Genomic DNA, 57109 nt, shown 5'->3' with positions numbered 1-57109 from the left:
TAGCGGCCGCCGCCTCAGTTCCCGCTTCATCAACAGCGACGTAGCTCTTGTGGAGTACATCATCGATTTGCAGTCTTTCGCCAGTCTTTTCGAGGTAGGTCATTCCGCTGAAGTCAGCAGCGTCTGAGAACGCAATCGATATCCCGAGCTTTGCAAGCGTCTTCTTGAGTTTAGATGAAGAGTTGTATCACAAGATGAGGGATGTCGTTATCTATGAGACCGAGCACACCCGTTTCCTGCTCGGCGAGGAATTCAGGAATCCATGCCGGATCATCGATCTCCTTTCCTTGATGACGAATGGAACCGGTAACATTTCTGGGCGCGTTTTCAGTCATCTCTACTGTAGCAGATAGGTACGGTAAAAAATGGTTTTGAAAATTCTTCGATATGATAAATACGTCCCACTGATTTGGGAGTCCTTTGAGGAAGGGTCCGACCTAAGAAATCACGGTCAAGGAGATCTTCTGCATACCGTTCGCAAGTGAGCAAGTAAGGAGAAAATGAAGGGTCAAAAATCGATTGACACCTTACCCCGATTCTCCAACTGTTAAACTATACATCGAGCAGATCACCAAACTCGTGGAGACTTTCGACGGTTAGATGTGGCTCATCCAAAAACGCTTCCCACTCAGTCCCTGTTCGATTGAGCCATACTCCTTGCATTCCGGATTGCAAAGCACCATGCACATCATTCCATGAGGCAGTTACATGCGCAAGTCTGGTGATAGGAGTCTTCGTTCGGACAGCGGCATGTCGATACAATCGTTGGTCTGGTTTGTAGAGTCCAATCTCCGAGGCACTGATCGTTCCCGAAATGATGTCATCAATTTCGGTGTGGTCAACTAACGTTGCAAGCATATCGAGATCACCATTCGAGAGCACGTAGACATCATAGCCATCGTCAGTGAGACGTTTGAGTCCAGTGCGCACGTCATCAAAGACAGTCAGTCGATCGAGGGCAGTGAGGATTTCCTCTTGGTCAGTTGGAGAAACGGATGCACCCACCGATTGAAGCGCATAACTGAGCGAGTGACGATATTTGTCTCTACAAGGACGGAATTCCTCAAATTGAGTGGCAACGATGCCATAGATCTTTGATCGTTGGAACCAGATCGTAGCAGCTTCTCGTGCTTTGTCGGTATACTCGGCGAGTGCATCCTCTAACGAACGCATGTCGACGAGTGTGCTATACGAGTCCACCAGGACTGTTTCAACGCGAGCTGCGTCAAACGAACTCATGCTGTCGTGATATCGATGATAAGGCATAACAGTTGGTCATAGATGGCGTCAAAGAGAAAGGAGAAGGCCTTTGTCGGGAGCGTAGTGATATCAGTCGTGCCTGGTAGCTCAGGCTGAGCAGAGCAACTCCTTTGTAAGGAGTTGGGCGACAGTTCAAATCTTTCCTAAGGCTTTCCTTCTAGCGTACCACCTAACTGGCACTACGATGAGATTCACGCCATAATACATGAATCAGTGTTTCGAACGCAATATTCAAAATGTGGACTCAACCTTATTACTCTCCTACTGGAAGCATCGATCGTGACCGGTCATCAACGACTAATTCGTCGATCGATAGTGTTCCAGCCCCGATTGACACGAGGGCGAACGAAGCCAGACACAGCACGATAGTGAGCTCTGAATCAGAGAACCCCTCTGGAAGATGAACTAGCAGCGTCGCAGCGAGCATATTAATCGCAACTGCGAACGCGGCAAAACGCGTGAGGAAACCCACTAGAATACAGAGCCCACCGACGAGTTCAACGAGTGCAACGATCCATGCAACGACAGATGGTGCTGGAATACCGAGACCGGCGAGGAACCCCGTAAACTGAGTCATTGGCATCGTGGCTGGGCCGATCGAAAACAACTTTCCGATACCATGAATAAGCATGATACTTCCAACTGCGAGTCGAATTAGCAGCGTACCAATCGAGAGATTGAGGGTCATAGTTGAAATTTGTCGAAAAAGGAGAAATAAGTTCATATTGCAGCGAAATATTCCGGCTACCTCTCTTTTCAAGTATTATTCGATCCTGTTACTCTAGGAAAAACGTAGTCGACCAGCTTTTGACCTGCGTATGTCGTGTTCGGTAGACACAAGGATCACGATTAACTTGCAGAAAAATATACTAACCATTTTTACTACGGTGTAGCAGGCTGTCTCATTACCTATAAACCGCAAATCTGGGCGCTTATTATTGCTATCGCGCTGATTTTCCAAACGCGAACAGCGTCATCGGCGTCTGGTTTGCCGCTCGAGGCGAGAAGAAGTCAGTCACGAGGTCGTCGTAGAAGGTGAACCCGCGACCACCGAGCGCACGGTGTGCATAGGTCGCGAGATACAACCGCCCTAACCCGATACCGCCCTCCAGCTGGGCCACTCGATATCCTCGATTCCCGGCCGTCTCATCGATGGCGTCGATATCCGCCATAAGATACACGTTCACCGCGGCGTCCCCAACGACTGACTGGTCGAGCGCGAGATGCCCCGCAGTTCGACGGTCGATATCACCCAGTTGTTCGAGAGTCTGTGCGTCCGGATGATACTGATACGCCCCCGATGGGATGTCCTCGACAGCGTGCACGAGACAATAATAATCGACCAACCGGTCGATACGCTCACCATCGAAACAGTCGATGGGTATCCCACGAAGCGCGCGGTCGAGAATCGTCGCGAACAGCCGCGAACTGATCGAGTCGTGGCTGTACTCTCGGAGCGATCCCCGACGTTCGATAGTAGACCACACCGGACGACTCGACGCCGTCTCGGCATCGACCGGATCGAGGGAAATCAACTCGCCATCACCTAAATCGTGGCGTCCGAACGCTTGCTTTGACTCATCTTGAAAGTGGTCACGCCACGCCTGCACTTCCTCGCCGTCCGCCAAGGTACTCTGCCCCCAAGCGTCGGCCACTAGCGGGTACTCGACGGGATTCTGTGAGAGTGGCGTTTCCTCGGAATCAATACTCATGACGGAGATGGGGTCTGGAGCGGGGTCACCGATACCGACAGGAACGAGTTCAAGCGGAGCTTCGTCTGTGGGATCGACACCGAGGAGTCGAGCAATCAAGTAGTCTGCGAATCCGGTGACGACTGATGCCCGATGACCGTTTCCGTGGGCGACCGCCAACAGGTTCGCGAGAATGGTGCCCGAGTCCCAGAACGCGTGGCGGTAGGTTCGCTCGCGGTACTTCCAGGCGTTGCGCCACCATTCTGAGGTGGCAACGAACGTAACGGGGGCATCTGAGACTGCCGTGTGATTGCCCGTCGCTCGGGTGAGGACGCCACGATAATCGCCCTCGCGAAGCACGTCGAACGATTCAGTATCAGGATCGAAGTGATAGACGCCGGGGGCAAGCCCGTCGATGTCACCCGTGACAGCATAGAGATCGACGTGATAGAGCTTTCCCGTACACGAGGCTGCGCGAAACCGCATCCGTTGGCCCTGTTTCTCCAGTTCTTTCGTGATCCCTGTCGCGTAGTGACAGAGGGTGTGGACGGCTTGGGCATCAAGCGAGGATGGAGCATTACCACGCGGAGTGTCGGTCGATGTAGTGATCGCCGATAAGGCTGGTTCGTCGGGCGAGCGTGTCGATTCTGGCAGTGAACGCTGTGACAACATCTCGTAGACTTTGTAGGGACGTGGCTTGTTCGCGTGGTTTAGCGAGAACGTATCGCTCCGGATACTCTCGGGAGAGTGATTCGTCCGCTCGTGGTATTCGCGTGCGTCGACCATCGAGCACTCAGACGGGAGTCATTCACAAACAGTTTGGGTCGATTTTGAGAACGTCACGGAACGGTACACAATCCCACGTTATTGAGCGCGTGATACTGTGTTCCTGTCTCTCGTTACAATGAGAGAAGCTATCTAAGAACCATTGTGAGTTCGGTCTCGACTTCTGACGCTTTTAGAATCTTAATTTCGTTGTTCTGCTGCGCGTCGAGTGATTCAGTCTCTTCAATGAGATCTTAGACGACTAAGAGTCTATTCTCCTCAATGTCGAAATACTTTCCCGCGGCTTCTCGATCATCATAAACGAACTCGTCGTCTCGCTGGCGGAACGCGAGATATTCGAGCACCTCATTGATGAGTTTTTGACCAAGGAAAAGCACGGGATATCGGTAATCCCATCTCCCATGTAGATCATATTCTCGAACGGGATCCGACGCTTCTCTGAGGCGATTTCGTCGTTCACTTGGTACGGGTTTTCCCGAGCAGTTTCTGGAGTGATGCCTTTATTGATCTCGTAGAGATACTGAGTTTTGTCTGTGAACGAAATTGGGCGCTGGATGTTTGTGACAGCACTGTCTGAATCAGCATCTAACCGAGAGGCATACACCGCCTTACAACAATCTGCGATAGTCGTTCCTTGAATAATTGGTTCGAGCCCTTCTGAGATAATATAGTACTTCTTGAAGACGGAGACAGAGCGTGCAGAAACCCTGGCTGGGAAGTTCGACGTCGCGTCTCCCACTGAAGTCTCTCTCTCGAACCATGCCACCGACACCGGTCAGTCTGTGGAAGAGGTGTGGGAGGACATCTCCGCGTGGAAATCGTCTCGCTGCCAAATCACGCTCCTTGAACGCGCCTTGACGACCGACTCCGGCGATGCCGCCTGCCAGCGTACGGCGGTATGACTGGTGGAAATGAAGACGCGTCCGATTCTGTTACTGGTGCTCCGATTGATTTCAACCGACTGGATATCATCCACGAACGATTTGCGACCGACGAGCGCTTTGCTCAGATAGAAGTGCAACCCGAGTTCGCTCCAGAGCGATTGGTATGCGTCTACAACCCTCGCCTCTACCTAAGAAGCGTTCAAGTGGCTCGCCTCGAGATCGTGTGGTTCGAGAACGGGAACTTCTCGATACATTACCATGAAGACCACGAGGATGGAACATTTGATCATCGATGGGATCGCCACCCATCCGAGATCACACCGCACTGCCGGTGAAACATGGTAGTATTGATGCGTTGGTTATAGTGGAGTGCGTCCTTTTCTACGAAATGGAAGGGATCGCGTTCACGATCCTTACTCTTACAACAGTGTAATCGATCCCTGTCAATGGCGACAAGCGCGGACGGTGCGGTTAAAGTAATATCGAGGGTGAATCTGTGACCTAAAGCGCCCCTCAAAATCAATTCTATCGTGTCACTAAAAGGTGAAGCAAGCATAACCGGCCACGTGCCTTTTGATAGAGAGTACACAATGAATATTTCTGAGATAGTTTCAACAAAGTTCACCGAGTTCGACATCGGGGCACCTCTTTCAAAAGTTGCAGGTGCGTTCGAGAATCAAGAACTCGACGCCGTCGTCATTACCGACGGTGACGAGTATCGTGGCGTGGTCAGCCGCCGACAACTGGCCTCGTCGTCCAATCAACCCTCGGCGAAGGTTGGCTCACGGGTGCAACACGTCCCAACCGTCGACCGAACCGAGGATGTCCGTGAGGTTGCACGACTCATGATCGGGAGTTCCGCCAAGACGCTCCCAGTGCTGGACAAGGACCACGTCTTTGGTGTGGTAACTGCAGATGCCGTCCTAGAGGCTGTGAGCCCGTTTCTCGACGCAGTGGCGGTCGATGATGCGTACACAGCAAAGCTGATCAGTGTAACACCAACGACCACGCTCGGGAAAGCCCTCAACACACTCCGGGAAGGGCGTATCGCACACCTTCCAGTCATTGATGATGGCGAACTCGTCGGAATACTGAGTCTGTACGATGTCATCGAATTCACGACCCGCGGTGGGAGCAAGAGCCAGGGTGGCTCGTCAGACGAGTTTAGTGGCCGCGGTGGCTTCGGTGAACGTGATGGTACTTCCGATCGGATGCTTGATCTGCCGGTACGGAACTTAATGACCGATGCCGTCGCGACGGTTCGGCGAGACACACCGCTCGATGCGGTAGTCGAAACGATGTTCGATTGGGAGGTTTCCTCACTTGTCGTCACGGCTAACGAGACGGACGAACCGGTCGGAATCATCACAAAGACAGACGTCATTGAGGCACTCACCTGGGAGCAAGAAGAACGCCGCCCCGTGCAGGTGTTCGGTCTCGATTTGCTCGATGAAATGGACTACGATGACGTTTCCGCGCTGATCGACAGCGTGACCTCGAAGTATGGTGAGATGAGTGTGATCAAGGCCAGTATCGAACTTCAGGAGCACAAAGAAAGGAGCCGGGGTGTGCCACTAGTGCTGGCACGGATTCGATTGGTCACTGACCGTGGCTACTTCACTGCCAGTGGGGAGGGCTACGGCGCTACCCACGCACTCCGTCTCGCGGCAAATGCGGTCGAACGCCAACTTCTCAAGGGCAAGACGTACGGCCAATCGAAGAAGCATCCAGACACTGAGGAGCAAGAACAACTATACGGCTGGTGGCTCGGTGCGTAACGTTCTTGTCTTCCAGTATACGGAGGCCAACCGTTCCGAGGGGCACGATTCGCTTGCTAGCAAGCGGGGCTGAACTTGGTGACCTGTTCCTCTAAAGGACAAGCGGTATCGTACTGATTGTCGTCATTTCTCGTCCTCGTTTGTGGCGGCGTTGACTGGGCAGGCCATTCCAGTTGTCGATGAACCGATCAAGTTTAGGAAACGGACTTGCATATGAAGTTAACTCTGCGTTTGGCGGATGAACTCGTCGAGGCGTTCTTCGATGAGTGTCGCAACGCGTTCGCTATATTGCCAGAGCGCTGCGTTGAATTTCTCCTCGGTCTCGTCATCGATACCGTCGTCCCCCTGAAGCACGGAATCTTTGGTAATTTGGGGATGGTACACACAGACAATTCCGATCGAACGGTTCGAACTTGTGGTTCCCGCTGTGTGGATTCCGTACTGATCGGTGCCCCACACTCCATCACCACCGTGCCGTTCCATCACGGAGTCGAGCGCATCGAGCTGTTGCAGCTCCTCGGGGGGAAGGAGTGGAGCATCGCCTTCAAACAAGTCACTGTATGCTTGTGTCCGGGCACTGTTCGTCCATTGTTCCAATTGGGAGCGTGCTCTCAGTACTAGCTGTCTCTCGTCTGGAAATTCGGCCATACAATCTAGAGGAGTGGGACACCAATCAACGTTTGTACAGCATTTCTGATGTCTCGATCATACGAGAAGGCGGTACTCAGGGAGAGGTTTGCTTGTCAACGGTCGTAGGTCTGGGTTTTCCTATCGGAGCGCCGACTAGTTACATGTCCCATTACGAGGCCGTCTTTGAAATCGATTCAAAACCCGACGCAGAAGCAATTAGACTCCTTGTGTGACGGGTTTATGACGCGTTGCGGGAAGAAACACGAGAAATAGATGGAGACGAAGCCAGTTCGAGCGAGATGCTCGAAAAGTCCGAGACCATCCACAACGCAGCCAGATATCCCACCCCAGGAACGCTAACTATCTACGACGATCAACACAACGATGCGTTCGAGGACTGAGCAGCCATGCATGGACTCTTGATCGGCGTAACTGCAGCTAGCATTGCCTTGCTCTTCCAACCGATCGACATCATTGCTATCGGGTTGTTTGTACTGACTGTTGCTGCAGGATGGGCAGACGGGCGCTCTCAACCCGTCGCTTCGAGCTGAACAAATTGCCCCTCGACACATGACTGTCATTAACGACTTCTACGATAATCGATCACTGATAACCCAATGATCTCTTCGGAAATTGGAAAGGAAGTTGGTGGGACAGTACCCTCCTGCGTACCGTCGAATGTTTTGGTTCTGTGGAGCACAGGTGTGCAACAGATCCATCCTCTAAACTTGGGATCGTTAGAGAAACGATTTGAGGCTGCTTTCGTTATGACTCGAGAGAAATTGCTCAATACACTTCTTACGCACCCAAGCGGCGACAACACACTCGCTACCGCACGAACCAGCAATGTTCGATAAAACTCGGAATCATACTCGTCCAACTCCTCGCCCGCCAACATCACTCATTCACGCGACCGTTTCGCACCGTCAACCGCCACATACGACACACTCTGCCCGGACAACCGACTCAATTTTAGGTCGGTAGTTCCAAATGGACAATATACAGGGACGACTGATTGGTTACCGTTCGGACCGTAATTATCTTGTATCGTTCGAACCACTCTGTGATATGTTTACCAAGTTAGCACCGGATCTCTTCGTTTTCTCTGAATCACTAACCTTCTACGGACTCCAGATCGGCCGAAATATGATCGTGATTCGGCTGTCCAATGACGATCTATTCATAAACTCACCCGCATCGTTAACCCGAGACTGTATTGCGGCGTTAAATGAGCTCGGGAGGGTCCGATATATAACACCAGCGAGTAAACTCCACGGTCACCTCCATATGGAAGACTACAAGCGCGCCTTCCCAGAGGCAGAACTGTTTGCTGCACCTGGCCTTGATCGTCGACGGAGTGATCTTACGTTTGATGGATTGCTCGGCAGTGCCCCAGATCAGCGCTGGGCACCGACGATCGATCAGGCGGCGTTCCTTGGTCATTGGTGGCTCACCGAGATCGAATTCTTCCACCGTCCCAGTAAGACGCTGATTTTGGGTGACATCTGTTACAATCTCGGATCAAAGATGCCATTAAAAACGAAGCTAGTTGCACGTCTTCTCGGCATGGACGGCGACCTTTCTGTACCGCGTGATCTTCGGCTCACAATGAAAAGTAAAGCTGCGGGGCGTCGGTCGATCGATCGTATCCTCGACTGGGAGTTTGAGCGCGTTATCGTCGGCCATGGACAAGTTGTAGAGCATGATGCGAAGCGTCGTGTTCGTGAAGCGTTCGATTGGCTCCTCTGAGAGCGAAATACGTTCGTTCGAGCGGTCTTTCGGGTACTCAGTGTGAAGACTGCATGTTCGTTTGCTGTCACTAATTTGGCATAATATATACGGGAGGCATTCACAGCTGTTCTTCTCCGGACTCACGTTCCGCGTGACGATGATATTCGGATACAACGACGAGAAGTCGAGTTCGATCAGATCGACGAAGAAGACGAGGCCGAAATGGTCGCGACAACGGTTCGAGATACTAAAATCGTATATCAATAGATCAATGCTGGCGTTCATATCGCCGGAGAGGCTTATTACGCTCATCTATCTGTTGCAAACGATGCTGGCTTTGAGACCGGTGATATTGCCTCTGCACATCCCGCACCAAACGTTCTCGTAGTACCATGCGAGTTTGAACGCAAGCCCGGGTGAAGACCCTGTGCGCTTCTGAGTTCGATGCGACGGCTGTCAATCAGACGTTATCCAATCCCGGCGTAGAACCACCTGCTCCCTAAACGGACGTATAGCCCCGAGTGAGAGGCTCAGAAATAGATTTAAGAGTGTGCAGGATCTACATTCAACTAGATGGTTGAATGACCATCTGAGGACAACAGAACTATGGCAAAAGAAGCAACTGCGAGAGCAGAACCACCGGCTGAAACCGCATTATACCAGAACTCAGATCGGGGGAAAATTCTCGCTGCGGTAGTGATCTCCATAATCGTGGCCCTCGGTGTCCACTACGTCGCGTTTGCGGGCATGAATCTTTCCCCAACCGTAAACGCCTTCGTCGGAATGGTTTTATTTTTCGTTGCCGGATTCGTAACTTTTGGGTTATCTATCATTAAATATTTCCGGCCCAGCTTCGGTTCTTGAAATATTTTGATAATCGCGTTGGAATATACGTATTCGGGGAAGCCTATACATGAGAATTGGATATGCTTGATGCGGACGTGGTTTCGAAGAGAAAACACGAGAGAGGCAATACGATTATCGTAAGGGTATTCCTGAGTATAGTTGTTGAATACAAATAGGTGGAGGAACTCGCCGCTCATTCAACGAAACGGATAAGCGTCCTCCCGGCCATTATTCAACTGGATGGTTGAACAAGTGATAGAAGACGACGATTTGGACGAGGTCTTCAAAGCACTCGCTCACCCAATCCGACGAGCGATCCTCGAACAGTTGGCCGGCGGTCCAGAGCCTGTGAGTGAGTTAGCTGAACCCCACGATGTGTCACTTGCAGCAGTCTCAAAACATTTGCATGTGCTGGTAGACGCTGGTCTCGTGGAGATCGAAAAAGATGGCCGGGTCCGCCGATGCTATCTCGACGCTGTCCCGCTTTCCGCGGCGTTCGGGTGGTTAACTCAGTATCGCGTCTTCTGGGAGGACCGGTTAGATGCGCTGGCCAACCATCTGGAGAACGAAGACCAGTGACAGACAATCCCAACGAAGACAATGTATCAACGACAGAGAAAATGGCGAACAAGGGGCAGAGCTTAACCGTAAGTCGCGTGATTGAAGCGCCGCCCAAGCGGGTTTACGAAGCGTTTCTCAATCCTGACGACATTGCGGTATGGGCACCCCCGGAAGGGTTCCGTGCTGACGTTGAAGAGGTCAAGTCCGAAGAGGGCGGATCCTTCCGAGTCGAGAATATCGGCGAAACAGAAGGGATGGAACAATACTCCCACACGTTCGAAGGCACCTACCAAGAACTGAAACGCGGCGAGAAGATAGTCTGGACTGAGGAGTCCGGGGAGGGTGAAAATCCCAGTACCGTTACGGTCACCTTGGATGCGGTCGCTGACGGAACCGAGGTCACCCTCCGCTTAGAAGGAATCCCCGAGGACGTCGCCGAAGAATACGGGGTCGCGGAGGCTTGGGAAGGTTCCCTCGAAAAACTCGCCGGTCAGGTGGAGGACTGACTGGAACTCACCAATTTTATTAAGAAAGACTGACACGGAATCACAGTGGTTCTTAGGTAAATATAAAGATGTCAAAGACAGAAGACGTTAATTCATACATTGCCAATTCAGACAGTGAAGCTCGACCCGTACTGAAAGAAATCCGAGGAATAATAAAATCTACTGTTCCAGAGGCAGAAGAAGGAATAAAATATAACGTACCATTCTATGAATTCTACGGTTCTCACGTCGGATTTTCAACATCAAAATCCCACGCTACCGTTGGCATTGGTGCGGACGTGCTTCAAAGTAAAGACCGTAAAATGCTTGAAGAAAAAGGGTACAAAACCGGAAAAGAGACCATACAAATCAAATACGACCAAGAAGTGCCAACCACAGAATTGAAGCAACTCCTGGAAACAAAGGTGAATAAAGCCAAAGAATCGAAAAAATAAATCATTGACTCACTGTCAAAAAATCCGATCGATGGCCATGTAGACTACAATTACTCTAGGTCCGGTCGCATCAATATCCACAGCAAGATACAGCCCTAGAACATATCTTCGAATTGATGGATAGAGGACTCGCGATAACTACGTATGTTCTATTGATCAGCTGGTTCACTCCCAAGTACGCGGCAAATAAGTCACGTATCAAATCCACCCTCGGAGGTTGTGCATCTTCTGCCTAGCTGCAATAGATGGGACCGGTGCTCTCAATGCATAGCGGTCGGTTACATTCATGCTGGTGACTACTTCGGTTCTAAGGTACAAACTTAACTGGTTAGTACGAGGAAATATTAAGGTCGCTTTTACAGTGTTTGTAACCATGAGCACTTTGACCCTCTCACGCACCCTCGTTCTCGGCGACCATCCTCGGACGAGCGTACGAGCGCTGATTGCTGGACTCGTGACCGTCGGGTTGGCGGTCGCCCTGCGGTTTAACTCTCAATCGATATTGCTTGGTCCCGAACTCTCGCTCCTCGCAGCTGGTATCGGATTCGTTCTTGCGATTGCTGTTGGCCGCTATAAGGGTGGTGTGCTTATTGGGATTCTCACAGCTGCCCTCCCCGTATTTGCCCTCAACGCTGCATCGACTGCTATCCTCGAACCTGTCTCCCTAGAACTAGCCATTCGCGCCGTACGTAGTTCTGCATGGTATACTATCGGAGTGGCAGTGCTGGTTGTCGGACCACTTGGCTACGCTATTGGCGGGAGTTCACCGTCTAGTGGCGAATCAGTGCATTCACACCTTCGCGTCGATCGAAATCAATACGGTCCACTGCTCATCTGGAGTTTTATCGCACTAGGGATTGTTGTACTTTGGACGGTACTCCCGGTGTCTGCAATGCCCTCGCCGGTCGCTTTCTCACCGATGCTTGCCGCTACTGGACTTTTGGTGGCTGTAATACTCGGCTATCGTGCCCGAGGAGTACCTGCGGCGATCATCGCGGGTGGTATTGGCGCTAGTGCTGGTCTCCGATTGTTCATCCAAGGATTCACCACGCTTGAGACGGGGATGGAAACAAGTCCATCGCTTATAGCTATTGGCACGGTCATAATCATTGGGTTCATCGTTGGGATTCCACTTGGCGTGATTGGGTATTGTATCGGACGAGCACTCAATGACTGAGTTGATACGTAGTCTCTCCTGTAAGTAATAGGTAGGATCTTGAGCCTATGGTATGATTCTCACGCTGCTGAAGCAGACAGAGATCAACGAACACTGCCCGTGAGAACCCTCGATTCGATTTTTTGGAGATGCTCGCCTACTGTCGCCTGACTCAATTCCATCGCGTCGGCAATGTCCCCTATCGTTGCTTGCCGTGGAACTTCGTAATATCCCCGTTCGACAGCTGCGGTCAAAATCTCTTGCTGGCGATCAGTAAGTACCGAACTGAGGCGATCTTCGGATCCGTACTCGTTGACTCGCTCAATTTCTATGTCGGCGAATTCCGCTGATTTGTCGAGAATCCGGTGTAGCGACTCGTGTTCTCCGATAAACGTCACCCGCAGACAATCATCATCCAGAAACTCTATGGGCATCGCCATGATGATCTCCGATTGTTGCACTGCCGAGAGAATCCCTCCGAGGGACTCATTCATCTCGCAGTGGAGATACACGAGGCCATTCCCTTGTTCGGGGATGTTGTAGTGGATAACGTCCGAACTGGCATCAAAAACCGTCCGGGCGTAGTCAAGATCATCGCGAAACTGAAAGAGCATAACGACCGTTTCATCGGTCAATAAATTGTAGTGATGGAGATATTCGCGTTTTGCACGCTCTGAGTCTAATGTATTAAAAACGGAAACGAGTCTCCGATCACCAGGGTCTACTACGACTGTCAAACGTCTCACGGCCGGTTCCTGAGACATATGACGGTTCGTACTTGCTGGATAGCTCGCCGATAAATCTCCCACTCACCAGGATAATGACCATGCTCTTCCATGCTTCCACCCAGGTAACGAAGAACAACACTCTGCTATTTAAAAACTGCCGAATGAGTTCGGCAGCACCTCCATGCTCTGTTCTGTCTTCTCTTGCTCTGTACTAGAACATGAGGTACTACAGATGAGCCATACAGATTCAGCAGAGAGCAGTACAGGCAAGACATCCGACACGCATCGAAAAGTGGTCGTCTCGGAGTACGTATCGTTGGACGGTGTGATGGAAGCCCCAGGGGGAGGAGAAGTATTCGAGCACGGTGGTTGGACGTTCCAATTCGACCGTGGCCCCGAAGGCGACGAGTTCAAACTCGAAGAAGTGTTTGCAAGCGACGCGCTTCTACTAGGTCGGGTGACCTATGAGGGGTTTGCAGCGGCGTGGCCATCCATGACCGGTGAGGAAGGGTTCGCCGACAAGTTCAACAGTATGCCGAAATACGTCGTTACAGAGACGCTCGAAGAACCGCTCGAGTGGAATAACTCGACGGTAATAAAAGAGAACGTCGCGGATGAAGTCTCCAAGCTGAAACGGGAACCAGGCGGTGACATCCTGGTCAATGGCAGCGCACAGCTCGTGCAGACGCTGATGAACCACGATCTCGTTGACGAGTATCGACTCATGACCTTCCCCATTATCCTTGGAAGTGGCAAACGTCTCTTCAGAGAGGCAAGCGATACGACTGCGTTACAACTCAAGGAAACAAAGACGGTCGGTTCAGGGATCGTCATCCTTATCTACGAACCGGAAAGGGAGGGACCAGAAGAATAAACGTACACAAACCACAGCCATTAGCGACACTCGAAGACGTCCGTCGTGTTCTGGCAATCGGTCAGCCCATGCGATGACTGGTGTTCAATTGTTACCGCTGTTTAACTACCGAAAGTGTTCGGCAGTGCTCGCATATTCGTTTCCCATCTATACGATTGTGAACAGTATGCAACAACGAACAATTCCGAACGTACTCGTTGGCGGGGGAAACGGTCACACCGGTCGCGAAATTCTCTGTGAGATGAGCGTACTTAGTACCCTGTTAGGAACTGCCGCGCGCGAGAGTAGAACTCGCACAGGGTCCGCCGAGATAGCCCCCGCTTTGAATTTGAGTGCCAATCAATCATGAGTCCGAACGTCCTCTCTGAAGAACTCGTCGTGCTTCTTCTCACGGTGTCGACGATCTTCGGGGGGGTCATGGCTGGATTCTTCTTTACTTATTCGGCGAGCGTGGTCTTAGCGCTCGATAAGCTCTCGGCGTCGGTATATACAACTATGATGCAGGAGATCAACGAGACCGTTCTCAACGTGGTATTCGGTATCGTGTTCTTCGGTGCGATTGTTGTCCCGACCGTCAGTGCGGCTGTAGTGTTGCTGCTAGGAGACTGGACGACGCAGTCCGGCCAGCTGTTTCTCGCTGGTGTTGTTATCTACTTCATCGGTACCTTTGCCGTGACGATGCGCATCCACATTCCGATAAACGAGTACATCGCGACGTGGTCGACGGCGTCGCTACCGAATGACTGGGCGGTCGTTCGCACGCGCTGGGGACGATGGAACCATGTCCGCACGACGGCGGCGATCGCCTCATTTATACTGTATATTGCGGCACTCGTATCGCTCGGCGCGTAGGGTACCGTAGTCGCTTGACCTGTATATCTCGCTGGCGGCGTCCCAGTTTTCACAGTGACCTGAATCGAAAGCGGACAAGCGTCATTACGATAAGGGGAAATTGATTTTCCAACCAGTGGTCCCCGCAGCATCGTTAAGCGCGCACACCACATATAAAGAATATGAGTGGGGCGAGAAGCCAGAATACAAGCGAACGTGAAACTGAGGTTGGATTAGATCGTTACACGCTTCTGCTGTTTATCATCACTTCCTTGACCTTCGGCACTGCATTCGTCGGTATCAAGGCTGGTCTGGTCGCTATTCCTCCGATTCTCTTCGCAGGATTACGCTACGACATCGGAGCGACAATCCTTCTCGCATACGTGTATCAGCGCGGTGGCTATTGGCGACCACGTACCCGTGGTGATCTGATGGCGATCATCATCGCTGGGTTCTTTCTATCGGGATTAAACGCCACGCTCCTCTTCACGGGACAGCAATATCTTACCACTGGAACTGCCGCAGTCGTATTTAGCCTTGTTCCTGTTCTAGCGCCACTGTTTGCAATAGTGTTGTTACCCGAAGAAAAATTCGACCCCCTCGGAATGATTGGTATTCTGCTTGGATTGGTCGGAGTGACTATCATTGTTGGGCTGGATTCGATATCCACAACAGGAAACGCGACGATTTTCGGAGTTACTTTAGTTGGAGGTGCTGCAGTCGCAGCAGCATTTGGAAGTGTGCTTCTGAGCCGAACTGAACGCTCAATTTCGGGAATAGGTATGACGGCGTGGGCACTGGTGCTGGCTGCTGGATTAGTTCATTGTCTTAGTATGTTGATGGGAGAATCACTGGGAGACGTCACGCTAACAGTTGGAGCCCTCATAGCAGTCTTTTGGGTTGGGGTGCCTGCAACGGCGATTGCTTTTCCTGCCTATTACGGCCTCATCGATCGCGCCGGACCAGTTCGAGCGAACCTCATTAGCTATACAGTTCCACTCGTTGCAACGGGAGTGGGCGCTGTTGTTCTTGGTGAGGTAGTCCCCGTTCGGACTGTCTTTGGCTTTGCAGTCATCGTTATTGGCTTTGCTCTGATCGAACGGCAGAATCTTCGAGACGAAATTCGAAGACAACGCGGGTTACCCGATTCATCTGACCAAGATGAAGAGCACATTTGTGAATCCGCTCCTCGAGGGTGAAGTGCAATCGATTTCGTTGCTGTTCAAACATTGGAAATGATGCCTAATCAGCGCATCAGACTGATATTATCCGCATAGAGATAGAGGTCAACGATTTTCTTGTTTTCAATCCGAAAAACACCAGCATTCTCCAAGGAAATCTCGATACCCGTCGGTTCGACTCCCATAATTTCCCCCTCGTGCGTACCGATCAAGTAATGCCGATATACAACGGTATTCCCTTCAGCAATGCATCCATCTTCCGTGACGGTGAGATCGGGAAATGCGGCGAAAAAGGCTGCATTCCCTGCTTTGAACTCCTCACAGCTTTGGAACGATTCCTCAGACACTTTCGTTCGGGTTTATCGATCTCACAATCACGTGTATTACCAGCCCATCCACAGTCAGGACATTGAGCGAGGCCAGCACTCATTACATTTCATAATGGCCTCCTAAACCAATTAATTTGAGAAGTTAAGAGATCAGTGCAAAATATCGATACGGCCGAGAGAAATCGGAGGTCGGTTCATCAGCGATCGCACTTTGTACGTTAAGACTAATCTACCATTTTATATTGCCGATTTGCAGTACCATGATAGAATCATCTAAACATAGTCTAAGCAGCCTAAATGGATGTTTGAGACCGATAGGGCAAGCCTTGATTACTGATAAATCCCTGGATTTCATATGGCATGCTACCATACGGCAATTCAAGGATGTCGATTCGACAATCCATTCAGGAGTGGGAGAACTCATTAGCCCGTTCAAACAATGTTAATATTGCTGAACGCATTTTCTCTGCGCAATCAGCGAAGCTAATTCCATGGTTTGTTATCGGAAGCATACTTGCAAGTCTGGCAGTTGTCCACTTGATAACAGAATTGGGAGTATCTGTTGGACTACTCCTCTTGCTGTTTCTCGGGCAGGGACTTTGTGCTCTCGCTGTTTACAATCTAAAAAAGGTATACCTGCCAGCTGAGCACCAAACGATATATAATTCGGCAAAATAGCAATGAATGTCCTTGTTCGAAAAGAAGAAAATTTGACAAGAACTCGGAAGTTTAGCAGGATACAATCAAACCAGCGTATAGGGCATTGAAGAGTTCCTTCATCGTAACTATTTTGTCAGTTGGACTATTGATGAAGACTAGTACTGTGAGGTGTCGAAGCGATCTATCCATCGGGTGAACGGTATTCCATGATCCGCTTCACCAAACTCGTGGCGGACGGTTTCGCTGAATTGCTCCACCTATGGTATTCGTAGGTTGTCCATATGAGTATGATCATGATATTTTCCGTTGCAGGGTCGTATTTCGTGGTGTCTATCTGTTACTGGATGCGCTTCGAACTATCCCTAGCAACTATTTCGATTGCCAGATACAGAACGTATACTACTGAGAGCGCCATCAAAGGTGACCATCGTTCGGTTAATTACCCGGGTCTGTCGGATTGTTCGAGGATCTTCGCAATGGTCACAATTGCGTTAAATTCTGCTGAAGTGCCCCGAATGTTAATCTCTCCTTCATCGCGATCATATTCAATGGAGTCGATTTCAGCTGCTTTCGGGATATGAACCTGGCGAAGCGAGAGGTCGATCCGATCGTACTGCTCGTCGGGAATTGGATCAGCTGGAGTGTCACTCTCCTGGTCTACAACATAGTCCACAATCTCATCAACCGATACGGTGCCGCTATGTTGGTCAAGATAGTACAATGCATATCGTCGCCGCTTCTTACTGAAGAGGTCAAAAATTGTGTCTAATGTCGCCATGATTCTTATCAAGGCCTAGCCAACCACTGACGATATTGTTTGTGGATTCGACTGCCGTTCCAGGAAAAATCCTAGCTGTATATTGTATTAAAAATATTTCACTAAAACTCGGATAGACGAATTTGAGAGGGAAATGTCCATACCACTCCTGTAGGCAGGATGAGAGCTGTCTACAATTCACGGAATAATTCCAGAATTTACTCATGAACAAATATAGAATATACATATTGGCGACGTACACTTTGTATGTTCGCGCTCGGTCAAGCAAAATCCCTGGTGTTTCGGGAGTATCCTCGGTCGCTGCATCGGCGCTTTCAATGAGCGTTCGCTGGTCGGTATTGGCTGACACCATCGACAGACACGGGGTTACGTGTTCAGGATAAAATAGAGAGTATTCTGAAGCTCAATTGCCACGGTCTTATTTACGGAGATTCGAGGAGAAAGCCCCGTCCTTTTGGGAGAGGATGTCAAAGGGCCGGATGATTTTACTGGCTGAGAGTCTATAGTTCTTCGTATGCCATACGAGAAAGTCAACTATCACAACGTCGAGGAAGCGGCTGATGGATTACACTTTCTGCGAGAACCACTTGGATGCGAGCAGCTTGGTATTTCAGTACTCGAATGCGAGCCAGGATGGACTGGGAAAGAACACACACATGTCGACCGCGAACATGAGGAGGTGTATCTCCTTGTTGACGGAGCGGCAACGGTGACAGTCAACGATGAGGAGGTCCCAATGGAGAGTGGTGATGCACTTCGGCTTCCACCGGAAGCCACCCGCCAAATTCAAAACGGTGATGCTGAGTCACTGTTTGTCCTTGCTGGCGCGCCCTAAATCCAGCCATCGTTCTAAATATGCCTGGATGATGTGAGCTCATCGCCCTACTGCTGTCAAATGAGATCAATGCCACTATGATCTCTAAGACAGCTCAGAAAGTATTCTGACCGTTGTCGATACAACCCGTATTGGCGAACAAATTCGACCAACTCGCTATATTCGCAGAGTGGAAAAACAACGAGTGAGATCATAATGATCTAAATGAGAGTGTGGGTCAGTGTTACGAGTGGTGGCTATTTGTAGAGAAAACGACTAGCAACGATATTCTCACATTGGTACGCATGTCCGAGTTTCCGGGTGCCACCGCTCGCTGGGTAGCAAGTACACGAACAGAACGGGAAACCGTTTTCCAGTTGCTGCGATAGCTGTCTGGTATGACACGTGGCGGGCCGGTGGCAGGTAGCCTTTATGTCGTCAGACCGCTTCCTAAACGGCGATTGAAGAGATGAAGACCCAATACTACACAGCAACGAGTATCGACGGGTATCTTGCCGATGAGGATAACTCACTCGACTGGCTCTTTCAGTTCGGAGAGATAGAGGAGATCGACGGCGTGGATGAAGACTACACGCAGTTCATAGACCAGGTTGGTGCCTTGGCCATGGGCTCGACGACTTACGAGTGGATCATCGAGCATGAAAACGTATTGGAGAACCCAGAAAAGTGGCCGTATGAAATTCCGGCATGGGTGTTCAGTAGTCGGGAATTACCGAAGATCGATGGTGCGAACGTTCACTTCGTGCAAGGGGATGTTGCACCTGTCCATGCGGATATGGTAGAGGCTGCAGACGGCAAGAACGTCTGGCTTGTCGGTGGAGGTGACCTTGTAGGACAATTCCATGATAACGATCTACTCGATGAGATTATCCTCAGCGTTGCTCCTGTCACGCTCGGATCGGGCGCGCCACTATTGCCGCGCAGGATCACCACCCCGCCCCTGAAATTGGCTAGCGTGCAGAAGTATGACGATGTTTTTGCGGTTCTAACCTATGAGGTTCAATAATTCAGTGAGGGTTGATCGAGAGAACTGTTTCGAGATACTGTCAGTAAAGGTATTTCTCTCAATTAGGGATCGACTCATAACGGGAACTACTTCAACTCGATGAAGATGAACTCTCGAACTTCTGAAGTGTTTTCTGGAGAGCTTCGCTAAAGAACTCGATACCATCCCTCCGTTTGGAGTGTACATTTTACTTGATACAATCACCGTCCATTGGGGCTCGACGTCGAACCACGACTGACGATGATGCGCAAGTGACGGGATCCATACTCTCACCGATGGCAGCTGAGATCTTCGATCGTGTCCGTGAAATCGCTGACGCACGAGGCGTTCCTGGGTCGGAGGTGTTAGAGCAAGCCCTTATACTCGGAACCGCGGACCTATGGGAAAACACGATTCTCAGGAAATACGTGGACGACGAGCTATCTCGCGAGGAAGCAATCAAATTAGCTGGGTTCGAAACCGTCCAGCGAGCAGATCGCGAAACAGCAGCCGTCGAAGAGGATGTCAACTGGGATCTCAACGCGTGACGATCGTTGCGGTCGGGGATTCAAGCCCACCGATTCGTCTTGCAGAAATTGATTCGCCCAGTTGCTTACTTCGTTAATAGTTCGAAGGTGAGACGAACATTGTCCGAGGAGAGTTTCGACGTATCGAGACGGACTCGGGATCCGACCGCAATTGCTTCAGAATCACACGCGACACGTCCCATGAGCCGTGGGCCTTCGTCCAGCGTGATGATAGCCGACACGATTGGGGCATCTGAAGCGAATCGCGGCGGTGGACGGTGAATACACGTATAGCCGTACACCGTTCCAGTGCCTGCAATCGACTCGAACTTCCACTCGTTGGAGTAGCAGTCCGGACAGTATCGGCGTGGGGGATGATAGACGTGGGCGCACGCCTGACAGCGTACAATACAGACATTACCGTTAGCTACGCGCTGCCAGTATTGGCGTTCGTATTCGGTCGTCGGTGTCGGAATCGGCTTGTTAGTCGGCATGACGCTCACCTCGTTCAAGGATCGCCACTGCTTGCGTTGAGAAGATCCCCCCGTTCCCGTGGACGAGCGCTGTCGATGCGTCTTCGACTTGCGTCGCTTCGGCTCGTCCTTGTAGTTGACGGATCGCTTCGGTAATATGAAAGATCCCACAAGGCATTCCTGGATGTGCTTGGGCGAGCGCTCCGCCGTGAGTGTTGAGCGGCCACTTCCCAGTTACTCGAAGGGCACCACTGTCAATGAGGTCGCCACCGTCTCCACGCTCACAGAACCCGAGATCTTCGAGGATTCGAAGGACAGTAATCGTAAAGCAATCGTATATTTGAAGAACATCGATATCAGCATGATCGACAGCTGCCTCGGCCATTGCTCTCTGTCCCGCCTCTCCCGCTCCCGTCTCTTCGAATGATGGCATTTGAGAGATGTGATCGTGGGTATGTCGTGCGCCGAACCCTGTCAGCCGAATTGGTACTCGATTGAGCTCGGCTGCCTTTTCTTCAGAGGTCACAATGAATGCTGCTCCGCCATCGGAGATAAGAGCGCACTGGTCTGCAGTCAACGGAGTTGCAACCATCGGAGAGTCGAGAATCTCATCAGCTGATTTTGCTTCCTGTCGGTGTGCACGCTCCGCCCGCTGTAACGACGCATGCTCGTGAGTGATGGCTGCGATTTCGGCGAGCTGTTTCCGTGTTGTCCCGAACGTATCGATGTGCCAATTTGCAACATGAGCGTAGAGCGACGGGACGATATTTGCGGGTTCTTCAAACTCGCTGACGCTGTCGGCTAGTTCTTCGATAACTGTTGGCGGTCCGATGTCAGAATGAAGAGCGTCTGCAGCGACGACGAGGATCGTTTCGGCCTGTCCACTTTCAATCGCATCGGTCGCTCGGTTAATCGAATTCACGTGGGATGCACCACCCACGCCGGTGAGTTCTGCAAAGTTGAGTGGAGCAATTCCAAGATGTTCGATCAGCAGCGGGAGTGGAAACCGTTCCTTTCGAAAGGGTGCAGTCGCAATAAGTCCGTCAATATCGTCTGGTTCGAGATCGACGTCTCGCAACGCTTCGCGTGTCGCCCACATGTTTAGCTCTTCGTACCCGCAGTCGAGTGACTCTCCAACGCTCGTTTCACCATACCCAATTAGCACTGGCTTCATTGTTCTCAACTTCATACGATACCGATCCCAAAGAAGGTTAGAGTGGATTATTGATCCTAAAAAGTAGGTAGTAATGAACTGACGCCCTCCCCCATGCGATCTTCTTACGGGAGTCCACTTTTACCATCAATGCGTCAATTTCCAGTAACGCTGGAATTTTTGAAAAAATATACACAATTTTATACAATCAAACCGCCACCTATAATTTCAATGATTATGGAATTGTAAATGGACGATGTTAGAAATAAACGTATTCACCCTATCACGAAGAGAGCGTCAGAGAATATGAGACAATCTCCACTGTTCCCTAATCAGTCCGGTACCCTATCATGAACGATATCATTACGACAGCATCATTGACGAAGCGATATGGCCAGATAACTGCCGTTGATACCCTTAATCTATCAATACCTGCCGGAACCGTCTATGGATTTCTTGGCCCGAACGGTACTGGAAAGACGACGACGATGCGAATGCTTACGGGTCTCTTGGAACCAACCAGCGGCGAAGCATCGATTGCAGGTGCCTCGATTACAGACCGGGATGCCCTTCGACCCCATATTGGGTATCTCCCAGAAGAGCCACCTCTCTATGAGGAGACAACGGCGTACCAACAGCTCGAATACATTGGTGGGCTCCGGGATATACCAACAGAGCGTATCCACAATTACGCAGATGTGCTATTTGACGCGCTTGATTTGGAGGCTGGACGCTCACAACGCATTAGTGAGTATTCAAAGGGAATGCGGCAGAAAGTCGCCTACGTACAAACGATTCTCCACGACCCCGATGTCGTGTTTCTCGACGAACCGACGTCGGGCCTCGATCCACGTGCGGCAAAGACCCTACGCGAAATGATCCGCGGCCTCGCAGATGATGGAACAACTGTCTTTCTATCAACGCATATTCTACCCGTTGTCGAAGAAGTCGCTGACACCGTTGGTATTCTCTATGATGGCAATCTTGTCGAAGAGGGAACACCAGCTGAACTCACCGATCGCACATCACAGCACTCTGATAGCACACTCGAAGATGCCTTCCTCGAATTAACAGACACTGATCCAGTCAAAGAGGTACTAACGCATGACTGAGCAGGATTGGGTTCACCACGCAGTTCGGATCGGTAAATTCGAGTTTCGTCGATCTGTGCACGCAATCCGACAGGACCGAGCACGTTTTGCACTCATGATTCTTGGCGTTGCACTCCCGACAGTCATGTTTGGTGGTGTCGGATTTCTACTCATTAGTTTTATTGAGGATATTTCGGGGAGTACGATTCCTGATCAGCTCCGTGGAATGGTTGCCCTATTCTGGTTGTTTGGGGTATTTCTGGTCACACAGCGCGTTGCGTCCGCAAAACCACGAATCGACGCAGATCAGCTTATGCTAACGACTGTGTCAGCACGAACTGCCGTCGGAGGATTGCTGATTGCAGAATTTCTGCGTATTCTGTCGTATATCTCATTTCCTGTACTTGTACTGAGTAGTTTGCTCGCATACGCACAGACCGCTCCGGCCTTTCTGATTACAATTCCTTTTGCAATCATGTTATTTTCCGCAACTGTAGCCACTGCGGGATCTGCAGTTGGTTATGGAATTGCATTGTTGATTGCCTCGTCGCCATTTGTAGCAAAACATAAAACTGCTCTTAGTATCCCTATTGGGTTACTCGGTGTACTCGGTTATTTAGGGTTTCAGTATTCTGAGATCACCGGACTTGACCAATCAGCACTCGCATGGTTCCCTGCCGCGTGGTTCGCAGATATCGCAGTGGTAGGTGGTCCAATTCATGGTTCGCTTACGCGAGCAGCTGGAGTCCTTCTTGGAAGCTGTGTTTTTGTTATCACTGTTGGAAGACTCGCTGAAATAGCGACAACTGCCTATTGGTTCTCCGATGGGCCAATACTGACAGACTCAACACCCAGCGAGCGTACAACGACAGGATCAGACAATCATTCAGAAAAACGCAAGAGCGCGCTTGCCAACGCCGTGGCACCGATCACTGTGGATTTTCTCCCGCTTCCAATACAACGAGTCGCGCAGATGGTTATGCTCCGTACATGGCGGGATCCACAACGGCTGATGTTTATTATAATGCCTGTGGCCATTTTCATTGGGCCAGCAATCAGTAGCGTGAATGGGTTAGATCTATTTTCTGTCTTACCAATCGCGAGTGTTGTTCTAATTCCCTGGATGGCGGGAGCTGTATTTCCACTCAATCCACTTGGGGATGAGGGCTCTGTACTCCCTGTGACGTTGACTGCCGTCACAGGAACAAACTATGTTCGTGGATTGATTGCGCCAAGCATCATTCTTGGTCTCCCCGCTGCAGTTATACTCACAGGGATTACTAGCCTCATATCACCATATCCAATTCTTACTCAGTTTGGGCTTGTCGTCCTCGCTATATACCTTACGCTAGTATCGGCAGCACTCGGGTCAGGAATCGGCATGCTGTTACCGAGATACAACGCGATTAGCATCGGACAAGCTGATGAGGTTATACCCCCTCGAATAACTGCAGTTACACTACATGGAATTGCTGTCTGTATTCCCGGTTGTCTACTAGCGCTCCTCCTTGCAACACCAGAGCTTGCCCAAACGATGATTTCGATCCTCGTTGGGACGTTACCCGGAATTTTGCTGAAGTTGCTTGCTACTGTTGGATTGGAACCATTAGCCGGGATAGCGACGTGGTTCTTGACAATTGGCAACTCAATACAAGCAATAGCACGGCCAATGTTTCGATTGACGACAATCAGCGTCCTTGGAACCAGTGGAATCATTGTCGCGATTGCCGCCTATCGAGGTGCAACTCAACGGTTCAATGCATTCTCACCATCATAACAATCCATATATTATCCATATGTGAACTTCTACCTTCCTCGCGATGAAAATGCCCTCAGTCGCGGTGGTGTCGTCGCGTATTCAAAAGCTGATCTCTTATCGATACAGCGATTGGCTCGCTATGATGACGAGATGCTCGTGTCCGTGACCAATTCGCTGGTCTCCGGACGCGGGTGATGATGTTACTACACAATACGCGCTCTTTACGAAGAATTGTGTGACTCAATCGGTTCGTGAGGCGGTATCTAAACGATCGGATTTGCAGTTGTTCACCCTTGACGACGTAACGTGGTGATAAACTGCCTCGGGGTCAAGCCCCGAGGCTTTCGCGTGGACTCCCGTTCTATGCCGTCGAGGCAGGGGGGACGTACTCCCCACTCACGTTCAACGTCCCACGATTCAAGCGCACGTCTACAGGTGCGCCTCCGTCGGCTGCGTTTTGCCGCCGCCGGAGATACCGAAAGCCGATATTCTTCGCCGCGTTGTAATCTGCGTGGTTCTGATACCCGCACTTCAAGCACTCGAAGTGCTCACCCTCACGGTTGTCCTCGTGCGTACACCCACACGTCGAACAGCGTTGGGACGTGTGTTTCGGCGGGACTTGCACGGCTTCGACGCCGTGTTCCGCCGCTTTGTATTCGACGTATTGGAACAGCCGTCGGAACGCCCAGACGTGTTGCCATGTCGCCTGCGGGATGTTCTCGCGGATATGCGTTAAGTCCTCAAAGACGATATGCGAACAGCCGTATTCGACGGCTTCCTCAATGAGTTCGTTCGCTACGCCATGCAGGTATATCTCGAAGCGCCCGTACTCCTTGTTACCGACGCCTTCGATGGCTTCATGTGCCGCTCTTGTTCCGGTTTGTTGGAGCGAGCCACGACGCTTCTCGTACTCCCGACGCCAGTGGTTGAACTCATCGGCGGCCCAGAACGTGCCGGTTGACGAAACCGCAATGTTGTTGACGCCCAAATCGACACCGAGGACTGTTCTGTGCTCGGTTTTGAGTTCGGGGTCGTCGGCTTCGACCTTTCGCATCGAGGCATGAAGGTACCACTCGTTGTCCCGACGCTGTAAGTGCGCCATGCGGAACTCGTAGTCCTCGTCATCGAGGTACGTCCGTGGGTGGCACTCAGGGTCATCAGGAAGGATGTAGTCGCACTCAATGCGCCCGTTGACGGTCGAAAGCGACACGTAGTCGCGGTGGAACGTCGCGCTTCGTTTATCGTAAACCGCACTATCGGCGGAGAAGTAGGGTTGTGACGTTCGTTCACCGCCCTTCAGCCTCGATACACCGCTCTTGACGGCTTCGACCGCCCGACGAATCCCCTTCTGAACGAGGTTCGCGGTAAGGTCGGTTTCGCCGCGTAGTTTGTCGTACAAGGCATGTTCGGCTTTAGCCTTTGAGGTAACGTGGTATCCGTCGTCACCATGCCAACACCATTCGCTCGCGGTGTTCGCGCAGTGTTTAAATTGCTTGACTGTCTCACGGAGAGACGAATCGCACTCTTGAGCCACGCCAAGCTTGATTACGGCGGTACGACGGTATTCCACGACGTTTCACATATGGTGGCTCGGTTACTTACAGTTATGGGAGTGGACCTGCCGATGTGTGTGGTTTGTGTCGTGTATCGACGCGCTTCCTCCCCGAGGTCAAGCCTCGGGGCATCCACGCTGTGTTTTCTGTGAACTACTTTTTCGAATACATCCACTCTGCCATTGTCGAAAGCAGAGCGAAGGTCAGATGCGGGAAGTTCGAAATCGCACGACGGCTTCGTTGTCACCGATCACCGCGATCGAATCCCATCGAAGAAACCAACCGTCCTGTATTCTGTGAACAACAGCTGTGGCGAAACTGCAGGAAGACATGCAACCGTGGTACCGAATCGAGAGTAAACTCACCGAATAACATTGGGTATCCGGTCGATAACATCTGTTGCAACGAGACCCGTACCATAGTCCGCAGTCGCAAGTTCACCGGCTTTTCCGACGATCCACGCGCCAAGTTCGGCCGCCTCGGCACGTGGTAGTCCTTGACTGAGTAGCGAGGCAACGATACCCGCCAACGTATCTCCTGTTCCAGCGACAGTCAGCGCTGCCGATCCAGTGTTGTTGTTTGTTCGTTCTCCCTCGGCGATGATAGTATCGGTGTCGCCAGTCGCCACAACGACTGCCCCCGTTGATTCAGAAAATGCTTCTAATGAACCGTGTTCTTCAACGATAGCCTCTTTTTCCGAATCGTCGGGTGTGAAAATAGTGTTAGAAAGATCGATACCGAGCGCCGGTTCGATTGCGACCGCATCAACAACGACCGGTAGATCGATCTTTTTGAGCATTTTACGGACTGCAGTTCCATCTGACCGGGTAAGTCCAGGCCCAACGACGAGTGCGTCGGCCCAGTGACCCAGTTCGACCGCGCGGTCGATCGCCTTCTCGGAAAACCCCTCACCAGGATATCGACCAACGAGCAGATTTGGCGAATGACTTGCGACGATTGGGTGAATTTCTGCCGGTGTGAGCGTCCGAACATGATCTGCCCCCGTTCGAAGGGCGGCCAAACCGGTAAGTGACGGTTGCCCGGTGAAGTCGACACTACCGGCGATAACTCCGACCATGTTATCTTGCTCAGTATCTTCGCCAGATCGATTTGGAAGTGATTGTAAAAGACGGTTCATAGCGTTCTATCATTCTCAGTTGTACAGTTAGTTCTACTGCCTGACTCTCCAAGTTCTTCGTAGATCATATCACAACAGATAATCGTTCCCCAGTTTTCAGTGCTGACGGTGAGGCGTACATCTCTCTCCGGAGGCAAGTGTATACGCTTGAGCCGATACATTTTCAGCAATAGGCGAGCACGAACACTAAGAGAGCAATCCGAGGATCATTCGCTGAAGGTCGGCTGAAGAGTTAGCGACAAAATCGGTGTGATCGGTAGCCTCTACAGTAGCTCCATGACAAAACCGGATCACAGTACAGCCTGCTTGTGCCGCTGCTTGGACACCGTTTACTGAGTCTTCGATCACGAGACACGAAGAAGGATCAATATCGAGTTCAGTAGCTGCATGCTCGTAGATGAAGGGTTCTGGTTTGCCTGGCCGATCGATATATTCAGCACTCACGATGAGATCGACCGGTGCTAAATCAAACCGCTCGATGACTATTTCAATCCAATCAGCTGGTGCCGACGAGACGATTCCAACGTTGACACCGTGGTCGCGAAGCGTAGCAAAGAAGTCAGGCATTCCAGGTGTAATCGACACGTGGTCGCCATAGACTGTCTTAGCAGTCATTTCGAATTGCCGCGCATATCGCTCGGGGGTATTCGGCAGGCCATATGTAGCTGCAAGATCTTCGAGGCTCTCACGGAAATTACGGCCAGTTACGTCGTCCAGACTTGGAGTACCGTTTTCTGCATGGACGAAAATCTGTTCGCGCCAGAACTGCTGCCAAAATGGCTCAGAGTCGACAAGCACGCCGTCCATATCAAACAGGACAGCCTGAAACTGGGGCATACCCTAGACCTTCAACCCTCGCTATAAGCCGATTGTGGCCACGCACACGATCGGTGAAAAACGGATCGTAGACACCAGAAAATAGACTCTGATGGGATTTAGATCATAGAGTCATTATTCAGCGCAAAATTTCACCATCCTCTTTACGGTGGCATTCGTTGGCATATTATGATGAAGGCCGCCACACTAACCGACGACCACACGGTCAAGATCGACGACACGGAGCGACCGGTGCCTGCTCCGCACGAACTACTCATCGAGATCAATGCCTGTGGCGTCTGTACGACGGATTTGCACATGTACACTGGGTCGCTCACGGTCGACTACCCAATGGTACCGGGTCACGAGAGTGCCGGCGAGGTCGCCGCTGTCGGCGACGATGTTGATGCCTTCCAGGTGGGAGACCGGGTGGCGATCAACCCTTCGATTCCCTGCAACGAGTGCCGAGCGTGCAAGTCCGGTCGGGAGAATCTTTGTCACGACCTCACTTCCATCGGTGGGGCGGCCAAAAATATTATCGACGGTGCGTTTGCAGAGTACGCAACCGTCCCCATTGGGAACGTTGAGCGCATCGGCGATCTCGACTACCGAACTGCTTCGTTCGCTGAACCACTCGGTTGCGTTATCAACGGTATCGATCAGGTCGACCTGACGAGCGGTGAAACTGTCGTTGTGATTGGTGGAGGTTTCATTGGCCAGCTGCTCGTCCAGACGCTGCGGACGAGTGGCGCGGGGACCATCGTCCTCTCCGAACCAGTTGCTGCGCGACGGAAAGTTGGCCTCAAAGCCGGGGCCGATCACGCGGTGGATCCGGGTGACAAGGACCCGACAGCCGTCATTCCAGATCTCGTCGGTGACGTCGACGTTGCCATCGAAGCTGTCGGATTCCCCGAAACCATCACACAGGCCCATGCCCTTACGGGGCCGGGTGGGCGAACGCTCGTCTTCGGCGTTCCCCCCGAAGACGCGACGGTCGAACTCTCGCCGTTCGACCTGTTCTTCGAAGAGCGCGAGGTTGTCGGAAGTTACTCGCTCACGCCGAACACGTTCTCACGGGCGGTGACCCTGCTCGATAACGGTCGAATCGATGTCGATACGCTCGTCACCGACGAATTCGGACTTGAGGACCTTGAGACGGCGTTCGATCAAATGGAGGCTCAAAAGGGGTTAAAGAAGATGGTCTACCCTAACCGGTGACCCAGCACAGGACGACAAACCAACGATAACAAACACGCTACTAAGACCCACCACTTGACGAAATTATCGACCGACGATTATAGAGACGACTGTGGCGCGCGGTGCCGGCCGCACCCGCGGTGTCGAATCCTCTCCGCAGGAGATCTCTATCCCGCTGAGCGAGTAAGACGATAATGGCTGTAGGTATCAGCGAATTCCGAATCGAAGGCCGTACAAGAGACGCGCCTAATGACGTAGAAAGTTGGCGTCAAAAGTAACTACCAAAAAAGCGTTGTTGTGATATTGATATCAATTTTTGAACTAAATAAATCATAGTTATTTTATAGATACGATAACCCATGAGATAGATAACCATTTCAAATCCATCTACATAGAGGTATAACGCGTTCACTATCGATGAGGGCGTACAACATATTAATTTCCGGCCAAAGGAGTATGCTCGATTTTTGGTTTTAATAATATATATGGAATTTCCGCGCCGAACCTTCTGCGCGGCTGTCGCAGCATCAACTGGTGCTATTTCAGGTTGTAACTTTATAAATCAGAATTCCGCAAAAAAGACGTCAACGAAATAATAGACTTAGTAAATGAGGTAAATGGTACACTCGGGATAAATTCGAACGTAACGATAAACTCGTCTTCGACGAGACTGAACAGATAGGATTCGATTTTCAATGAATGCATAACTGGTCTGAACGTGGAGGGTACACCTTCACACTTGGAGACCCCAATTCTCATACGTGTAATCAACAACGATGCTGGTGTGTCTCTTATGACTGATTCCTTGACGATGACACGGTTTGAGGAATGACGAGCGCCGTCAAACCTATCCTTGACGAGACAAACTAGAGTACATCATGCCTGCGCTGACACCAGACACGGATGAGTGCCCCATCTGTGGAAAATCGTACGACCAACGAATCGTGATCAAACAGGGAATCCGATGGGAGGATCTCTTCCCAGGAACCCCGTTCGACTTTTTCACACGGTATCCCCGCCGCTGTACCGCTCAATATGACGTGGAAGACAACATCCAATTTTCAAGCAATAAACGGGTGATCTACTTTCATACGGGAGAATCGAACTCACCGTTCACTTGAGCAACCGCCGAGAAGCGGATAAGACCTGGGTTGTCCAACCCTATTCAGATTTTGGAGCAATGATATCTTTCGATATAAGCCAGTCACGCACCTCAGAGATAACGACAGGACTACCAATGAGACGAATTGTGTCCTGCTCGCCGACTACGGTGATCATGAATTGGCGTTCAAGCTCGTCACAGTACTCATCCAGCACGCCAATCGGTAACACAATTTCTGTCGCATCGCGAAACCAGTTGACATCAGTCACGCTTTGAGCGTCAACAATTCCAAAGAAAACCCTGTCGTTTCATACTGTACTACAAGAAACATTCGTTCTCCAAGCAGACCAATCGCTCCGTCGAAGAACGTATCTGGAAGACCACCATAAATTTTATCCCATGATAAGATTAAAAAATATTACTGAAGTTAGGCTATGAGACATCAAATACGGCGATTTTGTTCGAGCCACAGGTGAGGACCACTGATTCGTAGCTTCCAATGTCGTTCCATAGTTCCAGCACTCATAAACGAGGCCGTCCTCGTCAATTAACCACCGCCGAACCGAAGTGGTAAGTGATATGACTTGGATTCTCCACCATCAAAAATAATGAAAGCTTGGCTCATATTAACCCCGTAGTAAACACCGTCATTACGAAAATGCAGATGGTCTCTCTGATTCGGCCCAAACTAACAATAGAATCAAACCGCTATTACTATGTCGAGTGATAGCATACCTGGTGGACGTTTCATGAATCTCTTCAGGGAAAATTCCCCTGATAAAATAATTATTACTAGATATTATTTGGTGGAATATTGGGTGGTATATTGATATTATAAGTGCACATAGGCATGTCCATACGAACAAATGTCTGTTTATTTATTTAACTTTATTTTCAGTAGGTGATAAATAACTATTGATGTAGCCAGTATCTGCACTGATTCAGTATGATCAGAAAGAGGGATTATCCATGACAAAAACGATTGTTGTCGGCCTCGATGGAGCAGGATTCGAACTGCTTACGCCATGGATCGAAGAAGGTGAACTTCCGACATTACAAAGGATCGTCGACCAAGGTATCACCGGTGATTTGGAATCCGTGTTACCACCAGTGACTTCGCCGAACTGGAAGGCGTATGCGACCGGTAAGAATCCCGGTAAACTTGGCATCTATTGGTGGTATAACATTGACACTGCCAATCAAGATGTCTACCTGCCGGCGAAGCGATACCACGATCATGCCGAATACTGGGATCAGCTCGCTGAACAAGAACGCGTGGTTGTTCTCGGAGTGCCAACCACGTATCCGCCAAAATCAGTTGGGAAAGCATACATCTCGGGTGCGCCAGATGCCGATACGACCGGATTTACGGCGCCCTCCGAACTCGAAGATGAATTACAAGACCGATTTGATTACCAGGTAACAACGCGACGATCGCTAGAGTCAGAAAGGGCCGCTGCTTATGAAGAAATATTGGATCGAATTGACACTCAATTTCAGGTTGGCAAATACCTACTTGACAGCCGTGACCTCTCTTATTTGCAATTAACAACGTTTTATATCAACGTTCTACACCATCATTTCTGGGACGATGAGCGCACCCTCCGGGCGTGGAAAATGATTGACGATCACCTCGAATCGTTTCTCGATAGCGATACCAACTTAATCTTGATGAGTGATCACGGGCATGCCGAGATTCAAACTGTCTTTTATATTAATCGATGGCTCGAGCAGGAAGGATATTTGTCGTTTGACACTCACGTAAGCAGTACGCTTCACCAAGCAGGAGTGACGGCAGATCGAATAAATAAGGCGCTTGAGGAAGTAGATCCGCATATTCCCTTTGATCCCCAATCAGTCGCTGCAGAAATCGTCCCAGACGATCTCATAAATCGACTTCCGAATGATGAAGGAAATGTTGGCCGGGGAAAACTAGACACGGCAAATTGGGAGGAGACAACAGCAATCGCGAGCGCGCAAGGTCCCCTCTATCTCAACGTGGACGTCCCACGTTACGAATCGGTACGCGGAGAGCTCATTGACAAACTAAAACGGCTGCAAACACCTGACGGAAAGCCAATTGCGCGGGAAGTATATCGAGGGGAAGATGTCTACAACGGTCCGTATGCTGATGAGTGGCCTGATATCGTGGTTGACAAAGCACCCAGTATTCATATCTCGGATACAGTCGGTGGGGCCGAGATTTTCACCCGGAATCACGATACGTGGTGCGGCGTTAACACCCGATCTGGTCTGTTTGCTGCTACCGGACCACTGTTTACTACCGGAACGATCGACGACATTTCGATTCTTGACCTTGCGCCTACACTACTTCATGCACATGACTGTTCAGTTCCCTCTGATATGGACGGTCGTATTCGCTCCTCAATCTTTGCAGCAGATACGACCACTGGACGTACAAAATAGTCGAAGGCGTTAGTGAACTAATGTACATATATGATATGAATTTCTGTCTATTTTCTATGATATTCGCGCACCCGTAAGACAGCGAGTATGCGCTCCCAATCGGGTGTGGGAGACGATTCAAGTGACGCCCGTAAGTACTCCAAGTTACACAGTGAAAGCAGATTATGTATGTTTGGTGTACTGTTGGGTATCTGTTGCTCCCTCGATTTTCGAACTTCGTGCAGTCACACAGTGAGCACTGATTGGTTCGAAATAAATATCGATCCCCACCGCTCGCAGTCAAAGACATCTCCAACCACCCCAGAGTTTACCCAAATGGACCTCGACAATGAGTTGTGCCCACGATTATCGAATTCACCGTCCCGGCTGACGAATTTCCACTCGGACAGATTTTTCAGGACTTTCCGGACGTTGAGATCGAGCTCGAACGTATGATTCCAACGAATCACGCACTCATCCCCTACTTCTGGGTTTGGGGACCGAAGATTACAAATATTGCTGCCCATTTCAAAGATAATCCTGCCGTGCAATCGGTCGATTTCGTGGATGAAGTTGAGGGAGGTGGCCTCTTTCGGACCAAATGGAATACGGATGTTGAGGGTATTCTCAAGGGAATCGCAGAAATAGACATCGTATTGCTCTCGGCAACTGGCTCAGAGACGAAGTGGCAATTCGAGTTACGAACGGTGGATAGCACTGGGATTACACAGTTCCAACGCTATTGCAAAGACAATAATATCGACATCACAATCACTCGGCTCTATGCACTCTCAGAAATGCGAACCGGCGAGCAATATCACATCACCACAGACCAAGAAGAGGCGCTCATCGCTGCATTCGAAGCTGGCTATTTCAACGAACCTCGTGAAGTCACACTCAAAGACATCGCCCAAGAAATGGAGATTACTCGACAATCACTTGCAGCACGGCTCCGCCGCGGGTATCGCAATCTCATTGCGAATACACTCCTCCACGAAACTGAGTGAAGAAGACAGTAGTATGCTACCCTTCTGGAGTATATATACATCTTACATAGTCAGTCGTAGCTAACTATTAGCGTGCCACCGAATACCAATTCGAGATCTAATGCCCTCTGGGACTAACACACCACGAGAACTAGTAGTACCGGGACACCACCCTCCGCTCACCCCATCGGTAACTGAGATGGTTATTCAAGAGGTCATCGACATTAGTGGGTGTGCGTTAGATGACCTTCCACCGCTCTATGAAGCAATTGATCCTGATGCGCTCAACGCACTCTACGATCATGGCGCACCGGCTATTGAGTTCCAATATGCTGGCTATCACATCAAAATATCCCCCGAGCAAACCATCTCTGTCACACACGAAAACTGAACAGCACTTATTGAAGTATATAAAAATATGACATAAACAGTGGGAAGGCGAGCATATCGCGCCATGAAGTTCCCAGCCAGGCGGTCGTTCATTGCTGGAAACTAGGTATGAGGGGATTTGACTGTCGAGTGCTCGCTAAATTATTCTCCACCGTTAGTAACGGGGATGGAAAGGCGTACGTTGGACTATTCATCTTGATGAAGGCTCTTACGGATAGCCTCTTCTCGCTCCTTGCCGATCCCCTCGATGCAGGTGATATCCTCGGATGAAGCTGAAACTAGTGACGCAACGGTTGGAAATCTTTCGTATAGTCGGTCTGCCATCGTAGGTCCAATCCCCTCAATACAACCGTAGATCCGCTTGGTGACTGGTTCATGTCGATTCGTCACTGCTCCCGAGGGAAGGCGACGAATGCCAGGCTCCTCGGTGTGTTTGCGTCCAAGACGGATCGCCACGTCGACAAGCCGTTCACAATCCGAACAGGGGATTACCGGGATGTGTCGTGCCGTCAAGGAAGCAAGCGATCCCCGAACAGCCGCAGGGTCTGGACCAACTGCAGCAGCCTCCATCTCATCGAGTGTCCCCTCTACAAGTACGTAACCATGAGTGTATACCTCGCTCAAACGTGCTGCTTGATCGTAAAGATCCGTGCCTGATGCACTGAAGGCTGATGTAACGTAATCAGTTGGGGTTTTACGTTCGATACCAACTGATATCGAATTGTTGTCCGCTATAGTTACTGCCTCTATCTTGCCTGCTCGAATAGCTATATCCCCGGTAGAAAGACGGTCTATGTCTACACTATGAACATTCGGATGGGAACGGACAGCTCTAATGAGATTCGCAGGTTCACGGTCATCAACAACGACAGAGACAGAAATCGTAGTCACGTTGCTATCAGCCAAAATGGGAACCCATTACAGAAAGTTGTCGATCCAGCTTCGATCCCAATTCTGATTTGTGATATCTATCCGACAAGGCTGAATAATTATTCATCTGATACTACAATAAGAATGGTTATTGATTTAGTGACAGTGGGCTTGTCCCGTCGGTAAATCCGGTTGATATGGCGAAGGGTCAACTCAAAGCGATTCTCGATCACGACGATTAGTCGGTTGCTGTTGATCGACAAGAACACGATTCTTGTGAGTTCGGTGCATGAGAAAGTCACTGGTGGTATTGAGACGGAAAGGGTAGTGTTTGGAGGGGCTTCGACAGTGGAGTTGTTATGACTGCTCGGCGAATAATCGCGACAGGATTACGACCGGTTGAGAATCCTGACATGCTCTCATGGACACCGTCCAATCAACCTATGAAGCATGTGACAGGAGGGGATACAACGACGAGGTGCTTCAGTACACATTGCGCGACGAATCCATCGCTGATATCCTCGAAATGACAGTGAGCAAAGTACTGAAATTCTTCGAGAACACAGCGCTTCGAGGGATGCTCGAAGCACTCAACGATGTCGACTTGAATTATCTCATGTTCGGGAGGTTGCTCCTGACGCTGTCTGGTGGTGAATACCAACACATCAAGGTCTCGAGAGAACTGCACAAGACAGGAGCGTCTATGTGGTAGACGAACAGACAACTGGATTCCACATGGCTGATTTAGAGCAATCATTTTCGGTTCTGAACTGGTTAGTGGAGGTAGGAAACACGGCCATCGTAATCGAACACAACTTAGACATCGTGAAGAACGACGATTGGGTGATCGACCTTGGCCGGAAGTGGGTGCTCGCAAGGGAGAGATCGTCTTCGAAGGAACGCCCACTGATCTACTCGAGAATGAAACCTCAATTACAGCAGTGTATCCCCGGAAAAGCATCAACAACTGTGAAATATCGTTTTCAAGTAAATGGTGTTCCATCTAGGGTGGTGAAGTAAGTGAGATTTAAGTACCCCATAGATAGATACTCAGTCATCTATTATGCAATAAAAGTACGCATCAAAATCATCCTCCGAGGTTGTGCAACAATTTATGATCTCGTAACATAGAAAACGGTGCCACGATTACGAAGTATTTGACTCAACTAAACGATCTCCAAAATGAAAACAAATTTATTATCTTTAGATCACGATTACGAGATGATAAGTAAATGGTTACTGGAGTACCTTTGGCTTACGCCTGCTCTTTTCATCTCCGTCCTCACATACAGTAGCTATTTAACCACTCACCAGTTTCCAGCCTTCGGAGGCGGGTTATTCCTCTCGATCTCCGAGCAGATAGCGAATAACGGGTATCAATTCCCTCGAGTCGTGCATCAATACACGACGAACGGCGTTCCATTTGCGTATCCGCCACTGGCTTTTTACGGTCTTTCGATTCTCCACGGCATGTTGGGTGTTGATTTGTTCGCGCTTTCTCGTTATCTCCCGGGAGTGATCACTATTTCAAGTCTAATTCCATTTTATCTATTTTGCAAATTGTTACTCCGAACTCCACAACGGGCGGGTTTAGCGTGTTTCATTCTTGCAGTGACACCAGCGTTCGTTCGATGGCACTTCTCCGCTGGTGGTATTGTTCGAGCACCAGCTTTCTTCTTTTCACTTGCTGGACTGTATACAGCTTTGCGTCTCTTCAAAACGTCTTCTCGCCACTGGATTATTCCGACAATCGCCTGGTTTACGCTAACTGCGCTTACTCACCCGGAATATGCTATATTTCTTACAATTAGCATTGTCGTGTTTGCTGTTACGTACGCTCGAACGGTTCGTGGATTCATAGACGTGATCATCGTCGGTGCTTGTGGATTTATTCTGACCATCCCCTGGTGGGGGAGGATTATCTCCATCTACAGCTTTGAGAATCTTGTTTCAGCATCGAGTACACACGGTGGTCTTGGCGGCGGTCTTAGTGTTATAATGGATCTCTTGTTCACACAACACCAACAATCGGCGGCGATGTCATTGTCTCCAGACCTATATGGTGCGATTCTTCTTTCGCTCTGGTATGCAATCCCAATTACTGGAGTCGTGTATTTACTCGATGAACGTCGTCTCTTCCTTCCGTTCTGGCTTTTCGTCGTTGGCGGAATCAGTGGTGAAACCCGATTCATCGCGGTAATCGGGTCACTGGTGACGGCTGTGTTTATTCTCGATGGTGCCACGCCATGGATTGCACAGCGGATAAAATCGATTTTATCCAGACAACACACATTTATTGCACTTCTTCTAGTGCTTTCGCTCCTTGGGGCAACGATTACGACTCTGTACGTCACTGGGACAGTAAACGAGTATGAGGGGAGCAATTCGATGCCCTCGTTTATCGATAAACAGGATTACTCCGCGATGCAATGGACACAACGAAACACCAATCGATCCGCCGAGTTCATGGTAATCGGAGATGCTGCGGAGTGGTTTCCGTATTTGGCGAATCGTACGAACGTCGTCGGTCCATGGGGCGTCGAATGGGAACGAAGTTCGGTAGCATACCAGTGGCAACACACAGCATATCAGCGTATTTCTACAACTACAAATGTCGATAATTTGAATGAAAATATCGCGCTTACCACGACGAATCCAGACTACATCTACGTGCCGAAAGGCGTGTACACCGTTTATGGGCACAAATACCATCAACACCGAGCGTTTATTACAGAACTCAACCGTTCCAATAGGTATCAACAAGTATACCAGAATAGAGGAGTTGCTATTTACAGACGGACGTCAGATGTCTCCTCTGCAAACGAAGAATAAAATACTGTTTCTGTCCCTCAGTCGAACATCGTTAGAATCGTCTGTGTCGTCTGTTCAACGTCCCAAGTCGAGGTAAAATCTTTCATCGCGTTAATTAGAATATCCCGTGACACAGGGGGGATCGCTAGTCCATGTGCTATCGACGGGAGTTGTGATTTTGTATTGCGAAAGTGATCCATCTGGCGCCGGAAGAAGGGGTCGTATCCCGATTTCGGCACATCTTTTCTTGGCGGAATCGAACCTCGTCTCTGCGTAAACCGTTTTTGGGTTTCGACCGTACTAACGTATTGAAGGAATTCGGAAAGTGCCGTTACAGAGGAACTGTTCCTGGGAAATGGAAACGAATCCATACTTAGCAGATACTGATCTTTTGTCCCAGGAAATGCGATACAGCTCCAGTCGGCTTCGAACTCGAAGTCGTCGGTTTGAAACTCAGCTGCGGCCCAATCTCCTTGATGGAAGAATGCGACGTTCCCGTTTTGGAATTGTTTTGCCGCTTCACGCCAGTTGATTGGAACGATACCGTCAGGGGATTGTTCATGGTATTTATCGGCGAGACGGAGCGATTCACTTACTGCTCGTTTGTTCGACAGTATTTCCTCGTCGCCAATGGCCTGATGAGTTTCTAAACCGTACTCACCTAGTAACATCGATTCCCATAGTTCCAGTGTCGGCCAGACATTTTTTGTCGGGTGTACGACGCCTACAGCATCAGTCGTTTCTTCGACTATTTCCACGGTGTTCACTAATTCATGTGGTGTCTGAATTGCCTGTGGATCGATGCCTGATTCTTCCAAAATTTCGATATTGTAAAAAAGGTTGTTTAGACGGTGGATACTGAGCGGAACGGCAACGAACGACCCATCGATTTTAGAGAGGTCTTTCGATATCGATGAAAATACATCCCATTTTATCTTTCGTGACTCGGCCTCATTTTGGAGACTTTGGAGTGTCCCTGCGTCTACATACGTTCGTAGGTTCTGTCCCGACCAAGATTGCCACGAATCAGGAGGATTATTGTCGATAATTCGCTTCTTTACAACTGTTTTTAAATCGCCGCCTCCCCGACCAGAAACCACCTGTTCATCGAGTTCAACATCAGGATGAAATTCCTGAAAGCCGTCAAAGACTGAATCAGCTGCATCTTTTTCAGCGGCAAGATTCCAGGAATGTTGGATTTCGAGCGGAGTAGATTCGCTTTGTGTTTTTTGGTTGTTTGTTGTCTTTTCAGCGTCGTCCTGATTGGAAGAGCAACCTGCAAGATTGGCGACACCCATCACGCTCGCTGCAGTCCATTTGAGGTACCCACGACGCGTATACATAGAAGCAATTGGGCAGATGGGCGGCTACTCATGTATAAACTTCCATTTCTACTAGACGGACTTGAACCCAATTTTATAGTCATATCAGACGTTGAGATTAGCTCTCTTAATGCAACGACAGCTTCGACGGCTGGTGACATCCTATCGTTTCCAAAACCGGTGCGACTTCATTCGATGACATCCACTGTTTTCAGCTCATTGTCGATGTGTAATAGCTGTAGTCGACACGGTTCAGTCTTGGTTCGAGGAACGATGTCTGAGGATTGGCTCACTTTGCAAGTTCGTTCACCTGATGTGAAATAAGCCTGCTTAGTTGCTGACAACATCTCCTCAATAAAACGGGTATTGGGGATACACCTATTTGCTGCCCTCGTGCGTACACTAGATATGACAACTGGCGAATCGAATCCAAAGGAAGTCGCTCACCGCTACGTCGAGGTGGTATGGAATGACGGAAATACGGAGGAAATGGACGAAATACTCACCGACCACCAAGTGTACCACGATCCCACGGGTGACGGAGAGGAACCACTCTCGGAATTCAAGGAGTTCATCCAGGGGTACCACCAGGCGTTTCCGGATCTTCAGTTCGCAGTGGACGACTACATCGCTGAGGACAATCTGGTCTCTTTTTGGGGCCGTGCGACCGGCACCCACGAGGGACCATTCATGGGTATCGAACCAACGGGCAACCGAATCGATATCATGGGAATCAATGTCGTCCGTGTCGAAGACGGGAAAATTGCCGAGCGGTGGGCGAACTTCGACATCTTCGGCATGTTTCAGCAACTCGGACAGAACCCCCTCGCCGGATAACACCTATGGAGCGAGCAGCGGGCGTTCCAGATGCTGGTACTGTACCGGTAGCATCACTCTCCTGGGACCAAGTGCATGGCGACTTGACCGACACCACCTCTCTGAATACGAAAAACGTGCCGACTGCTGGGATAGGTCTGTGTCACTCACAATCGAGCGAGCCAGCATGACGACTGACGATAGCTTGCTGCGGAGGCGCGCGCGGCAGAAGGCAATCCGCGGATCGCCTCTCGACTCATCTTCGCCGGTGGACTGGCGCTTGTGGCCGTCGGTGCTCGACGTCGTCGCGCTCAGTACGACCGGCGTTAGAGGAATCGACGGTTGAACGCTATAAGGACGCTTCAGCGACGAACCCTGTGACGATTCTGTTCTCTGCCCGTCGAAGCAGCTTACTCATCGATGATTCGTTGATGTCGAACGTCTCTGCTAACTCGGCAAGCGTGCAGCGTCGAACCGCCTCGTAGTACCCACGTTCGACTGCTTCGGTGATGGCCTGCCATTGGCGCTCCGTGAGTACCTCGTTCGGATTGTACGAGTGAGTTAACGAGACGATCTCGTACGGAATGCCGACCCTTGATAATTCATCCAAGTATTCCGACAACTGCTCTTGTGAGGCCGTTAATTGGGCCGAATACCACCCATCGTGAAGACTAACGGGGTACTGTGGCACAGTTCCCGATGATATAAGTACGTCGTATGACTCCGTCATTCGGCTCGTGAACTGGAACAATACCCTTTGATCGTCCATGTAGAGGAGTTCGCACGACTCTACCTCCGATATCTTTTCGATATTGTTCACGAGTCTCTCGCCGTCTGGCGTCCGTACTTCGACAATTCCGAGCAAGCCTTCGTTCGTGGGAATCGTCGCTGATACGTTGAAAATCGTGTCTGGGAGGTTGGTTGAGAGAGTAGCCAACCAATCCTCTACTGCCGCTGCGTTGAGCTTCAGCCGTAGATGCGCCATGTCACTGTGACTTTGATCGCTCGATACTTAAACACGGAAACCGGTTTCCGAGTGCTTCTACAATAGTCGCACGACAAATACGAATACTCGGAATGAAATCGCAAGACGAAACGCATGATAACTTCGGTGAACAGAATACAACGAGCTTGAAATCCAGCCTCGATAGAACAACAGCAATCGTAACGGGAGCATCAAGTGGAATCGGAGAAATAATCGCCGAGCGGTTTGCAGCGGATGGAGTCAACGTCGTAATCTGTTCTCGCGAACAGGACAATGTCGATTCCGTCGCCGAGCAAATCGAGAAATCAGGGGGGAGAGCATTAGCTGTCGAATGTGACGTGACCGACCGCAGTGCAGTGGAGGCGCTCGTCACCGCGGCAGTCGAGGAATTCGGCTCGGTGGATACACTGATAAACAACGCAGGAACGAGATTCATGACCGACTTCGATGCTATCACGGAGGACGAATGGAAAGCAGTCATCGATGTCAACCTTCATGGGACGTACCATTGCACGCAAGCCGCTGGCGAGTATCTCAAGAAGGGTGGAGGATCGGTGATCAACGTCGGTCTTTCCAGCGCCGCAAGTCGGCGCGGGACCCCTCGTTTGAGTCATTACAGCGCCGCTAAGGCAGCCGTAATTAATCTCACGACGACGCTAGCCTACGAGTGGGCGAGTGATAATGTCCGAGTCAACTGCATCGCCCCTGGATTCGTTGCGACACCAGCTGTCGAGGCGGGATTGGGTATCTCTGCAGCAGAGATCGACCGTACTAACGTTGAGCGCTCGATTGCGCTTCCCGAAGAGATTGCCGATATTGCGCAGTTCCTTGCAAGTCCTGCGTCGTCACATATCGTCGGCGAAACGATTACTGTGGATGGCATCCCACGAATCGAAGAGGTGCCTGAACTTTGACTTTCTCTACCGCGAAATAGCGTTCAAACCGTATTTTTGGATTGTCTTCTTCTTCTTTTGCCATTCGGGTATTCGCCCCGGTTTGGGGCTACTACTTCTATTTGCGAAAGAAAGCTACAGTGTCTCCATTTAAATCAGAAGCGGAAGTGGACGTTCCGGAACCATCAAACAAAACTACGCACGAACACGATTACTCCTTCACTGCATTTGTCAATAGAATCGCTACGAAGGACGAGTTAAAATCTATAAATTTTTTTAAAATTGATTATATGGGAGATGGATAATGCGACATCGGAACGACTTCACATCACGTAGGAACATCCAAAAAAATCCCTACTTGAGACCCATCGATTCACGTCCGAGGTGTCGGTCGAATCCACCCTGTTCGCCGTCCCCGACTCTGTGAATTCGACGGTAACGTAGACATTTCGTCCCGTCCGTCGTTCTATCTGACGTTCTAACGTATTCGGAAGGTTGCTGTACGCCGTATTGGACGTTCTACTGACCGTGACTGTCACGTTTGCAGCAGTTGACGTCAATACTGGTCCACCATACGCCGTCTGAACCCCTGTCAGCGTGAGGTTTGAATACGCCGGTTGGTTAAGCATTGCTTCCACCTCTTGATTCGCGGTTTGACTGTACATGATATTCATCGCAGTGAGATAGCCGGTACCGAGCGACGCCAATACAAGAACGATGATTGTTCCGTAGGTGACCACGTGCCGTCCGGACGGAATCGAATTTTTGAGTGAGCTATCCGAACCCAGCCACCTCGGGCGATATCCCATCACAACTAATGTGGCCAGTGCGCCGATGTTGATCGCGAGGATATTGACCAGGAGGAGCAGGCCCGCACCGACACCAAACAACGGTGCCATCCACGCAATAGCGAGTCCAGTCGCCGCTGCCGCCGGAATTATCGCTGCGGCGATCATGACGCCGATAATCGTCGTCGATTGTTCGGTCGTATAGCCGAACGCGCCCACGATACCGGCGATGATCGCGCCGATGGTCGAAAGGGCGGTTGGCGCGAGACGGACCCCGATCAATTCAATCGACATCACCGACAATCCCGGTGGGACGATCCCCGTCCAGCGAACGAACCAGCCGAACACAGCGGCGGCGATTACCGCGGCACCGAGACCGAGTCCTTGCTCTTTCACGCTATCGACGAACAGGTCCCAGTCGCCGAGGATAATGCCCGTCGGCGCTGCAAGGGCTGAACTCACTTGTGGTGCGACAATCATCGATCCGATGATGAGCGCTGGTTGATCGAGTAACAATCCGGCGGCGGCCGCGATGACGCTGAGAAGCGTCCCGAGATAGTACAGTTGGTATGGCCACTGCATCTCCCGGATCTTGGCGTGTAGTTCGGATTTCGCGAGTTGTTGAATGTGATCGGAGTACTTTTCGCTGAGCTTCACGAAATCAGGTGTTTCGACGAACTCTGCCTTCGTTGACACTGTGTACGCTTCCTCGTGAATTTCGACGCTCCGAAATTCGTCGAGCATCGAACCGACCATCGCACTAGGAATCGGGAAGAAATAAATTGCACCGCCTTCATCATCGCTTATCACAGTGTAGTTGACGTCGTATTCATCGAGAATAGATACGATGTCACCCCGTTCGTCCTCGGAGACATGAATGTGAATCTCTCGCATCTATTAGATACTCTTGTTTGTCGTTGCTGTATCTTGCGGCCATTTCCTCAATCGAAACGTTGTCACTCGATGTCCGCGTCCGCACTGTCACCTGTCGCTTCCCCATCGTCTGGAGGAAGTTGCTCCGTTGTCGAACGTGGGTTGGTTCCGACCGATTCGCCCATTGAGACAGTTGGCGTTAACGCCTCGCCATGGAGGAGTTCGGGAAGCACGATACGAATCGCTTCGAGAATCAGGATGAACACGATTGGGAGTAGGAAAAACCCATACCATCCAAATAGTATCGGCCCTAGCAGATAGGCAAACATCATCATGACCATATCGAGTTGGCGCCCGGTGATGTACGGTTGGAGAAACGTCTGGGGAAGTGTGTCAAGGAGGAGGAAGTAAACGACAAGTACGCCGCCCACGAACGCAAAGTGATCACCGTTCGAATTCATGGCTTGGATGCCAAGATAGCCGACAACTGGTAAGTAGACGATTTTCCCAACCACTATCGGAATTAGGCTCGCCACGCCAGTGAGGAACGCAAGTACAAACACCATGGGGATTTGGAGGTTCCCTGGCGCGATGAGGTTGGTTCCCCAGTAAGCAATCGATGCGATGATGGACATGCTGACAATGAAGAGCAGGTTGCCGAAGAACACAGATTCCAAATCCTCATCGACGGCCACGGCGTAGGCATACGCCGTCGTCTCACTTCCGCCGAACAGTTGGCATATGCCAGCGGAGAGTTGATCGTCGTTTTTCAATAGGAAGTACGAGAGCGTCACCGCCAGTGCGATGAGCATTATCGCCCCAATGACGCCAGATGTGACCATTAATCCGGCATCGAAAACAGTTTGGAGCGTCTGTTGTGGTTTTGTGACGAACTGATTAGGGTTTTGAATCGCCGATATTACTGCCTGTCGTTGTTCATTTGAAAGTGCTCCGAGGTATTTTACCAAGAGCGTCGAGTTAGAGGTGGTACCGAACAACTGCTGTACCCATGTGACTATTTTGAACCCGGCATAAAGTGTGACTGTGAAGATAGGCAGAAACACAACGAGGAGTGTTAATCCCGCTATCACCCCGTCGGAGTCAGTAATAACGCTGAGCTTTCGGTATATTGGTCGGGTTGCGTAGTAGCCGAACACACCAAGAACGAGCATTCCGACGAACGAATAGGCGATAAATCCAGCTACGAGAGCGAGGAGAAAGATGAACAGCCACCAACCGGTTCGAGCACGAGTAGGAAGGGACTCAAGGTTAACGTCTACCATCTTTCTGTAGATAGAGTGCTCCCCCCTGCAAATTGTTGTGGCCGCCGTGGCATCCCTCGAGCGAAGTGAGGGTGTGTCCTAAATATGATGGGTTATTTTGGCATTCGATTTCGACGAGCAGATCGACGGGGGAGAATAGAATGTAGAACAATATACTAACAAAGATGGCCAAAGTCGCGACTCACCGACCAACAAGGTACTCTTTGAGAAGTCGTGTCGCCCAAAAATATTCCTCGTATCTACTTCTTATCGTGAGAACTACGTAAACAGAATTCGATTAGAATCGTTGCCCTCCCCACAAAGCAACTCACCGCACTTACTACAGCAGTAGTCGTCGGGATTGCAGACGGTCTTCGAGCGCCGATGACGGGCAATCCGCTCACCGAAATCTTCGCAGACAAGCCACCATTTCGCCGCAGCGAAGCGTTCGCAGTGCTTCGAGGTATCGAGAGCATACGTCCAACGAATGATCGTCACACCGTGGTCAGCCTCACCTAACTCGTGATACTGCCAGGCGTGAATCAGTTCATGACGCACCGTCGAACTGATTGCTCCCAGCCGTGTTGTTCGTGGGCGTCCCAATCGAGCGTAATGTTTTTACGCACGGTTAGCACGGGAAGCCACTGAAACCTTCACAATTGCAGTCTCCCAGCTCACACTTGTCTTCGTCCGTTGGGTGTCCATCAATCCATCTCAATTGGTAAGTCGGTGCCTCGCTAAGGAGGGCTATGGAAGAAGACCTCCACGAATACCACGGGAAGGATATCGAGGTTAGCTATGATCACAATCGATGTATTCACGTCCGAGAGTGTGCCGAGGGACTTTCCGGAGTGTTTAATCCAAGCCAGCGACCCTGGATCGACGCCGACAATGCTGACGCTGGCGAGGTAGCGCGAGTGATTGAACGGTGTCCAACGGGAGCACTCCATTACGAGCGAACAGACGATGGCGTCCCTGAACACATTCCTTCTACCAATACAGTCACTACCACTGCTAATGGTCCGTTGTATCTGCACGGCGATATTGTGATTCGATCAAATGATGAAGTCGTCCTCGAAGATACACGAGTCGGACTCTGTCGCTGCGGACATACAATGAATGAACTACTCTGTGACAACAGTCACACACGGGTCTTCGAGGCAGAGGGAAACAAGTCGGCAGATCCAGCCATTGGTGAAAATATCGAGGGCAAGTACGATGAAGAAGGTGACACCGCAGACACGAGCGATGGGGAAGATGGTAACGACCAACCCGATGGGAAGTTAGTCGTGACACCGACACCGAACGGACCGCTTATTCTCGATGGGATCTTCGAACTCTGGAACGGTGGGGGAAAACCGACTCGACATGATGAGGCGGCATTTTGTCGGTGTGGTGGGTCGGCAAACAAACCATTCTGTGATGGGACTCATGGCAAAATTGGCTTCACGACGAATGCCGAGGAGTGAATTCAATCGAGTGGATTTTTGACGCGGCCGGTTGTGTGCTGTTTGGTGAGGATGATGTGCCTCACGAGGATGCTCTTGTTTCCGTCGCGGAGGTTACAGCGGTGAACTACCTCTCCCTGAAGGCTACGGATACAGCCGACAACTTCTCCGCAACTCGACGTGGACAGCAAGGGTACAGATGGTCATTTTCAGTCCACTAGGCGAGCGTATTTGCTACTGAACGGCATCTACAGAGACGGAGGAAACCATGATTAAAAAGCTCCAGCTCACGACTCGCATTGTTGATGACCAAGACGAAGCACTGAACTTTTACACAGAAAAGCTCGGCCTAAAGAAGACAACAGACGAGACGTTTGGACCCGATGATCAGCGTTGGGTTACTGTCGGAGCCGAACTGGATGATACCGTGGAAATCGTCCTTGAACCGCTTGACTGGTTTGATGGCGAGGAAGCTGACCGTCGCTCTGCAATGAACGGGGGGCAACCGGCACTCGCCTTTACTGTGGATGATTGCCAGGCTACGTATGAAATGCTGCATGAACGCAGTGTTGAATTCACATCCGAGCCGACGGAACAGCCCTACGGAATCGAAGCTGTCGCAACTGATCTCTATGGGAATGGGGTCGTCCTTGTCGAACACCCCTCAAAAGCAGAGGCGAAATAATACTGCTATTTTTCGTGAGGAGATAGTTAATACCAATGAGAACGCACGTCAGTCGCAGTCAGTATAGAGAGAAACGACTGGCGATAGTCTAGTGACGATACGGAAGTCGGAGTTCCACAACCTCGTTGCAACTACCGTTGATCCCGGTGAGACAATGATTCTTGGGCTGCATTTCTGACAGGCTTGTTCTTGACTATTCACGGAGTGTTCACCGGAGTTGAGGCTGCAGTGGCTGCTGGAACCGACCGACCAACCCCAAACAGCTCAGCAGAATAACTCGATACTATCGAGACGGATTCTGCGACTTCCTGCTTATCAGGACATTGAGTTGAAACTATAACGTTGTAGTGATGAGGTCAGTCAAAATTGACCACCGCTGCCGGTGGCGCGTTTCTGCCGAGTTGTAGGCTGATTCCATTTCCAGTAAATACCGTTGGAGCGCCATGCTGTTCCTCCAACTGCGTGATGAGTCTCACCACGCGTCGTTCAGCCGCCTCGTCGATCGATTACAGCATTCCCGCCATAATCGTAGCCGTTTTAAATAGGGGCAAGTAACTTCTTACTGGATATTTGAGATACGATGAGTAATAGAATCCACAGCATAGATACCTTGCGAGCAGTCGCTATATTTTTTATCGTTATCGCACACGTTCAACCGTTTCAAGGCTTCGGAACATACGGGAATTACATCTACTTCGTGATAGACACAATCGGTCAATTCGACGTCCCGTTCTTTTTCGCAACGTCCGGATACTTTCTCGCAGAGACGGTGAATGTGGACAACGTCAAATCTACCGTGAGCGGCTCCGTTCGAAAACTAGGTTCAATCTATCTGTTCGGGAGATTACTCTCTGTGACTGCAGTAATAGGCATCGCATTACTCCAAGGCGTTCCTGTAACGAATGCCCTAATCGCTCGCGGCCTCGGCGACATCTCCACACTTGATCTACTGTACTATGGAAGCGCACTTGCCGTTCCACTATGGTTTCTGACTGCATTGATATTCTCTCTCGTATTCGTCGCTTGCTTCGTCAAGTTCAGACAAACCCGCTATCTGTTGCCCGTTGCTGTGCTTGTTCACATCGTTGGCCTTATCGAAACGAATTATCAAATGCTCGTCAACGTACCGTTTCAAACACGGGACGCCCTCTTCTTTGGATTCTTCTACGTCGCTCTCGGATACCAAATCAACTCGGTCGACTGGACACCGGACGAGAATCGTAGTCACATCTATTTTGCAGCAGTCTGCTTCCTCGCAGGAGTCCAACTCGTCGAGCAGTATGCGATCGGCTACATCATTCGTGACAACCTTATATATCAAGAAATATACTTAACAGAGTATTCCATTTCGACGATATTCTTCGTTCTTGCTCTCTTCGCATACGTGCTCTCGAATCCAAAGTTGGGGAAGAATACGATTCTCCCGAAAGTGGGGCGACACGCCCTCGGGATATATCTGCTTCACGTTCCACTAATTCGTCTCTTCCGGACAATGAACAGAGTTTGGCGTCCGGAGATCGGGGTCGATCTCACGACGACGGTTCTGTGGCACCTGGTTATGACGCCACTCGTATACGTTCTTTCGCTGGCGATCTATCTCTTCATGGCGAAGATGAACGTCATAGAAATTGGCGGAAGTCATACTCCGTGGCTAAACCGTATCCGGTCACGCGGTCATATTCTCCTGCGAGATAGAACGCCAGATGATAATTGACACCGTATTACTGCGGAAGGGGCTTACGATACGGTACTGAAGTATCTGGATCATTCGATTGGCTAAAAGCAGACATTGATATCCTATTCGCCTGAGCAGCAAGAACGCTGACGGCAGTGTTATGGTTTATTTCGATGACGACCCCGGGCAGTCGAACTTCCTCTACATCTCAAATGGGTCTATTATGCCAAGCTCTACAAACCGCGTAGTGAGGTTCTCTACGGGTTCTACCAATTCCCCGGGGCAGCTCAATCACCAAGCAAGCGCGCGGATAGCAGCCGTGACGGCCGCTGACAACCCCGTCGCCAGTGGATATTGACTCACCTCCCTCTCTTGCTAACGGTCGTGCTGAAGCCATCTCTATATTTAGCACAGCAACTGTTGAGTTACCTTCAAATTGAGAGGAATTTGCAGACGCTCACGTTCGATCGTCGAACGAAGGAATCCACGAGAAAATAGCAGAAGTTTCGTGCTAAGATTCCAACAGAAAACCGTTGTTCCCGGTATATCCAGCGGGTAGAACTCCCAATGTTTGATCACTGGTCGAACGTCAGCGTCCCGAATTTCTTCGCGGAGGTCGTCCCAATCATACCCCTTGTCAGCGGTAACGATCTGTAGTCGGTCAAGGGTACGTCCTCCTGACCGGCATGGCACTCACAGCGGTTCTTCTCCGGACTCACGTTCCGCGTGACGATGATATTCGGCTACAACGACGAGAAGTCGAGTTCGTGAACGTCCTCATATACCCCAAAATCCGGTACGGACGTGAATCTACCACGGTCGGCATCATGCAGCTGGCGCATCGTCTTGAACTGTTCATAGCGCCACGAGCGCCCAGGAGAGCACGTCCATTCACGTGCTTCTTGGATTTGAATCCCAGTCAAAATATTCTCAATCGACGACCACGCCAACTTATGCACTTAAAAAGATAGATATGAGATGACGAGATAGATCCCTATATGGGCGGAACAATCGTAGAAGTCAGTTTTCCTGCTAAGCAGTTTGCGCTTGAGCACACTCTTAGCACCCTTGAAACCGTGAATTTCGAAATCGAGCAGATGGCTGCAACCAACCAGGACATTCTGATGCCGTTCATGTGGATCGAAACGGAAGATCGCCTCGCTCTTGAAGACGCATTAACAGACGACGATAGCGTTGCGGACTTCCAACTGATCGCAGATCTTGAGACTGATTTTCTCTACCAGCTTGAATGGGTCGACCACGTCGACTATCTCATTCGAACTCTTGTCGAGGAGAACGGAACTATTCTTACTGCAACTTGCCACGGCGATGCCTGGTATCTCAGGCTTTTATTCGCTGATCACGATGCAGTGAGACGGACGACCGAGTGTTGTGAAGAACAGGGCATCGATTTCAATATCGAGAACATCTACGAGTTCAGTAGAAACTATCGAGATCGATTTGGATTGACAGACACACAGCAACGGGCACTGCAGCTCGCCGCTAGTCGAGGGTATTATTCAATTCCGCGTGATGTCACGACAGAGGATCTCGCAGAGGAGCTCGGAGTCTCGCATCAAGCGCTCTCCGAACGACTCAGACGCGGTCATGGCACTCTTGTCGATCACGTGCTCGTCAGTGGTGCCGGTACACCAGAGCCACCGGAACCAAGAGGGATCAATTCCGACGAAGATGTGGTCTCTGAGTGAAAAGTGACCAAATCTTAGCTACTCTTGGCATCGATTGGTTCGAGCTCGACAGTCCGATCAGCGTTAACAGTGACCTGAAAGCCACAATATTTGAAGGTCACTGTTCCATGCCGTTCGGTCTTTCGTGTTGGGGCAAACAGTTTATCGAGTGCATCTGGATTCACAACGTCGTACAAGGGTGGGCAGTCGTTCAGGTCTGACTTTTTTTGTGTTGCGATTGCTTCATGAATAAGGACAGTGATTGATGGCTCTCTTGCTGTACTCTGGTCGTCACTCGGTGTATTAGTATTGCTCTCTCCCATTGTCTTTCTCCCTCTTTTTGAAGCCCCCACGTCCAATCCTCAGGGACCACTCCATGCTCGCTAGGGACGGTAGTTATAAACATGCTCTGGCGGCTGATGAAAGTATTCAATTGATCATTAGATACTGTTCACTGAGTATGTGTAACAATATCACAGTTGAGACTAATCAACGAAAATTACTCAAATAGGTTCTTTACTCGTCTATTGAGGCACTTTCGTTAGTTACGGGGTCGTACTTTGCAGTGTGTGCCTGTCGTTGCGCTCGGTGTGAAACCTCTCAGGCAATCACTTTGACTAGCAGATCAGGGAAGTGCTCAGTTAACTGCCTCGGGACTTGATCTCGAGATACTCGGCCTGCTATGCCTATAAAATTGAGCCGATGGAGGCTGGTTTGCATCCTCGCTCAGAACTCGACCCAACTGAATATTGGTTAAGTGAGGTGAGTTTAGACTTGGTTTGAAAATTAGATAAATAGGTGTAGTATATCTAAATTTATATATATATATTTTGATATAATAGTCACAAACAATGAAGAAGCGCCCTGCTAGCGGTCACGGAGTGGAACCGTGTCGATCTCGATCATCGTAATCGACGAGTGGTGCAGTGCAGCCTATGTATCAGCAGATTCGTCCGGTACTATCAATCGGCAAGCCACTACGGGCATCGTAAGGATGAGAGACCCTTTACTGACGAATCAGGGCTATCAACCCACCCACCACGCAGAGCAACCCAAGCAGCGCTATCATCGGTGAGTTGATGTCTGGAAGCATTCCGGACCCAGGCGCATCCATTTGTTCTGATCCTTCCGATGTCTCAGTGCTGGATTCCGTCGTCGGTGAGTGAATGCTTGCTGTTCCCTCCCCATTGGAGCCCGAGTCAGGGTCGTTATTGGCCGGGGTGTCATCGCTGCCACTGTCACCAGTATTCTTCTGATCCGCGTTTCTATCGTCACCCGGGTCACAGCCGCGGGAATTCGTCGTCCTCGTGTTATCGCAGTTATTCGTCCCCTCACCTTCATCTGGGATGCAATCGTCGTCTGAATGAGTTTCCACCTGTAGTTCTTCCGCGGTAGTGAGGTCATTACTGAGTGAAGACTCGTGAGATGACATCGCCGAATTTTTGTCTTCCGCGTTTGCGTTCGCTGCAACAGGAGAGACAAACGCTGTAGACAGAAGTTGAAGAACGATAAAGAGGGTGAATACGTGCCGTAGATTGGGTCGGATTTGCCGTTCACGATCGAGAATTACGATATGAAGTAACGCTGAAACACTCATGTTACATCTACCGACCTCTTACGAATCTCCTTGTTTTCCGCAAAATCGTCCAACACGGTATCGGCCGACCAGTGGGGCCCTCCAACCGTGTCTGTGATTTCGCTCGTTGAGGATTCAGGCGCCTTACTGACTGCCACTACATCCAGTGGCTTGCGGTCTTGGGCGAGCTCGCCCTGCGTTCTTCGTACTCTCTTTTCGTTATCGTCGGGCATAGTTATCCATACTGTCCATCATTCAGCTTTCTCTATTCAATGTTGTTGCCAATAGTAAATGTAGATACTATAATTGTGTGACTTACAAATTCTGGATGATTCTATTTTATTTCTTGCAATCAATATCCTTCTAATCCATACATTCGGATGTCACTAACCAATAAATGTGTACACAGTCGTCCGACATGAGCAATTCCACCGCGAAGTCTTCGATCAGATTCTCGAAGTCGCTGAAATTCGACGTGCAGTATATCAATCAGATGGACTCCGCTCGTCAGCGAACGATCCGAATCGAAATTTATTATATTAAAACCATTTTATTCATCGACCGCATCCCGGGCATCTTCGAGAAGATAGTCGCATCGGACGCTGTCGGTTCAGGCCACGATCGGAAACATAACCTGGAATCTTCGAGGATTATTCCCATTTTGAATAGTCGTAATGACTTGCTTAATTTTAGCTTCAAATATTCCTTCGACATCTCGGGTGAGTTTTGAGACTTCGGCCGTGGAAGGAAGAAGTGATGCGTCACTTGCAACGTTAACTATTTTAATACGTTTCTTCGATCAACGCTGTTTTTCCTCAGACATCAGTTAGATCTTAGTCAATTAATCAGCGAACACTTAGAGTCGGTGGAGCGTGCGTCGGTCATGTAGGTTCACTCGCAACCTCGACCGAAATCGGTGCTACCGCTCCTTGCGGTACTTCCGGAGCGATAGCGGCGCGAAGACGGCGACGATCAAAGCGGAAGTGACGAGCACCCACGCGACGTCCACGAACTTTACGCCACCGTGCATGAGACCGCGGGTGGCGTCTGCGAGGTGCGTGACCGGGTTGACGCCAACCACGATTTGGAGCCACCCTGGCATGGTTGCAGGGTCGACGAAGATGTTGGACACGAACGTGAGCGGGAACAGCAAGAGAAAGCTCATAGTCATGACGGACTCGGGCTTTTCGACGGTCAGCCCGACGACGATCCAGATCCAGGAGAGGCTGAACGCGAACACGAGTACGAGCGCCAGCGCGAGGAACACTCCCAAGAAACCGGCCCCAGGCCGGAAGCCAAGCACGACGCCGAGCCCGATGACCATCACCGCGGCGATGGTGTAGCGCATGACATCGCCTAAGAGCGCGCCGACGATAGGTGCGGGTTGCCAGATCGGGAGCGACTGGAAACGATCGAACAGGCCGTTGTCGATGTCCGTATTGAGTCCAAAACCGGTGTAGACGGTGATGAAGACGATGGACTGCACGAGGATGCCCGGTAAGAGGAACTGAATGTACTCGCTGGGCGACCCCGCGAGGGCGCCTCCAAAGAGAAAGGTGAATAGTAACGTGAACATGAGCGGGAACGCCGTGACGTCGAACAGCTGGAACGGTACGTGCTTGATTTTCAAGAGGGCCCGCCATCCAAGGGTGAGCGAGGCGGAGACGGCTCCGGCACGTGGCGGGCGCTCGGCCTGCGAGAGGACGTCGCTCAGGTCCTCCTCCGCTACGAGTGGCGCCTCCGTGGTCTCGGTGCTCATGCTGCCACCTCCTCGGCCTCGTTCTCCGCGGGGCGGCCTGTCAGTGCCAGGAACACCTCGTCTAAACTTGCCTGTCCGAGCGAGAACTCGGCGACGCGCACACCGGCGCCCGCGAGCGCCGAGAGCGCCGCTGCCGCGTTCTCGTCATCCGTGATGCTTGCGGAGAGCGTGTCACGGTCGGCTCCGTCGAGGATCTCCACGCCGAGGAGGTCCCCGAGGATTGTCTCGGCCTCCGCACGCCGTCCCGGGTCGTGCAGACGGACGTGGAACGTGCTGGCACCTACGGCGGCCTTCAGTTCGCGGCTCGTGCCCTCGGCGATGACTCGCCCATCGTCGATCACGGCGAGCCGATCCGCCAGACGGTCTGCCTCGTCCAGATACTGTGTGGTGAGGAGCACGGTCGTTCCCTCGGCAGCGATGGCACGGATGATGGCCCAGACCTGGTTCCGGCTACGCGGGTCGAGGCCCGTCGTCGGCTCATCTAGAAAGAGCACCTCGGGCGTGACGACCAAGCTCGCGGCGACGTCGAGGCGACGTTTCATGCCGCCAGAATACGTACGCACCTGTCGCCTGGCCGCCTCGGCGAGGCCGAAGGAGTCGAGCAGCTCGTCGGCGCGCTCACCGGCATTGCGCCACGAGAATCCGAGCAGGCGCCCGACGAGAACGAGGTTCTCGCGACCAGTTAGTTCCTCGTCAATGGAGGCGTACTGGCCGGTGAGGCTCACCTTCGCGCGAACCGCAGCCGCATCCCGCACAACGTCGTGTCCGAGGATGGTCGCGGTGCCCGCATCTGGGCGGAGCAGCGTCGCGAGCATCCGGATCATCGTCGTTTTCCCAGCGCCGTTGGGACCGAGGAGACCGAATACGGTTCCTCGGGGAATCTGGAGGTCGATGCCGTCCACGGCAAGCGTTTCACCGAAGGACTTGCGCAGACCGGCGGTTTCGATTGCGAGCGTCATTTCGTTGTTCTCCTCGATATCGTATCGGGTATGCGGTTCCAGCGCTTCGCCGAAGGGGCCGGTGCCGTTTCGGCCGATCGCACGTGGTTCCGAGAGTACCGTGTCGTCTCTCCGTTCTCCACGAACCGTTTTAGTGTCGCGTCCCCGGTTTCGGAGAGCGCCCGCAGTGCTAGGGCGGCGAATTTCACTCGCGTTTCTGGTACGGTAATCGTCTCTCTCGACCTTGTTGTATGAATCATAGGATATTCTTCGCCTGGAGGTCGATCCTCCACTCTAGCATAGGTTCGCAGAGAAGAAATAATAGCGCCTAGTGGAGCGTAAGTGAAGCGATTTAGTCAGTGTCACAGATGGGAAATAATCTCTTTGGACCGACGACAACCATTCGGCATAAGGAGAAGAAAGTACAACGGGATTAGGCTGAGGTCTTTCCGGCCCGTGCGCACTCCAGCACGGGAAGCAATCAAGGCCGCCACAGTTTCACTTCACTGTCTTAGCATCGTCGTCCTCTCCTCTGATGGAAACGCGGTCAGCGTGCCGTTGTTAGTCGGATTTTGCCGGCAACCGTGTGTTCGCAGAACGTGCATACAGTTCCGTGCTGTTTGAGAAATCAGGTATAAGATCGATCGACGTATGAGTTGAACGGTGAACACGAACGAGTGGTTCAGTTATCGGGTGCCAACCGACGATGCGGAGGATTATTATAGAGATTTTATTGCTTTGATTGTATACACTGTTCCAAACATATATGTACCGAGCTGTTCGTATTCATCGAAGATCTCATTGATGGCTATCCGAACATCATCGTTTGCATTCCAATTGGCGTACCAGTGAAGGAACCACCGTAGCAGGGGATTGAACGCCCGATTGGCCCCGATTGAAACTCCTGCAAATCGAGGATACCATTGGGGCACCTGGTTTGAGTACGGAGTGGATGTTCCGGACAGCTCGTTTGACATCAGGCATCACGCTCAAAGCGAGGGTTGCGATAGCTGCGTCATAGCGCCCCCCAAATTGGCAGTTGTTGCATCGGCGCGCACAACCTCGATATTCTCCCACCCGTTGGTGGTAATACGCTCTCTGGCTTTGGTGACCATCTCTGGGCTGTAGTCAGTCGCAACGAGCTGGCCGTCTTCGCCTATTGCTTCCCAGATCAAACTAAAGTTAACGCCGGGTCCACAGCCAATCTCAAGTACCCTATCACCCTCTCTGAGGCCGAGTTGCGTAATCAACTCCGTTCGGAACGGTTCGAAATCCTGTTCACTCGTTCGGTACCAATCGCTCCAACGGTTCCAAACCGTCTCGCTACGCTGTAGATGATCACGATACTGTGTTTCGTCCTCCGGGCGTCGTTCGATGTCCGTCATCGGATATCGTGAACGCGTCTGTTTTCCTGCGCTCCTATAAAGGGTCGTTGCGATTGATTTTAAAATTTTGCCATGTAAACACCCCGAACCAAATGCTGCCTGCTGCATTATCCATTTGTGTACTGTAGTGCAGACAGCGAGATTCTGTTACTTACTACCCTCCTTAACGCGAAGTGATCCACCCTCGGATGCCCAGTCGAAGCAGTTAGATCACCTGGTTAAGTTGTATAGTTAGACTATTCAGTTAGGTTTCCTGGTTAGGCCAGTTACAGACGGACCGTCCTCAGGTTGAAGCCTTTTATCGAGTGGCGTTACAGACGAACGACATGGTGGTTGCCCGACTCAGTTATCGGGAGGTTGCGACGCATTACGGCTGTGCCTACAACAACGATGGCTTCGGGTGATGGAAAAGATGGCTGAGCGTGTCATGGGCGTAAGCTACAAAGAGTTTCGAACGCTGTCAGTGGACGATGCAACGGGTGTCGGTATCCATCACATCGAAATCACGTTCGACCATCCCGATTTAGCGGGGTGGATGCGGGCCCACGAAGCTAACACGAAACTAGCGAATGGAGGGCGCTAATTACAACGGTATAATCATGGGGTTCGAAGAACCCTCATCGGGGCGACGCCAGCATCCAAAATTCACACCGCTCTGCCGGTGGCACATGGTGGTACTAGTGTGTTCAGGAAGCCCCCGCCCTTAAGGATGGGGAGCAGTCACATGTGGGATTCCCTCCCTTCCTGCCAAACGAGGAACCCCCTGGGAGAAGAATAATATATATCCATGCGTAGTAGTCACATGCACTCACCGATCAAAGAGATCGAATTTCTTGCGCGCTCGGATCACCGCATCAGGGTACTCGAGGCTCTGACTGAAGGCCCCTGTGACCGTAAGAAATTGCGTGTCACAACAAGTGCATCCTCACCTACCATGGGGCGTGTCTTGGCTGATTTCGAAGATCGACGATGGATCGTCCGGGACGGCCCTGACTACCAACTGACGCAACTGGGTGCGTTTGTCGCCGATCGGTTTTTGGATTTCCGCGAAGCGATGGAGACCGAATACAAACTCCGCGATGTCTGGCAGTGGCTCCCGCGGGAAATGGAGGGATTCAGCGTCGACCTATTCGCTGATGCGGTAGTCTCGTATCCCGGATCGAGATACCCTTACGAACCCGTCGAACGACTTACCCAGCTCATCAAGGGGACTACCCGGTTGCGCGGCTTCGACAATATCGTGTACAAATCGATCAACAACGAGGCAGTCTGCCAAGCTG

61 protein-coding genes and 2 pseudogenes (2 of these 63 running past the window's edge) are annotated in these 57109 nt (G+C 50.8%); 36 read left to right on the top strand and 27 right to left on the bottom strand.

The features are described from left to right. The 6 genes from LIX15_RS32165 to LIX15_RS32140 form a co-directional block, all read right to left on the bottom strand. On the bottom strand, positions 1 to 136 hold the 5' portion of the coding sequence (locus LIX15_RS32165) for a serpin family protein (protein WP_265338476.1). The gene continues 89 nt to the left of window position 1, outside the view; 136 of the gene's 225 nt are visible here — the first part of the coding sequence; the start codon lies at positions 134 to 136; the stop codon falls past the left edge of the window. A 34-nt stretch (positions 137 to 170) separates the two neighbouring features. After that, positions 171 to 335, bottom strand: coding sequence for a hypothetical protein (locus tag LIX15_RS32160; RefSeq protein ID WP_227778946.1), 165 nt, complete (start codon positions 333 to 335; stop codon positions 171 to 173). Between the two features lie 217 nt (positions 336 to 552). Continuing rightward, on the bottom strand, positions 553 to 1239 hold the full coding sequence (locus LIX15_RS32155; RefSeq protein ID WP_227778945.1) for a haloacid dehalogenase type II: 687 nt from the start codon (positions 1237 to 1239) through the stop codon (positions 553 to 555). Between the two features lie 274 nt (positions 1240 to 1513). Continuing rightward, complete coding sequence (locus LIX15_RS32150; protein WP_227778944.1) at positions 1514 to 1948, bottom strand: DoxX family protein; 435 nt, start codon at positions 1946 to 1948, stop codon at positions 1514 to 1516. 253 nt (positions 1949 to 2201) lie between these two features. Then, a complete protein-coding gene (locus tag LIX15_RS32145; protein WP_227778943.1) occupies positions 2202 to 3737 on the bottom strand; it encodes a SagB family peptide dehydrogenase in 1536 nt (511 codons plus the stop codon). 233 nt (positions 3738 to 3970) lie between these two features. After that, positions 3971 to 4114 (bottom strand): hypothetical protein, encoded by a 144-nt coding sequence (locus tag LIX15_RS32140; RefSeq protein WP_227778942.1) that lies wholly within the window; start codon positions 4112 to 4114, stop codon positions 3971 to 3973. A 300-nt stretch (positions 4115 to 4414) separates the two neighbouring features. On the opposite strand from LIX15_RS32140, the gene LIX15_RS32135 reads away from it, so the two are divergent. The 3 genes and pseudogenes from LIX15_RS32135 to LIX15_RS32125 all read left to right on the top strand — a co-directional run bounded on the left by LIX15_RS32135 (position 4415) and on the right by LIX15_RS32125 (position 6399). Continuing rightward, complete coding sequence (locus tag LIX15_RS32135; RefSeq protein WP_227778941.1) at positions 4415 to 4639, top strand: DUF7342 family protein; 225 nt, start codon at positions 4415 to 4417, stop codon at positions 4637 to 4639. Further along, positions 4636 to 4935: pseudogene (locus LIX15_RS32130) on the top strand (toxin-antitoxin system TumE family protein); the annotation flags it as partial. The gene LIX15_RS32135 and the pseudogene LIX15_RS32130, both read left to right, overlap by 4 nt. A 276-nt stretch (positions 4936 to 5211) precedes the next feature. Beyond that, positions 5212 to 6399: a CBS domain-containing protein gene (locus LIX15_RS32125; protein ID WP_227778940.1), complete on the top strand. Its 1188-nt coding sequence runs from the start codon at positions 5212 to 5214 to the stop codon at positions 6397 to 6399. 219 nt (positions 6400 to 6618) lie between these two features. Here the strand turns inward: LIX15_RS32125 and LIX15_RS32120 are convergent, their stop codons facing one another. Beyond that, entirely contained in the window at positions 6619 to 7047 is a 429-nt protein-coding gene (locus tag LIX15_RS32120) for a DUF7539 family protein (RefSeq protein ID WP_227778939.1), read from the bottom strand. Positions 7048 to 7277: 230 nt separating this feature from the next. Between LIX15_RS32120 and LIX15_RS32115 the strand changes: the two genes are divergently transcribed. From LIX15_RS32115 to LIX15_RS32080, 8 genes are all read left to right on the top strand, one after another. After that, positions 7278 to 7430, top strand: a complete 153-nt coding sequence (locus LIX15_RS32115) for a hypothetical protein (RefSeq protein WP_227778938.1) — start codon at positions 7278 to 7280, stop codon at positions 7428 to 7430. A 6-nt stretch (positions 7431 to 7436) separates the two neighbouring features. Continuing rightward, positions 7437 to 7580, top strand: a complete 144-nt coding sequence (locus LIX15_RS32110) for a hypothetical protein (protein ID WP_227778937.1) — start codon at positions 7437 to 7439, stop codon at positions 7578 to 7580. Positions 7581 to 8019: 439 nt separating this feature from the next. After that, the gene (locus tag LIX15_RS32105; protein ID WP_345413469.1) at positions 8020 to 8778 is read left to right on the top strand and encodes a DUF4336 domain-containing protein; all 759 of its coding nucleotides are present in this window, start codon (positions 8020 to 8022) and stop codon (positions 8776 to 8778) included. A gap of 588 nt (positions 8779 to 9366) precedes the next feature. Next, complete coding sequence (locus LIX15_RS32100) at positions 9367 to 9624, top strand: hypothetical protein (RefSeq protein WP_227778936.1); 258 nt, start codon at positions 9367 to 9369, stop codon at positions 9622 to 9624. Between the two features lie 222 nt (positions 9625 to 9846). Then, a complete protein-coding gene (locus LIX15_RS32095) occupies positions 9847 to 10185 on the top strand; it encodes an ArsR/SmtB family transcription factor (RefSeq protein WP_227778935.1) in 339 nt (112 codons plus the stop codon). Next, positions 10182 to 10673 (top strand): SRPBCC domain-containing protein, encoded by a 492-nt coding sequence (locus LIX15_RS32090; protein WP_227778934.1) that lies wholly within the window; start codon positions 10182 to 10184, stop codon positions 10671 to 10673. The genes LIX15_RS32095 and LIX15_RS32090 overlap by 4 nt, the downstream gene beginning before the upstream one ends. A gap of 68 nt (positions 10674 to 10741) precedes the next feature. Then, positions 10742 to 11107 (top strand): iron chaperone, encoded by a 366-nt coding sequence (locus LIX15_RS32085; RefSeq protein ID WP_227778933.1) that lies wholly within the window; start codon positions 10742 to 10744, stop codon positions 11105 to 11107. A gap of 373 nt (positions 11108 to 11480) precedes the next feature. Further along, positions 11481 to 12284: a hypothetical protein gene (locus LIX15_RS32080; protein WP_227778932.1), complete on the top strand. Its 804-nt coding sequence runs from the start codon at positions 11481 to 11483 to the stop codon at positions 12282 to 12284. 83 nt (positions 12285 to 12367) lie between these two features. Here the strand turns inward: LIX15_RS32080 and LIX15_RS32075 are convergent, their stop codons facing one another. Then, a complete protein-coding gene (locus LIX15_RS32075) occupies positions 12368 to 13027 on the bottom strand; it encodes a helix-turn-helix domain-containing protein (protein ID WP_425556833.1) in 660 nt (219 codons plus the stop codon). Positions 13028 to 13223: 196 nt separating this feature from the next. On the opposite strand from LIX15_RS32075, the gene LIX15_RS32070 reads away from it, so the two are divergent. The 3 genes from LIX15_RS32070 to LIX15_RS32060 all read left to right on the top strand — a co-directional run bounded on the left by LIX15_RS32070 (position 13224) and on the right by LIX15_RS32060 (position 15895). Beyond that, positions 13224 to 13865, top strand: a complete 642-nt coding sequence (locus LIX15_RS32070) for a dihydrofolate reductase family protein (protein ID WP_227778930.1) — start codon at positions 13224 to 13226, stop codon at positions 13863 to 13865. Between the two features lie 345 nt (positions 13866 to 14210). After that, positions 14211 to 14717 (top strand): anthrone oxygenase family protein, encoded by a 507-nt coding sequence (locus LIX15_RS32065; RefSeq protein ID WP_227778929.1) that lies wholly within the window; start codon positions 14211 to 14213, stop codon positions 14715 to 14717. 161 nt (positions 14718 to 14878) lie between these two features. Then, positions 14879 to 15895, top strand: coding sequence for a DMT family transporter (locus LIX15_RS32060; protein ID WP_227778928.1), 1017 nt, complete (start codon positions 14879 to 14881; stop codon positions 15893 to 15895). A gap of 47 nt (positions 15896 to 15942) precedes the next feature. Here LIX15_RS32060 and LIX15_RS32055 read toward each other — a convergent pair whose 3' ends face one another. Then, complete coding sequence (locus LIX15_RS32055; RefSeq protein WP_227778927.1) at positions 15943 to 16224, bottom strand: ester cyclase; 282 nt, start codon at positions 16222 to 16224, stop codon at positions 15943 to 15945. A 1081-nt stretch (positions 16225 to 17305) separates the two neighbouring features. Next, the gene (locus tag LIX15_RS32050) at positions 17306 to 17644 is read right to left on the bottom strand and encodes a DUF7344 domain-containing protein (RefSeq protein WP_227778926.1); all 339 of its coding nucleotides are present in this window, start codon (positions 17642 to 17644) and stop codon (positions 17306 to 17308) included. A 514-nt stretch (positions 17645 to 18158) separates the two neighbouring features. Between LIX15_RS32050 and LIX15_RS32045 the strand changes: the two genes are divergently transcribed. The 3 genes from LIX15_RS32045 to LIX15_RS32035 all read left to right on the top strand — a co-directional run bounded on the left by LIX15_RS32045 (position 18159) and on the right by LIX15_RS32035 (position 20012). Beyond that, complete coding sequence (locus LIX15_RS32045; protein ID WP_227778925.1) at positions 18159 to 18479, top strand: cupin domain-containing protein; 321 nt, start codon at positions 18159 to 18161, stop codon at positions 18477 to 18479. A 448-nt stretch (positions 18480 to 18927) separates the two neighbouring features. Further along, on the top strand, positions 18928 to 19485 hold the full coding sequence (locus LIX15_RS32040; RefSeq protein WP_227778924.1) for a dihydrofolate reductase family protein: 558 nt from the start codon (positions 18928 to 18930) through the stop codon (positions 19483 to 19485). Between the two features lie 275 nt (positions 19486 to 19760). Then, on the top strand, positions 19761 to 20012 hold the full coding sequence (locus LIX15_RS32035) for a hypothetical protein (protein WP_227778923.1): 252 nt from the start codon (positions 19761 to 19763) through the stop codon (positions 20010 to 20012). A gap of 65 nt (positions 20013 to 20077) precedes the next feature. On the opposite strand, the gene LIX15_RS32030 is transcribed toward LIX15_RS32035, so the two are convergent. Further along, positions 20078 to 20485 carry a Zn-ribbon domain-containing OB-fold protein gene (locus tag LIX15_RS32030; RefSeq protein WP_227778922.1) on the bottom strand — a complete coding sequence of 136 codons (408 nt, stop codon included), beginning with the start codon at positions 20483 to 20485 and terminating at the stop codon, positions 20078 to 20080. After that, on the bottom strand, positions 20475 to 21638 hold the full coding sequence (locus LIX15_RS32025) for a thiolase family protein (protein WP_227778921.1): 1164 nt from the start codon (positions 21636 to 21638) through the stop codon (positions 20475 to 20477). Before LIX15_RS32025 ends, LIX15_RS32030 begins: the two co-directional genes overlap by 11 nt. A gap of 329 nt (positions 21639 to 21967) precedes the next feature. Between LIX15_RS32025 and LIX15_RS32020 the strand changes: the two genes are divergently transcribed. From LIX15_RS32020 to LIX15_RS34155, 3 genes are all read left to right on the top strand, one after another. Further along, a complete protein-coding gene (locus LIX15_RS32020; RefSeq protein WP_227778919.1) occupies positions 21968 to 22729 on the top strand; it encodes an ABC transporter ATP-binding protein in 762 nt (253 codons plus the stop codon). Between the two features lie 94 nt (positions 22730 to 22823). Next, positions 22824 to 24485, top strand: a complete 1662-nt coding sequence (locus LIX15_RS32015) for a hypothetical protein (RefSeq protein ID WP_227778918.1) — start codon at positions 22824 to 22826, stop codon at positions 24483 to 24485. Positions 24486 to 24506: 21 nt separating this feature from the next. Next, a complete protein-coding gene (locus LIX15_RS34155) occupies positions 24507 to 24662 on the top strand; it encodes a DUF8008 family protein (protein ID WP_486327140.1) in 156 nt (51 codons plus the stop codon). A gap of 166 nt (positions 24663 to 24828) precedes the next feature. Here the strand turns inward: LIX15_RS34155 and LIX15_RS32010 are convergent, their stop codons facing one another. The 3 genes from LIX15_RS32010 to LIX15_RS32000 form a co-directional block, all read right to left on the bottom strand. Then, the gene (locus LIX15_RS32010) at positions 24829 to 26037 is read right to left on the bottom strand and encodes an RNA-guided endonuclease InsQ/TnpB family protein (protein WP_227778915.1); all 1209 of its coding nucleotides are present in this window, start codon (positions 26035 to 26037) and stop codon (positions 24829 to 24831) included. A 344-nt stretch (positions 26038 to 26381) separates the two neighbouring features. Further along, positions 26382 to 27158, bottom strand: coding sequence for an NAD(P)H-hydrate dehydratase (locus tag LIX15_RS32005; RefSeq protein WP_227778913.1), 777 nt, complete (start codon positions 27156 to 27158; stop codon positions 26382 to 26384). A 186-nt stretch (positions 27159 to 27344) separates the two neighbouring features. After that, positions 27345 to 27995: an HAD family hydrolase gene (locus tag LIX15_RS32000; RefSeq protein WP_227778911.1), complete on the bottom strand. Its 651-nt coding sequence runs from the start codon at positions 27993 to 27995 to the stop codon at positions 27345 to 27347. A gap of 171 nt (positions 27996 to 28166) precedes the next feature. On the opposite strand from LIX15_RS32000, the gene LIX15_RS31995 reads away from it, so the two are divergent. Continuing rightward, positions 28167 to 29192 carry a zinc-dependent alcohol dehydrogenase family protein gene (locus LIX15_RS31995; protein WP_227778910.1) on the top strand — a complete coding sequence of 342 codons (1026 nt, stop codon included), beginning with the start codon at positions 28167 to 28169 and terminating at the stop codon, positions 29190 to 29192. Between the two features lie 1140 nt (positions 29193 to 30332). Here the strand turns inward: LIX15_RS31995 and LIX15_RS31990 are convergent. Further along, positions 30333 to 30542, bottom strand: a complete 210-nt coding sequence (locus tag LIX15_RS31990; protein ID WP_227778908.1) for a VNG_1110C family protein — start codon at positions 30540 to 30542, stop codon at positions 30333 to 30335. A 700-nt stretch (positions 30543 to 31242) separates the two neighbouring features. Here LIX15_RS31990 and LIX15_RS31985 point away from each other — a divergent pair. From LIX15_RS31985 to LIX15_RS31975, 3 genes are all read left to right on the top strand, one after another. Further along, on the top strand, positions 31243 to 32700 hold the full coding sequence (locus tag LIX15_RS31985; protein ID WP_227778906.1) for an alkaline phosphatase family protein: 1458 nt from the start codon (positions 31243 to 31245) through the stop codon (positions 32698 to 32700). A 335-nt stretch (positions 32701 to 33035) separates the two neighbouring features. Next, positions 33036 to 33686 (top strand): helix-turn-helix domain-containing protein, encoded by a 651-nt coding sequence (locus LIX15_RS31980; protein WP_227778904.1) that lies wholly within the window; start codon positions 33036 to 33038, stop codon positions 33684 to 33686. Positions 33687 to 33786: 100 nt separating this feature from the next. Then, positions 33787 to 34056 (top strand): HalOD1 output domain-containing protein, encoded by a 270-nt coding sequence (locus tag LIX15_RS31975; RefSeq protein ID WP_227778902.1) that lies wholly within the window; start codon positions 33787 to 33789, stop codon positions 34054 to 34056. A gap of 185 nt (positions 34057 to 34241) precedes the next feature. Here the strand turns inward: LIX15_RS31975 and LIX15_RS31970 are convergent, their stop codons facing one another. After that, a complete protein-coding gene (locus LIX15_RS31970) occupies positions 34242 to 34946 on the bottom strand; it encodes an ERCC4 domain-containing protein (protein WP_425556831.1) in 705 nt (234 codons plus the stop codon). Between the two features lie 400 nt (positions 34947 to 35346). Between LIX15_RS31970 and LIX15_RS31965 the strand changes: the two genes are divergently transcribed. From LIX15_RS31965 to LIX15_RS31955, 3 genes are all read left to right on the top strand, one after another. After that, positions 35347 to 35637 carry a hypothetical protein gene (locus LIX15_RS31965; protein WP_227778901.1) on the top strand — a complete coding sequence of 97 codons (291 nt, stop codon included), beginning with the start codon at positions 35347 to 35349 and terminating at the stop codon, positions 35635 to 35637. After that, entirely contained in the window at positions 35631 to 35945 is a 315-nt protein-coding gene (locus tag LIX15_RS31960) for a hypothetical protein (RefSeq protein WP_227778894.1), read from the top strand. The genes LIX15_RS31965 and LIX15_RS31960 overlap by 7 nt, the downstream gene beginning before the upstream one ends. Before the next feature lie 162 nt (positions 35946 to 36107). Further along, the gene (locus tag LIX15_RS31955; RefSeq protein ID WP_227778892.1) at positions 36108 to 37757 is read left to right on the top strand and encodes a putative glycosyltransferase family protein; all 1650 of its coding nucleotides are present in this window, start codon (positions 36108 to 36110) and stop codon (positions 37755 to 37757) included. A gap of 17 nt (positions 37758 to 37774) precedes the next feature. Here the strand turns inward: LIX15_RS31955 and LIX15_RS31950 are convergent, their stop codons facing one another. Next, on the bottom strand, positions 37775 to 39034 hold the full coding sequence (locus LIX15_RS31950; RefSeq protein ID WP_227778890.1) for an ABC transporter substrate-binding protein: 1260 nt from the start codon (positions 39032 to 39034) through the stop codon (positions 37775 to 37777). A gap of 432 nt (positions 39035 to 39466) precedes the next feature. Between LIX15_RS31950 and LIX15_RS31945 the strand changes: the two genes are divergently transcribed. Further along, entirely contained in the window at positions 39467 to 39895 is a 429-nt protein-coding gene (locus tag LIX15_RS31945; protein ID WP_227778888.1) for an ester cyclase, read from the top strand. Positions 39896 to 40061: 166 nt separating this feature from the next. Beyond that, positions 40062 to 40220 (top strand): hypothetical protein, encoded by a 159-nt coding sequence (locus LIX15_RS31940; RefSeq protein WP_227778886.1) that lies wholly within the window; start codon positions 40062 to 40064, stop codon positions 40218 to 40220. A 3-nt stretch (positions 40221 to 40223) separates the two neighbouring features. Here LIX15_RS31940 and LIX15_RS31935 read toward each other — a convergent pair whose 3' ends face one another. Then, positions 40224 to 40859 (bottom strand): helix-turn-helix domain-containing protein, encoded by a 636-nt coding sequence (locus tag LIX15_RS31935; protein ID WP_227778884.1) that lies wholly within the window; start codon positions 40857 to 40859, stop codon positions 40224 to 40226. Positions 40860 to 40951: 92 nt separating this feature from the next. On the opposite strand from LIX15_RS31935, the gene LIX15_RS31930 reads away from it, so the two are divergent. Beyond that, a complete protein-coding gene (locus LIX15_RS31930; RefSeq protein WP_227778882.1) occupies positions 40952 to 41773 on the top strand; it encodes an SDR family NAD(P)-dependent oxidoreductase in 822 nt (273 codons plus the stop codon). Positions 41774 to 42075: 302 nt separating this feature from the next. Here the strand turns inward: LIX15_RS31930 and LIX15_RS31925 are convergent, their stop codons facing one another. Beyond that, positions 42076 to 43434 (bottom strand): DUF389 domain-containing protein, encoded by a 1359-nt coding sequence (locus LIX15_RS31925; protein WP_227778880.1) that lies wholly within the window; start codon positions 43432 to 43434, stop codon positions 42076 to 42078. A 62-nt stretch (positions 43435 to 43496) separates the two neighbouring features. Further along, positions 43497 to 44696 carry an AI-2E family transporter gene (locus LIX15_RS31920; protein WP_227778878.1) on the bottom strand — a complete coding sequence of 400 codons (1200 nt, stop codon included), beginning with the start codon at positions 44694 to 44696 and terminating at the stop codon, positions 43497 to 43499. A gap of 728 nt (positions 44697 to 45424) precedes the next feature. On the opposite strand from LIX15_RS31920, the gene LIX15_RS31915 reads away from it, so the two are divergent. From LIX15_RS31915 to LIX15_RS31905, 3 genes are all read left to right on the top strand, one after another. Then, positions 45425 to 46144 carry a CDGSH iron-sulfur domain-containing protein gene (locus LIX15_RS31915; RefSeq protein WP_227778876.1) on the top strand — a complete coding sequence of 240 codons (720 nt, stop codon included), beginning with the start codon at positions 45425 to 45427 and terminating at the stop codon, positions 46142 to 46144. A gap of 247 nt (positions 46145 to 46391) precedes the next feature. Then, positions 46392 to 46808 carry a VOC family protein gene (locus LIX15_RS31910; RefSeq protein ID WP_227778874.1) on the top strand — a complete coding sequence of 139 codons (417 nt, stop codon included), beginning with the start codon at positions 46392 to 46394 and terminating at the stop codon, positions 46806 to 46808. 580 nt (positions 46809 to 47388) lie between these two features. Next, complete coding sequence (locus tag LIX15_RS31905) at positions 47389 to 48522, top strand: acyltransferase (protein ID WP_227778872.1); 1134 nt, start codon at positions 47389 to 47391, stop codon at positions 48520 to 48522. Positions 48523 to 49029: 507 nt separating this feature from the next. Here the strand turns inward: LIX15_RS31905 and LIX15_RS31900 are convergent. After that, a pseudogene (locus tag LIX15_RS31900) lies at positions 49030 to 49134 on the bottom strand (IS5/IS1182 family transposase); the annotation flags it as partial. 347 nt (positions 49135 to 49481) lie between these two features. On the opposite strand from LIX15_RS31900, the gene LIX15_RS31895 reads away from it, so the two are divergent. Beyond that, on the top strand, positions 49482 to 50192 hold the full coding sequence (locus LIX15_RS31895) for a helix-turn-helix domain-containing protein (RefSeq protein WP_227778871.1): 711 nt from the start codon (positions 49482 to 49484) through the stop codon (positions 50190 to 50192). A gap of 14 nt (positions 50193 to 50206) precedes the next feature. Here LIX15_RS31895 and LIX15_RS33575 read toward each other — a convergent pair whose 3' ends face one another. From LIX15_RS33575 to LIX15_RS31870, 5 genes are all read right to left on the bottom strand, one after another. After that, positions 50207 to 50494: a HalOD1 output domain-containing protein gene (locus LIX15_RS33575; RefSeq protein ID WP_227778869.1), complete on the bottom strand. Its 288-nt coding sequence runs from the start codon at positions 50492 to 50494 to the stop codon at positions 50207 to 50209. A 683-nt stretch (positions 50495 to 51177) separates the two neighbouring features. Then, the gene (locus tag LIX15_RS31885) at positions 51178 to 51546 is read right to left on the bottom strand and encodes a hypothetical protein (protein ID WP_227778867.1); all 369 of its coding nucleotides are present in this window, start codon (positions 51544 to 51546) and stop codon (positions 51178 to 51180) included. A 1120-nt stretch (positions 51547 to 52666) separates the two neighbouring features. Continuing rightward, positions 52667 to 53506 carry an ABC transporter permease gene (locus LIX15_RS31880; protein ID WP_227778865.1) on the bottom strand — a complete coding sequence of 280 codons (840 nt, stop codon included), beginning with the start codon at positions 53504 to 53506 and terminating at the stop codon, positions 52667 to 52669. Beyond that, a complete protein-coding gene (locus LIX15_RS31875; protein ID WP_227778863.1) occupies positions 53503 to 54465 on the bottom strand; it encodes an ATP-binding cassette domain-containing protein in 963 nt (320 codons plus the stop codon). Before LIX15_RS31875 ends, LIX15_RS31880 begins: the two co-directional genes overlap by 4 nt. Positions 54466 to 55433: 968 nt before the next feature. Further along, a complete protein-coding gene (locus LIX15_RS31870) occupies positions 55434 to 55829 on the bottom strand; it encodes a class I SAM-dependent methyltransferase (protein ID WP_227778862.1) in 396 nt (131 codons plus the stop codon). A 412-nt stretch (positions 55830 to 56241) separates the two neighbouring features. On the opposite strand from LIX15_RS31870, the gene LIX15_RS31865 reads away from it, so the two are divergent. Then, complete coding sequence (locus LIX15_RS31865; protein ID WP_227778859.1) at positions 56242 to 56412, top strand: hypothetical protein; 171 nt, start codon at positions 56242 to 56244, stop codon at positions 56410 to 56412. Between the two features lie 219 nt (positions 56413 to 56631). Next, positions 56632 to 57109 carry the 5' portion of a helix-turn-helix transcriptional regulator gene (locus LIX15_RS31860; protein WP_227778858.1) on the top strand. The gene runs 347 nt beyond the window's last position, so the window shows 478 of its 825 coding nt (coding positions 1-478); the start codon lies at positions 56632 to 56634; its stop codon lies beyond the right edge, outside the window.

Source organism: Haladaptatus pallidirubidus (assembly GCF_020700235.1).
GTDB classification, from domain to species: domain Archaea; phylum Halobacteriota; class Halobacteria; order Halobacteriales; family Haladaptataceae; genus Haladaptatus; species Haladaptatus pallidirubidus.
The sequence above is the reverse complement of the archived record's forward strand: the minus strand, read 5'-3'. Positions and strand labels throughout refer to the sequence as shown.

Bases quoted from the DNA above. Each gene is read 5' to 3' on its own strand.
- LIX15_RS31930 (WP_227778882.1), top strand. From the start codon at position 40,952: ATGAAATCGCAAGACGAAACGCATGATAACTTCGGTGAACAGAATACA.
- LIX15_RS32150 (WP_227778944.1), bottom strand. From the start codon at position 1,948: ATGACCCTCAATCTCTCGATTGGTACGCTGCTAATTCGACTCGCAGTT.
- LIX15_RS32120 (WP_227778939.1), bottom strand. From the start codon at position 7,047: ATGGCCGAATTTCCAGACGAGAGACAGCTAGTACTGAGAGCACGCTCC.
- LIX15_RS32125 (WP_227778940.1), top strand. From the start codon at position 5,212: ATGAATATTTCTGAGATAGTTTCAACAAAGTTCACCGAGTTCGACATC.
- LIX15_RS32155 (WP_227778945.1), bottom strand. From the start codon at position 1,239: ATGAGTTCGTTTGACGCAGCTCGCGTTGAAACAGTCCTGGTGGACTCG.
- LIX15_RS32145 (WP_227778943.1), bottom strand. From the start codon at position 3,737: ATGGTCGACGCACGCGAATACCACGAGCGGACGAATCACTCTCCCGAG.
- LIX15_RS32005 (WP_227778913.1), bottom strand. From the start codon at position 27,158: ATGAACCGTCTTTTACAATCACTTCCAAATCGATCTGGCGAAGATACT.
- LIX15_RS31875 (WP_227778863.1), bottom strand. From the start codon at position 54,465: ATGACGCTCGCAATCGAAACCGCCGGTCTGCGCAAGTCCTTCGGTGAA.
- LIX15_RS33575 (WP_227778869.1), bottom strand. From the start codon at position 50,494: ATGGGAGAGAGCAATACTAATACACCGAGTGACGACCAGAGTACAGCA.
- LIX15_RS32065 (WP_227778929.1), top strand. From the start codon at position 14,211: ATGAGTCCGAACGTCCTCTCTGAAGAACTCGTCGTGCTTCTTCTCACG.
- LIX15_RS32100 (WP_227778936.1), top strand. From the start codon at position 9,367: ATGGCAAAAGAAGCAACTGCGAGAGCAGAACCACCGGCTGAAACCGCA.
- LIX15_RS32070 (WP_227778930.1), top strand. From the start codon at position 13,224: ATGAGCCATACAGATTCAGCAGAGAGCAGTACAGGCAAGACATCCGAC.
- LIX15_RS32105 (WP_345413469.1), top strand. From the start codon at position 8,020: ATGGACAATATACAGGGACGACTGATTGGTTACCGTTCGGACCGTAAT.
- LIX15_RS31895 (WP_227778871.1), top strand. From the start codon at position 49,482: ATGGGCGGAACAATCGTAGAAGTCAGTTTTCCTGCTAAGCAGTTTGCG.
- LIX15_RS32040 (WP_227778924.1), top strand. From the start codon at position 18,928: ATGAAGACCCAATACTACACAGCAACGAGTATCGACGGGTATCTTGCC.
- LIX15_RS32110 (WP_227778937.1), top strand. From the start codon at position 7,437: ATGCATGGACTCTTGATCGGCGTAACTGCAGCTAGCATTGCCTTGCTC.
- LIX15_RS32025 (WP_227778921.1), bottom strand. From the start codon at position 21,638: ATGAAGCCAGTGCTAATTGGGTATGGTGAAACGAGCGTTGGAGAGTCA.
- LIX15_RS31870 (WP_227778862.1), bottom strand. From the start codon at position 55,829: ATGACGGACATCGAACGACGCCCGGAGGACGAAACACAGTATCGTGAT.
- LIX15_RS31975 (WP_227778902.1), top strand. From the start codon at position 33,787: ATGCCCTCTGGGACTAACACACCACGAGAACTAGTAGTACCGGGACAC.
- LIX15_RS32160 (WP_227778946.1), bottom strand. From the start codon at position 335: ATGACTGAAAACGCGCCCAGAAATGTTACCGGTTCCATTCGTCATCAA.
- LIX15_RS31945 (WP_227778888.1), top strand. From the start codon at position 39,467: ATGACAACTGGCGAATCGAATCCAAAGGAAGTCGCTCACCGCTACGTC.
- LIX15_RS32060 (WP_227778928.1), top strand. From the start codon at position 14,879: ATGAGTGGGGCGAGAAGCCAGAATACAAGCGAACGTGAAACTGAGGTT.
- LIX15_RS31985 (WP_227778906.1), top strand. From the start codon at position 31,243: ATGACAAAAACGATTGTTGTCGGCCTCGATGGAGCAGGATTCGAACTG.
- LIX15_RS31955 (WP_227778892.1), top strand. From the start codon at position 36,108: ATGAAAACAAATTTATTATCTTTAGATCACGATTACGAGATGATAAGT.
- LIX15_RS31920 (WP_227778878.1), bottom strand. From the start codon at position 44,696: ATGGTAGACGTTAACCTTGAGTCCCTTCCTACTCGTGCTCGAACCGGT.
- LIX15_RS32000 (WP_227778911.1), bottom strand. From the start codon at position 27,995: ATGCCCCAGTTTCAGGCTGTCCTGTTTGATATGGACGGCGTGCTTGTC.
- LIX15_RS32085 (WP_227778933.1), top strand. From the start codon at position 10,742: ATGTCAAAGACAGAAGACGTTAATTCATACATTGCCAATTCAGACAGT.
- LIX15_RS31925 (WP_227778880.1), bottom strand. From the start codon at position 43,434: ATGCGAGAGATTCACATTCATGTCTCCGAGGACGAACGGGGTGACATC.
- LIX15_RS31995 (WP_227778910.1), top strand. From the start codon at position 28,167: ATGAAGGCCGCCACACTAACCGACGACCACACGGTCAAGATCGACGAC.
- LIX15_RS31910 (WP_227778874.1), top strand. From the start codon at position 46,392: ATGATTAAAAAGCTCCAGCTCACGACTCGCATTGTTGATGACCAAGAC.
- LIX15_RS32095 (WP_227778935.1), top strand. From the start codon at position 9,847: ATGGTTGAACAAGTGATAGAAGACGACGATTTGGACGAGGTCTTCAAA.
- LIX15_RS32045 (WP_227778925.1), top strand. From the start codon at position 18,159: ATGCCATACGAGAAAGTCAACTATCACAACGTCGAGGAAGCGGCTGAT.
- LIX15_RS32080 (WP_227778932.1), top strand. From the start codon at position 11,481: ATGAGCACTTTGACCCTCTCACGCACCCTCGTTCTCGGCGACCATCCT.
- LIX15_RS32030 (WP_227778922.1), bottom strand. From the start codon at position 20,485: ATGCCGACTAACAAGCCGATTCCGACACCGACGACCGAATACGAACGC.
- LIX15_RS31915 (WP_227778876.1), top strand. From the start codon at position 45,425: ATGGAAGAAGACCTCCACGAATACCACGGGAAGGATATCGAGGTTAGC.
- LIX15_RS31935 (WP_227778884.1), bottom strand. From the start codon at position 40,859: ATGGCGCATCTACGGCTGAAGCTCAACGCAGCGGCAGTAGAGGATTGG.
- LIX15_RS31950 (WP_227778890.1), bottom strand. From the start codon at position 39,034: ATGGGTGTCGCCAATCTTGCAGGTTGCTCTTCCAATCAGGACGACGCT.
- LIX15_RS32075 (WP_425556833.1), bottom strand. From the start codon at position 13,027: ATGTCTCAGGAACCGGCCGTGAGACGTTTGACAGTCGTAGTAGACCCT.
- LIX15_RS31905 (WP_227778872.1), top strand. From the start codon at position 47,389: ATGAGTAATAGAATCCACAGCATAGATACCTTGCGAGCAGTCGCTATA.
- LIX15_RS31965 (WP_227778901.1), top strand. From the start codon at position 35,347: ATGGACACCGTCCAATCAACCTATGAAGCATGTGACAGGAGGGGATAC.
- LIX15_RS32015 (WP_227778918.1), top strand. From the start codon at position 22,824: ATGATTCTTGGCGTTGCACTCCCGACAGTCATGTTTGGTGGTGTCGGA.
- LIX15_RS32035 (WP_227778923.1), top strand. From the start codon at position 19,761: ATGGCAGCTGAGATCTTCGATCGTGTCCGTGAAATCGCTGACGCACGA.
- LIX15_RS31865 (WP_227778859.1), top strand. From the start codon at position 56,242: ATGGCTGAGCGTGTCATGGGCGTAAGCTACAAAGAGTTTCGAACGCTG.
- LIX15_RS31940 (WP_227778886.1), top strand. From the start codon at position 40,062: ATGACGACTGACGATAGCTTGCTGCGGAGGCGCGCGCGGCAGAAGGCA.
- LIX15_RS31880 (WP_227778865.1), bottom strand. From the start codon at position 53,506: ATGAGCACCGAGACCACGGAGGCGCCACTCGTAGCGGAGGAGGACCTG.
- LIX15_RS32050 (WP_227778926.1), bottom strand. From the start codon at position 17,644: ATGGCGACATTAGACACAATTTTTGACCTCTTCAGTAAGAAGCGGCGA.
- LIX15_RS32020 (WP_227778919.1), top strand. From the start codon at position 21,968: ATGAACGATATCATTACGACAGCATCATTGACGAAGCGATATGGCCAG.